This window comes from Afipia sp. OHSU_II-C1 (assembly GCF_000497575.1).
GTDB lineage: Bacteria > Pseudomonadota > Alphaproteobacteria > Rhizobiales > Xanthobacteraceae > Afipia.
Genome location: NZ_APJI01000014.1, coordinates 1 through 55,948, shown reverse-complemented (window position 1 = coordinate 55,948; position 55,948 = coordinate 1). Strand labels below are relative to the sequence as shown.

Sequence of the window (55,948 nt, the reverse complement as noted above, 5' to 3'; positions counted from 1 at the left end):
GAGGCTGCGCGCTTGATGGCATTTACGGTCGGCCCCAGTGCCTTGTTCGTGGCAGGGCCAAATTTCAACGTATCGTCGCAGAACACCACCAGAACGCCACGTGGGGCGGCGGAAAACGGTACGAAGCCGACCTTCACGGCGTCGGTCATAGGCAAATCCTCCAGATAATCGCGGCTTGCGCAGCAAAGAGAGCGAGAATCCAGCTGGATTCTCTGCAGCGCACTATGACGCTTTCCGGCGCGCGCTGCCAAGCGCGCCAAGCATGCCTGACGTCCCGCTGCAAGAGTCACCCCAAAGCAACGATGAGGTTTTATTAACCGTACTTGAGGTGCGGCCTCAGGTCGGCCATTTTGTTGACCAATCAAAGGGATGCTATGAAATAAGAATGTGCCGGAAAATGCGATTCCGTGCCCTTGGGGAGCCTTGCAAAAGGTCTGGGCAAGTTCGCGAATACCGGATGGAGTTGGGGATACCGCTGCCCGATGGGGTCGATCGACACCACTGTTTACCGGACGACCGCGCCGTCGTCCGCTTGGCCTTTCGCGACCGCCCGGTGTGCCGGGCGGCAGGCGTTGGCATAAGGCGGTCGCGCGCATGGTGACGACAATCCTCGCACGCTATTTCGCTGGTCGTTTCGTGATCGCATCGGTCGCGACCTTTGCCGCGATCTTCGTGCTGATTATTACCGTCGACTATATCGAGCTGATGCGGCGCGCCGGCGGCCTCGCAAATGTGTCGGGCCTGTTCGTCGCGCAAACAGCGCTGTTCCGCGTGCCGCTGTCGCTCGAAAAGCTGATGCCATTCTGCATCCTGATCGGTGCGATGGTTTCGTTCCTTGCCCTGTCGCGCCGGCTCGAACTTGTGGTCGCGCGGGCCTCCGGCATCTCGGCTTGGCAGTTCACCACGCCGGCACTGATTAGCGCGCTCGTGCTCGGGACGCTCGCCACCGTCATCTACAATCCGCTGTCCGCGGAGATGCTCGAACGCGCCAAGGGCATGGAGCGGAGAATCTTCACCGATGGCGCACCAACGTTGCAGGACGGTGCCGGCTTCTGGCTCAATCAGTCCACCAGCGAAGGACAGAGCGTCATCAATGCCGCCCGAAGTCAGGGACAAGGCGCGCTCCTGACCGGCATCTCGGTGTTCCGGTATGACACGGCGGGTATTTTCCGGGAGAGGATCGAGGCGCAGGAAGCCACCCTCGAGCCCGGCCGATGGGTATTCAAACAGGTGCGCCGCTACACCCTCGATAACCCGGTGATCGAGCAGGACACCTTCACGATCGCCACCACCCTCACCTTGGCCCAGGTCCGGAACAGCTTCTCCACCCCCGAAACTGTGTCATTTTGGCAACTCCCCGACTACATCAAGTCGTCCGAGAACTCGGGACAGGCCACAGCCGGATACCGCCTGCAGTACCACAAACTCATCGCGCGCCCGTTTTTATTGGCTGCAATGGTGATGCTCGCGGCCGCCGTAAGCCTGCGGTTCTTCCGCTTCGGCGGCGTGCAAAAGATGGTTTTAAGTGGCGTTGCAGCAGGGTTTCTGCTCTATGTCCTGTCGAAAGTAACTGAGGATTTAAGCAAGGCCGAGTTGATGCATCCGCTCGCTGCCGCGTGGTTGCCCGTTTGCGTGGGCGGCCTCTCGGGATTTTTGGCTTTGCTGTACCAGGAGGACGGGTAGTGGCCGTTGTCGCCGCCCTCCAAGGACGAACGCCTGCGTTCAGGCGGCGCATTCGCTTGCGCCGTCAAAGCCTGCTCATGTCTGTGGTTCTGGGGCTTGGCCTGGTGGCCGGGCTTGCGGGTCCTGTGGCAACACCTGCGGCTGCCCAGTCCTACCGGTTCAACCAGCTTCCTCCGAAGCCGCCGAAACAGGCGCGGCCGGACAGCAACGGGCAGATGCTCGTGCAGGCGACCGAGGTCAATTACGACTACAACAACTCGCGCGTCGCGGCGGTCGGCAGCGTTCAGATCTATTACAACGGCGCGACCCTTGAAGCCGACAAGGTGATCTACGACCAGAAGACCAAGCGCCTTCATGCCGAAGGCAACGTCAGGCTGACGGATGTCGATGGCAAGATCACCTATGCCAACATGCTCGACCTGTCGGACGACTATCGCGACGGCTTTGTCGATTCGCTGCGGCTGGAGACGGCCGATCAGACCCGCATGGCCGCGACACGCGCCGACCGCACCGACGGCGATGTCACGATTTTCCAGAACGGCGTCTATACTGCCTGCGCCGCCTGTAAGGACAACCCGAAGAAGCCTCCGCTGTGGCAGGTCAAGGGCGCGCGCATCATCCACAATCAGACCGAGAAGATGTTGTACTTCGAGGACGCCCGCCTCGAGTTCTTCGGTCAGCCGATCGCATACATGCCGTTCTTCTCGACGCCTGACCCGACGGTCAAGCGCAAGAGCGGCTTCCTGATTCCGAGCTACTCATCGAGCACGCGTTACGGCGTCGGCATCGAGGTGCCGTATTACTTCGCGCTGGCGCCCGACTACGACCTGACGCTGTCCCCTCGCTACACCACCAAGCAGGGCCTGCTGATGCAGGGCGAATTCCGTCAGCGCCTGATCAACGGCGCTTACGAAATCCGCGCCTACGGTATCCGCCAGGACGACCAGAAGCAGTTCAACGCCGAACCCGGCGACCGCGAGTTCCGGGGCGGCATCGATACCAAGGGTCAGTTCGCGCTCAACGACAAATGGGTCTGGGGCTGGGACGCGGTTGCGGTTTCCGACAAGTCGTTCTTCTTCGACTACGGCCTCGGCCCGTACAAGAACGCGCTCAACTCCTTCCTGCTGACACCCGATACGGGCCTGTCGCAGATCTATCTCACCGGCGTCGGTAACCGCAGCTATTTCGACGCGCGGATCATGCACTTCCTCGGCTATTCGGCGGCCGATAACCAGAGCACAATTCCGGTCGTTCACCCGGTGATCGACTATTCGAATGTGCTCAACCGCAACATTCTCGGCGGCGAGTTCAGTTACAAGGCGAACTTCACCAGCCTGAGCCGCCAGACCGCATCGTTCGACCCGATCACCACGATTGCGCTCAACAACGGCTGGTGTCTGCCCACCTCTGCTGACCCGCGGGCCAGAACGCCATCGCAATGTCTGCTGCGCGGCGTCGCCGGCGACTACACACGCCTGACAGCCGAAGTGGAATGGCGCCGGTCGTTCACCGACTCCATCGGCCAGATCTTCACGCCGTTCGCCTCGCTGCGCGGTGACGTCATCAGCGCCAACATCGACAACCAGCCCGGCGTCTCCAACTACCTGCCGGTCGGTTCGACCCAGACCGCGCGCCTGATGCCGACGGTCGGCCTCGAGTATCGCTATCCCTTCATCAACGTGCAGCCATGGGGCACCACGACGATCGAGCCGATCGGCCAGTTGATCATCCGGCCCAATGAGCCAAACGCCGGCCGCCTCCCGAACGAAGACGCGCAGAGCTTTACGTTCGACGACAGCAACCTGTTCCGCGTCGACAAGTTCTCGGGCTACGACCGCGTCGAAGGCGGTGGCCGTGCCAATGTCGGCGTCCAGGCAACCACGCAGTTCGACCGCGGCGGGTTCGTCAACGTGCTGTTCGGGCAGTCCTATCAGCTGTTCGGACTGAATTCGTTCGCCGTGCAGGACCTCACCAACACCGGCATCGCCAGCGGTCTGGAAACCAACCGCTCCGATTACGTTGGCCGCATCGCGTATCAGCCCAACAAGATCTACAGCCTGATCGCCCGCACCCGGCTCGACGAGGCAACGGGAGCCGTGCGTCGCTTCGAACTCGAAGGCCGGGCCAATTTCGATCGCTTCCAGGTGAGCCTGCTCTACGGCAATTACGACAAGCAGCCTGAACTCGGATTCCTCACCCGCCGCGAAGGCATCGTGGGAACCGGCTCGATCAAGGTTGCGACCAACTGGATGCTGTCAGGCGGACTGCGCTACGACATCACCAACCAGACGATCAACCAGTACATCGTGGGCGCCGGCTATGTAGACGACTGCTTCATTATCGCAGCGAACTACATCACCGATTACGCCTATACATCGACAAGCTATGCGGCTCCCGTCACCGACCACCGCATCATGCTGCAAATCGGCTTGCGCACGATCGGCACCAGTTCGTTCAACGCTTCGCAGTAGTATCCCGGTAGCGGAATTTTGAAGCCCGCGCGATTGCAGCTTCAAGGCGCATCCGGCAAGGCTACGGGAACCGCCGAAAATTCATCAAGCGCGTGCATTGACGCCGCAAACGCGAGGTAGATTTGCTAGACGCTGGACTCACCAGCCTTCGCCAGGGACGGATTTGAAGACGGGTCTGAATATGATCGTGACTTTTTTTCTTCGCGCAGCACGAGCTGTTTCACTCGCCGCCGCTGTTCTCGTTACGCCGAGCCTCGGCTCCGCCCTCATGGCGCAATCCGTCGCGGCTATGGTGAATGGCGAGGCCATTACCAATTTCGACATCGACCAGCGCATCAAGCTCACGCAGCTTACGACGCGAAAGGCGATCTCGCGGCAGGAAGCCCTCGAAGAGCTGATCAACGACAAGCTCAAGATCAAGGAAGGCAAGCGATACGGCCTCGACATGTCGTCGTCGGATATCGACGGCGCATACGGCAACATGGCCTCGCGCATGCGCATGAGCCCCGAGCAGTTGAACAAGACGCTCGAAGGGCATGGCATCCGCCCTGAAACCCTCAAAAGCCGCATCAAGGCGGACATGACCTGGGGCAATCTGGTGCGGGGCCGGTTCCAGTCGAGCTTCCTCGTGCCGGAAAAGGATCTCGCCGGAATCGAAGCCGGCAAATCGGAAGGCGAAAGCTTCGAGTATCTCGTTCGTCCGATCGTTCTGATCGTGCCGCGCGGCTCCGGCTCCGCCGCCATCGAAGCCCGCCGCAAGGAAGCGGAATTGCTTCGCAACCGCATCCAGTCCTGCGATGAGGCGCAGGAGCTGTTCCGCTCGATGCGGGACGCGGCGATCCGCGACCAGCTCACAAAAACCTCGGCGGACCTTCCGCCGAACCTGCGAGAGCTGCTCGACAAGATGCCAATCGGCAAGCTGACCCCGCCGGAAGTCACCAAGCAGGGCGTTGAAATGGTGGCGCTGTGCAGCCGCAAGCCGACCAAGGCCGACACCCCGGCCAAGCGCGAAGCGCGCGAGAAAATCTACAACCAGAAATACGAAGCCAAGTCGAAGTCGTATCTTGAGGAAGTCCGCAAGGGCGCCATGATCGAGATGCGTAACAAATGAACCTCCGGGCGGCGCTGCGGCCATGACCAAAGCTTTGGCGCTGACGATCGGCGAACCTGCAGGCATCGGTCCTGATATCGCCATCGCCGCATGGCTGAAGCGGCGCGAACTCGATCTTCCCGCGTTCTATCTGATCGGCGACAGCGCATTCATCGCAGCCCGCGCCCGGATACTGGGCGTCAGCATTCCGACCGCCGACACGAGCGCCGAAGACGCCGCAGGCGTTTTCGCGGACGTGCTTCCAGTGGTCACAACGCGCGTGGCGGCGACAGCGAAGCCCGGACAGCCCGACGACAGCAGTGCGCCGACGGCTATCGCCTCGATCCGGCATGCGGTTGCCGACGTCATCGCCGGACGCGCCAGTGCGGTCGTCACCAATCCGATCGCCAAGAGCGTGCTCTATCGCGCAGGCTTTTCCCATCCGGGTCACACCGAATTCCTTGCGCAACTCTCCGCGGCTGTGAGCGGTGCGGTGCCTCATCCCGTGATGATGCTGTGGTCGCCTGATCTTGCCGTGGTGCCGGTAACGATCCATCTGCCGCTGCGCGACGCCATCACGCAACTGACCAGCGACCTCATCGTCAGGACCGCGCGTATCGTCGCGGCGGACTTGCAGACGCGGCTCGGCATCGCTCGCCCCCGTCTCGCGATCTCCGGACTTAATCCGCATGCCGGCGAGGATGGTTCGCTCGGCACCGAGGACCAATCGATCATCGCGCCAGCGATTGAGGCGCTGCGGCGGGATGGCATCGACGTACGCGGCCCGCTGCCAGCCGACACCATGTTTCACGCCGCTGCACGGAAAACCTATGACTGCGCGATCTGCATGTATCACGACCAGGCGCTGATCCCGATCAAGACCATCGCTTTCGACGACGGCGTCAACGTCACGCTGGGACTGCCGTTCATTCGCACCTCGCCGGATCACGGCACGGCGTTCGACATCGCGGGCACAGGCCGCGCCAACCCGTCCAGCCTGATCGCAGCGCTTCGGCTCGCCGCACGCATGGCGGCGATGAAGGAATGAGCGCCATCGACGATCTGCCGCCGCTCAGCGACGTGATCCGCCGCTTTGAACTGTCAGCGCGCAAGTCGCTGGGACAGAACTTTCTGCTCGACCTCAACCTGACGTCGCGGATCGCGCGCGCGGCTGCCCCGCTTGAGGACGCGACCATTGTTGAAATCGGCCCCGGCCCCGGCGGTCTGACGCGCGCCCTGCTCGCGCAGAATGTCAAACGCGTCATCGCCGTGGAACGCGACGAGCGCGCCATTCCTGCACTGGAAGAGATTGCGCAGCGCTATCCCGGCCGCCTGACCATCGTAAATGCGGATGCAACGACATTCGATCCGCGGCCGCATCTCAATGGCGAGCGCGCAAAGATCGTCGCCAATCTGCCTTACAATATCGCGACCGCGTTGCTGGTCGACTGGCTCAGCGCCGAGCCATGGCCGCCGTGGTACGACATGATGGTGCTGATGTTTCAGCGCGAGGTCGCCGAGCGCATCGTCGCCCGTGAAAATGACGATGCCTATGGCCGCCTCGGCGTGCTCGCCAACTGGCGGGCCGAAACCAAGATCCTGTTCGATATCTCGCCCGGTGCCTTCGTGCCGCCGCCCAAGGTGACGTCATCCGTGGTGCGGCTGATTCCGCGCGCCGCACCTCTGCCCTGCGATCGCCGCATGCTGGAGCGCGTAGCCGCGGCCGCCTTCGGCCAGCGCCGGAAAATGCTGCGGCAGAGCCTCAAGTCGCTCGGCGTCGATCCAGCGCTCCTTGCTACGGCCGCTGGCGTCGATCCAACCCGCCGGGCGGAGACCATTCCAGTGCCCGGCTTTGTTGCCATGGCCCGCGAATTGGCGGATATAACAGCCGCAAAATCAAAAACAGTGTAACGGAGAAAGCTCAATGGCTCAGATGCGCCGCCAGTCTCTCGTCAAGTTCGATGCTCCGCTCTGCGAAACCATCGTGGAGACCCCGAAGCCGCAGGGCCGGGAAGTTCTGGTGCGGATCGAGCGCTGCGGCCTGTGCCATTCGGACCTGCACATTCAGGACGGCTATGCTGATCTTGGCAATGGCAAGAAGCTCGACACCACCCGCGGCATGACCCTGCCCTTCACGCTCGGTCACGAGATCGCCGGCGTCGTCGATGAAGTCGGCCCCGATGCGGACAAATCCCTGATCGGCAAGAAGATGGCCGTCTTCCCGTGGATCGGCTGCGGTCAGTGCCGCGACTGCCTGAACGGTGACGAGAACCTTTGCGCGCGTAACCGCTTTCTCGGCGTGTCGATCGATGGCGGCTTCGCGAGCCATGTGCTGGTGCCCGACCAGAAGTATCTCATCGACTACGGCCAGGTGCCGGTCGATACGGCGGCGACACTGATGTGCTCGGGCATCACCGCTTACGGCGCACTCAAACGTCTGGTCGATCGGCCTCGCCAGCGCAATCTGCTGCTGATCGGTCTTGGCGGCGTCGGCATGATGGGCGTGTCGCTCGCGCAAGCGATGTTCAAGCAGCCCATCACGGTCGCCGATCTCAGCGCATCGGCCCGCGACGCGGCGCTCAAGAACGGCGCCTCCGCCGCTTACGATCCGACCGAAGCCGATATCGCCAAGCGCATCATCAAGGAAACCGACGGCGGCTTCGACGGGATCGTCGATTTCGCCGGTAACGAGAAGTCGATGGCGTTTGCGACCTCCGTCGTGGCGCGCGGCGGCAAGATCGTCGTGTCGGGCCTGATGGGCGGCAACTTCAATCTGCCGATGGTGCAGTGGATCTACAAGCGCATGACGGTCGAAGGCTTCATGACCGGCACACTTGCGGAGGCTCAGGAACTGATGGCGCTCGCACGCGCCGGCAAGGTCAAGCCGACGCCGATGAAGGAAGAGCCGATGGGCGACGTGCAGAAGTGGATCGACCAGTTGCGTGCCGGCAAGGTTGTCGGCCGCATCATGCTGACGAACTAAGCTCCTGCTCCGCGGCCCAGCCGGGTCGCGATCCAGATCACATGACGCGCGCCACCACGCTTGCCGTTGGCGCGCGTTTTGATTTCATCGACATCGAAACCGGCCTTGACCAGCCGCTGCGTGAAGCGTGGATCAGGACCTGACGACCATACCGCAAGTACGCCGCCCGGTCGCAGCGCTGCATGTGCGGCAGCAAGGCCACTCCTGTTGTAGAGCGCGTCATTGGCTTCGCGGCTCAGTCCCTCGGGACCATTATCGACGTCGAGCAGGATAGCGTCGTACGCCGACCGTTCGGCACGTATCGCAGCTCCGACGTCCTTCTCACGAATGGACACCCGCGGATCGGTCAGGCTGTCGCCGAAAACCTCGGCCATCGGTCCGCGCGCCCAAGCGACCACCTCCGGCACCAGTTCGGCGACAACAATCCGCGCGTCTGTATCAAGCGCCGACAACGCCGCGCGCAGCGTAAAGCCCATGCCGAGACCGCCAATCAGCAGCCTTGGCTTCTTGCAGCCCTGCAACCTCTCGCAGGTCAGCGTGGCGAGCGCCTGTTCCGAGCCGCTGAGGCGGCTGTTCATCAGTTCGTTCTGGCCGAGCTTGATGGAGAATTCGGCGCCGCGCCGCATCAGGCGCAACTCACCGCCGCCAGGGATTTGCGCCGTATCCAGCAGGGTCCAGGGGATCAACGATTATGTCCTCGACGGTTCAAGCGCAGCGCGCGGCAGCCTCTCGTTATGCCATCCGGGTTCCCGAATGCCAGCCAGAATTGAGCGAGTGGGGCCCTGCCCGTGCGCCCGAATGTTGCCCCAGCCTGTCCGGATTTGCGGCCTATTCCGACCCAACTTGTCGCGGAAAACCCGACCCGAGAATGGGTCCGTGTTGCGTAAGGGGGACAGAATGTCAAACCGCACCGCCGCAATTGCTTGTGCCGCTATCGCCGGCTGCGTTTCAATCTTCAGCATCACATCGCCGCTCATGGCGGCTCCCGCAACACCCGAGAGCGCTGCCAAGTCTGCCGACGAATGTCTCTCCGGCCCGAAGGGCGCAACGCCGGCCGGCGCGCATTGGTACTACCGCATCGAGAGAGGCACCAAGCGGAAGTGCTGGTATCTCGCCGACGAAGTCGCGAAGACAAAGAAAGCAGCAACGTCGGCACCGGCGTCGTCAGACGCCGCTGAAGAGACGGCCCCGCCTCCGACAAAGATCACTCCTGCGCCAAAGCAGGAAGCTGCGAAGAAGCCCATTCAGAAATCAGTCGCAAATGCACGCGCGGAGCTGACGACGGGAGCACCGGACGACGATTCCTCCCTCGCGGAAACGACCTGGCCGCCGATGCCTTCGCCAGCCGCCGCGGACGTGCGCGCCGACAATCAGGTGGCTGCGATGCAGCCGGCTCCTGAAACGGCGCCCAAGCAGGGCTGGAATGTCGCGACGCGATGGCCAGAACCGAATGCGGCAGCCTCTGCCAGCGATCAGCCCTCTGCCGCAACACCGGCACCTGCGCAGCCGGCCACTCCCGCTCTGACCGCCGAACGCCTCGCTACGGCAGCTGCGCCCGCACCAGCTGCCCCTCCAGCTCCGGTAACGACAGCGGCGGCTCCGGCGCAGCCGCAACAGGCGCTACAGCCCACGGACGGCGAAGGCCTGTCGCTCAGGGTCCTGCTGAGCATTCTCGTTTGCGTGCTGGCGCTCGCGGCGATTGTCGGCCCGCTGCTGTTCAAGTACTTCCGGCCGAAGCCGCGTGAGGATGAACGCACATATGGTCAGCGCCGTCAGATCTGGGATCTGAACGAGTCCGGCCCGGCGGTTCTGCAAGACAATCCGCCGCCGGCGTTAGCGCCGCGCTATGCGCGCGACCTGCACGCTCACGCACTGCCCGAGCCGCGCATGCTGGACGTTACCACCGATGAAATCGAGGAGTTGCTCGCGCGGGTCTCAAAGCGCTCGGCGGCATAGGATCAATGCTTAAAGCGGCGGGGGAAACCCGCCGCTTACTTTTCGAGCTGTTTCTGAAGATCTCGCACGAAGGCTGACAATCCGGTCTGGCGTTCACGCTTCAGCCGCTCGGCCTTGAGAATGGTCACGACTTGGGAATACGCCTCGTCCAGCTCGGTGTTGGTGACCACGTAGTCGTACTCCGCCCAGTGGCTCAGCTCATGACTGGCGCGGCTCATGCGTCCGGCAATCACGGCATCCGAATCCTGCGCACGGGTGTGCAGCCGCTTTTCGAGATCGGCGGCGGAAGGCGGCAGGATAAACACGCTCACAACATCGGCGCGGGCCTTCTCGCGCAGCTGCTGCGTACCCTGCCAGTCGATATCGAACAAGACGTCCTGCCCTGAAGACAATGCGTCCTCCACCGGCTGGCGCGGCGTACCGTACGAATTGTCGAACACGGTGGCGTGCTCGAGCAATTCGTTGCCCTTCACCATCGCGTCGAACTTCGGCTTGTCGATGAAATAGTAGTGTTCGCCGTCGACTTCGCCCGGACGTTTGGCGCGGGTGGTCACCGACACCGACATGCTCAGATCCGGCATCTTGTCGATCAGCATGCGCGCCAGAGTGGATTTCCCCGCGCCCGACGGCGACGACAGCACGAACATCAGTCCGCGCCGCTCAACGCCTCTCAAGGTGCCCCCCGCCGCCATGGCCGCTACTCCAGATTCTGAACCTGCTCGCGAAACTGCTCGACCACGCCCTTCATCTCAAGGCCGGTGTTGGTCAGTTCGATGTCGTTCGACTTCGAACAGGTGGTGTTGACCTCGCGGTTGAACTCCTGCGCCAGAAAATCGAGCCGGCGTCCTACCGCTCCGCCCTTGCCGAGCAGTTCGCGGGCCTGCGCGATGTGCGAGACGATGCGGTCGAGTTCTTCGCGGATGTCCGCCTTCGCCGCGATCAGGATCGCTTCCTGATTGAGCCTGTCGGCATCGAAACGATCGGACGTCTCAAGCAACGCCGCGACCTGTTCGGCGAGTCGCGCCCGGATCGCCTCAGGCTTGCGGCCGGGGGCAGCCTCGGCGCGTTTCGTGAGGCTTTCAATCTCGTCCATGCGCTGCGCAAGGATCTGGCCGAGCGCAACGCCTTCGCGCTTGCGCATGTCGATCAGGCTCTGCAGTGCCTGCTCGAACGACGCCAAGACAGCCGCACGCGCGGCCTCCATTTCGGCCTCATCGCTCTCAGGCTCGGCGACTTCGATGACACCCTTGATCCCGAGCAACCCGTCGACACTCGGCGCGACCGCATCAGTGCGCGCGGAAATCTCGCTCGCGACCTTCAGGATCGATGCAAGAACGTCCTCGTTGATACGCACGATGGATGCCGCACCGGTGCGCTTCACCGTGAGGTTGGCGTAAACGGTTCCGCGCGACAGAAGTTCAGTGGCGCGCTTGCGCGCTGTCACCTCGATGTCGTCCCAGCCGGCCGGCAGCCGCAGCCGGAAATCAAAGCCCTTGGCGTTGACCGATTTCAATTCCCATTCGAACGCATAGGGTCCGCTGGTGCCGTGGCTTCGCGCAAAGCCGGTCATGCTCGACAGCGCCATCGCGAAAGTGTCTCCGTTACTGGTGGTCCAACGAGCGGACGTGCGAGCCGCCAGAGCGGCTTGGATCAACCGTCAGCTTGTCCCTGAAATCGGCCGGACTCGCAAGAGAAAGGCCGCGTTACTGCGTCTTCTCTTCTTCCGGCTCCGGCTCGGCGGGTGCGGCGGCCGGGGTGCGTTTTGCGGTGCGCTTGCGCGCGGCCGCGCCATCAGCCGCGGGTTCGTTCGCCATGATGCTGGCGGGCGCGGAAGCCTTCGGCGCGGTCGCCTTTGGAGCGGCCTTGGGTGCAGCGCTTGCGGGCGGTTTGGCGGGAGCCGCAGCTGCAGGCGCGCCTGCAGCGGGTGCCGGAACGGCGGCGACCGGCGGCTGATCGTCCGCGTCCACGGTGTCGTTCTGCTGCTGGCGCTCCATCGCGCGCAGCTTGGCAACGCCCTTCTGGTGCTGGTCGTAGGTCTCGGTGAACGAGTGGCCACCGGTGCCGTCTGCAACGAAGAACAGGTCGCGGGTGCGTGCGGGATTGGCGGTGGCTTCGAGCGAGGCGCGGCCGGGATTGGCGATCGGTCCCGGCGGCAGCCCTTCGATCACATAGGTGTTGTAGGGCGACGGCTGCGTGATTTCGCTACGCTTGATCGGCCGGCCGAGTGTGCCTTTGCCGCCGACGAGACCGTAGATGATGGTCGGATCGGACTGCAGCTTGATGCGCTGGCGCAGGCGATTGGTGAAAACGGCGGCGACACGGCTGCGCTCGTCTGCGCGTCCGGTTTCCTTCTCGACGATCGATGCCAGCGTCACGAGCTGTTCCGGCGAACGGACCGGAATGTCGGGGTTGCGGCGTGCCCAGACCTCGGCGAGAACTTTCTTCTGCGCCTGCTGCATGCGGTGGATCACCTGGTCGCGCGGTGTGCCACGCGGGAAGTTATAGGTGTCAGGCAGAAGCGTGCCTTCGCGCGGCTGCTCTTTCAGCGAGCCGGAGAAGATATCGTTGTCCTGAAGCCGGGCCACGATCTGCTCCGACGTCAGACCTTCCGGAATCGTGATGGCATGCTGCACCACCTTGCCTTCAACGATGGTGTTGATGACGTCGCGCAGGCTGGCATTCTTCTGGAACAGATACTCGCCGGACTTGAGGCCGGAGCGCGCGTTCATCGCCAGCACGCTACCGATGAATGTCCAGCGGTCGGCGTTGATCACGCCGGCGCGCTGAAGAATGTCGCCGATGTCGGTCATGCCGGCGCGCGGCGGAATATTGACGACCTTGTCTTCCGCAAGCGGACCTTTGGCCTCGATCGTCTTCTTGCCATAGAAGAACGCACCACCGGCCAGCAGCATTGCGACGATCAGAAACGTGAAGATCGCATTCCCCACCACGACCAGTGTACTGCGCGCGCGCTGGGAGTGTTTCGGCGGCTGCGGCACCTGCTCGGGCTCGAGCGCCGCACGCGGGCTACGTGGCGCGATGGGGGGTCTCTGACTCATTGAGCAACCTAAAATCTTGCCGGCGTTTAGCGTGACGATTCAGCGTTATACGCGCGCCCGTGAGAGAAATTATGTCCGAATGAGGCAAAACCTTGAAGACAGTTTTGCCCGTTCCGTCAGCCTATTAACTCTTGAAACGCTCTAATTCGCCAGCCGCCGGACGACCAGCGATGCATTGGTGCCGCCAAATCCAAACGAATTCGACAGGGCCACGTTGATTTCGCGGGGCCTTGCCTTATTCGGGACCAGGTCGATCGCCGTCTCGACGGAGGGATTGTCGAGATTGATCGTCGGCGGCGCGACATTATCCCGAATCGCCAGGATGCAGAAGATTGCTTCGATCGCGCCGGCCGCGCCGAGCAGATGACCGGTCGAGGACTTGGTCGATGACATCGACACCTTCGACGCCGCATTGCCGAGCAGCCGCTGCGCCGCGCCAAGCTCAATCTCGTCGCCGAGTGGCGTCGAGGTTCCGTGGGCGTTGATGTAGTCGATATCGGAAGCCGTCACACCGGCGCGCTTCATTGCAGCGCTCATGCAGCGGTATGCGCCGTCACCGTCTTCGGCGGGAGCGGTAATGTGATAAGCATCGCCGCTCAGGCCATAGCCGACGACTTCGGCATAGATCTTCGCGCCGCGCTTCTTCGCGTGCTCGTATTCCTCGAGCACCACGACACCGGCGCCCTCGCCCATGACGAAGCCGTCGCGATCCTTGTCGTAGGGCCGCGATGCGATGGTCGGATTGTCGTTGTACTTGGTGGCCATCGCGCGCAGCGCGCAGAAGCCGCCCATGGCAAGGCGATTGACGGCGGACTCAGCGCCGCCCGCCACCATGACGTCGGCATCGCCGAAGGCGATCAGGCGGCTGGCATCGCCAATGGCATGCGCGCCGGTGGAACAGGCGGTGACGACCGCATGGTTCGGACCCTTGAGGCCGTGCTTGATCGACACATAGCCCGACGCAAGGTTGATGAGACGGCCGGGAATGAAGAACGGCGACAGCTTGCGCGGGCCGCGCTCCTTCAGGATCACGGCGGCTTCGCCGATGCCTTCGATGCCGCCGATACCGGAGCCGATCATGGTGCCGGTGGCGCAGCGGTCTTCTTCGGTCGTGGGGTGCCAGTTGGCGTCGTCGAGGGCTTGGCTCGCAGCCGCCATGGCGAAAATGATGAAATCGTCGACCTTGCGCTGTTCCTTCGGCTCCATCCAGTCGTCGGGATTGAATGTGCCGTTACTGCCGTCGCCACGCGGAACCATGCATGCGATCTGGCAGGTCAGATCGGAGACCTCGAATTTCTCGATGCGGGCGGCGCCGCTTTCGCCGTTGAGGATGCGTTTCCAGGTCGGCTCGACACCATTGGCGAGCGGCGAAACCATGCCCAGACCCGTGACGACAACCCTCCGCATAGTCTTCCTTTCCGGCTCAACCGGCTGAGGCCAATCGGAGCCACTATGACAGCAAGACGGCGGGTCGTTCGATCACAACCCGCCGCGTGTCATCGTGGCTGCGCGCTGGCGTCAGCTCTTGGCGTTCTTCTCGAGAAATTTCGTGGCGTCGCCCACGGTGAGAATGGTTTCAGCAGCGTCATCCGGAATTTCGCAGCCGAATTCTTCTTCAAAAGCCATGACGAGTTCGACGGTATCGAGGCTGTCGGCGCCGAGATCGTCGATGAAGCTCGCAGCATCGACAACCTTTTCGGGTTCGACACCAAGGTGCTCGACCACGATCTTCTTAACTCGCTCGCCAATCTCACTCATCGTTTAACCTCGTGCTTGTTCCATTAAACTCGACCGCAAAACGATACGAGCCCCTCGCGGTGCGAAAAAATGCGAATTCGTGCCGTCCGTACCACGCATCCCTGTCCCTTCGCCACAGGGACGAAGTCACCGAAAACGGCGGCTGGCGCCGGAACGGCAATATACGGGGTTTGGCGATCCTGCAATGGCGTTTTCCCCAACCGAGTGCCGTTCGGTTACCATACTTCCCCGGACTTGACCACACGGCCCCGGGGACCGTCCAGCAGCCATTCCGCTTGACAAAAACCCTGCGGAACAGGGCTTAAATCATGGCCATCCCGCCGTTGACATGGATGGTCTGCCCCGTCACGTAGGCCGCCTCGTTGGACGCAAGGTAAACGGCGGCGGCGGCGATGTCGTCCGGCGTCCCGAGACGCCCGGCGGGCACCTTCGAAAGCACAGCCTCGCGCTGCTTTTCGTTCAGCACGTCCGTCATCGGCGTGGCGATGAACCCGGGTGCGATGCAATTGGCTGTCACATTGCGGCGCGCATATTCCGCACCCACGGATTTCATCATTCCGATCAATCCGGCTTTCGAGGCGGCATAGTTGCCCTGCCCCGCATTACCGGTGACGCCGACCACCGACGTGATCGCAATGATTCGCCCGAACCGCTTGCGCATCATCAATTTGGTGGCGGCGCGCGCGAGACGGAATGTGGCGGTCAGGTTGACCCTGATGACATCGTCGAAATCTTCGTCACGCAACTGCACGAACAGGTTGTCGCGTGTGATGCCGGCATTGGCCACGAGGATGTCGAGCTGTCCCATCGCCTTTTCCGCAGCCGGGACCAGCGCTTCGACTTCGGTCATGTCGGACAGATTGCAGGGCAACACATGCACGCGGTCTTTCAGCTCACCCGCAAGCGTGTCGAGCGCTTCGCGCCGGGTGCCCGAGATCGCAACCGTTGCACCTTGCGCATGCAGCGCCTTCGCAATTGCGCCGCCGATGCCGCCGGTCGCTCCGGTGACGAGCGCGGTCCTGCCAGTCAAATCGAACATGTCGCCCCCTTGGGAACAACCCGGCAAACCCGGGCCAAATTTCGTGCTCCGTTTGCCGCAAGAAAACGCCGCTCGTCAATGACCTGTGCCTAATAAAACGGCCCCGGCCGTGCCTGCCGGTGCGCTCCCATGGCACCTCCCTTGCATATTGCTCTGCATCACAACGGAGGACGAACACATGGCTCCCACCGAAGTCGCTCCCAACCAGGTCCCACCCCATTCCACCGGCCTGCAAAAAGTACTCGGCCCGTTCCAGCTCTGGGGCATTGCCGTGGGACTTGTCATCTCAGGAGAATATTTTGGCTGGAGCTACGGCTGGAACAGCGCGGGCACACTCGGCTTTCTGGTCGCGACGGTGCTCGTTGCGACGATGTATACAACTTTCATCTTCAGCTTTACCGAACTGTCCACAGCCATCCCGCATGCGGGCGGACCGTTTGCCTATGCACGGCGCGCGTTCGGCCCCACCGGCGGTTTCATCGCCGGCTTCGCGACTTTGGTCGAATTCGTCTTCGCGCCGCCCGCCATTTCCCTCGCCATCGGCGCCTACCTCAATGTGCAGTTTCCGGGCATCAACCCGAAATTCTTTGCGCTCGGCGCTTACATCATCTTCATCGCGCTGAACTGGATCGGCGTCGGCATCGCCGCGGCGTTCGAACTGTTCGTGACAATTTTAGCGATTGCCGAACTTTTGGTCTTCATGGGCGTGGTCGCGCCGGGCTGGTCGATGGCGAACTTCGTCGCCAACGGCTGGGCGGGCAGCAACGTGTTCAATGGCGCGGCGATTTCCGGCATCTTCGCATCGATCCCGTTCGCGATCTGGTTCTTTCTTGCCATCGAAGGCGCTGCGATGGCCGCGGAAGAAGCCAAGGACCCGCAGAAGACCATCCCGATCGCCTATGTCGCGGGCATTCTCACCCTCGTTGTGCTGGCCTTCGGCGTCATGATCTTCGCGGGCGGTGTCGGCGACTGGAGCAAGCTCTCCAACATCAACGATCCATTGCCGCAGGCGATGAAGGTCGTAGTCGGAGAGAACAGCGGCTGGCTGCACATGCTGGTGTGGATCGGCCTGTTCGGGTTGATCGCCTCGTTTCATGGCATCATCATGGGCTATTCGCGCCAGATATTCGCGCTCGCACGCGCAGGCTACCTGCCGAAGACGTTCGCGGCGCTCTCCCCGCGCTTCAACACGCCGCATCGGGCGCTGCTGGCCGGCGGCGTGATCGGCGTCATCGCGATCTTCAGCGACGAATGGGTGCAGTTCGGCGGGCAGACGCTTACCGCCAATATCGTCACCATGTCGGTGTTCGGCGCGATCATCATGTACCTGATTTCGATGGCGTCACTGTTCAAGCTTCGCCAGAGCGAATCCGATCTGGTGCGCCCCTATCGCACACCGTTCTATCCGGCGTTCCCGGCGATTGCGTTCGGGCTGGGTCTCGTTTGCCTGTTCGCCATGGTGTGGTTCAATGCTATGCTGACGGTGCTGTTCCTTGTGCTGATGGCGCTCGCCTACGCCTACTTCAGGATGACCGCCGGTCAGCGCGACGCCGCAGCACCCGACGAGATGCTGGCCGTCACGGCGAACACCGTGCCCGCCGAATAGGGCATTCCAACGCGAGGTGGAAACCGTTGCGCTATCGTACCGCCATCGATCAGCAACTGTTCGCCTTCGATGACCTGAAGCAGGTGATGGCATTCGCATCGCCTGCCCGCTCCGGCGATTATCTCGCAGGCATCGGCGCCGCCACCGCACAGGAACGGATGGCGGCCCGTCATGTGCTGGCGGAGGTGCCCCTCAAGCAGTTTCTGACCGAGGCATTGATCCCCTACGAAGAGGACAACATCACACGCCTCATCATCGATAGCCATGATGCGAAGGCGTTCGCGCCGGTCTCGCATATGACCGTCGGCGATTTCCGCAACTGGCTTTTATCCGAGCAGGCGACGACCGAGGCGCTTGCAGCGCTCGCGCGCGGGCTCACGCCGGAAATGGTCGCGGCGGTGTCCAAGATCATGCGCAATCAGGACCTGATCGCGGTGGCGCGCAAGTGCCGTGTCATCACCCGCTTCCGCGACACCATCGGGCTGGAAGGACATTTGTCGGTGCGCCTTCAGCCCAATCATCCCACCGACGATCTGCGCGGCGTGGCCGCGTCCACGCTCGATGGGTTGTTGATGGGATCGGGCGATGCGGTGATCGGACTGAACCCTGCCTCCGACAGCATGCCGGTGCTCGGCGATCTGCTGCACATGCTCGACGAGGTGATCCAGCGTTTCGAGATTCCAACGCAAAGCTGCGTGCTGACCCATGTCACCAACACGATCCAGCTTGCGGAGAGCGGCGCGCCGGTTGATCTGGTGTTCCAGTCGATCGGCGGCACCGAGAAGACCAACCTCTCGTTCGGAGTGACGCCGGAAATTCTCGATGAAGCGCAGGACGCGGCGCTGTCGCTGAGGCGCGGCAGCATCGGCGATGACGTGATGTACTTCGAGACCGGCCAGGGCAGCGCACTATCAGCCGACGCAAATTTCGGCGTCGACCAGCAGACCTGCGAAGCACGCGCCTATGCGCTGGCGCGGCGCTACAAACCGCTGCTGGTGAATACCGTGGTGGGCTTCATAGGCCCCGAATATCTCTACGACGGTAAGCAGATCATCCGCGCCGGGCTCGAGGATCATTTCTGCGGCAAGCTGCTCGGCCTGCCGCTCGGCTGCGACATCTGCTACACCAATCACGCCGAAGCCGATCAGGACGACATGGACACGCTGCTGGTGCTGCTGGGCAGCGCGGGCATCAGCTTCATCATGGGCATCCCGGGCGCGGATGACGTGATGCTGAACTACCAGAGCACCTCGTTTCACGATGCGCTGTTCCTGCGCGAGACCATGAATCTCAAGCGCGCGCCGGAATTCGAGGCATGGTTGCAGCGCATGCAGATCACTGATGCCGACGGACGATTGCGCCCGCCCTCCCCCAACGCGCTGCTGGGCGGCATGGGAAATCTCAAGTCTCTGGTCGCATGACGGACAAGAACGTGACCGAGTCTCCATGGGCCGAATGGCGCAGCGTGACGCCGGCGCGGCTGGCGCTCGGGCGCGCCGGTGCGGGCATGCCGACCGACGAGGTGCTGCGCTTCGGCTGGGCCCATGCGATGGCACGCGATGCGATCCATGCCGCCCTCGATGTGCCGAAACTCGAAGCGGCCCTGCACGATCAGGGCTGGACGGTCGCCCATACCCATAGCCGCGCGCCGGATCGCACCACCTATTTGCGGCGGCCTGATCTGGGCCGCGTGATCGATCCCGACGAGATTGCAAAACTGCGCACGGTGCCTCTCGTGCGCAGCGACGTCTGCATCGTGATCGGTGACGGATTGTCGTCGCTCGCGATCGACCGCCATGCCGCACCGCTGCTCGGAGCACTGAAGCCGCTTCTCGCGAACGAACTGAAACAGGCGCCGGTGATAATCGCCACGCAGGCGCGGGTCGCACTGGCCGACGAGATCGCGGAACTGTTGCAGGCGAAGCTGTCGATCATGCTGATCGGCGAACGGCCGGGCCTGAGCTCGCCGGACAGTCTCGGCATCTACATCACGCACGCGCCGTTCCGTGGCCGTAACGATGCCGGACGTAACTGCATTTCCAATGTACGCCCCGAGGGGCTGAGCTACGCCGCCGCCGCGTTCAAGCTTTCGTGGCTGGTGCGCGAAGCCTTGAACCGCGGCCTGACCGGCGTTGACCTGAAGGACGAGAGCGATCTGGCGCTGGTCACGGGCGGCAACACCACTCGCCTGCCCGGTCCGATCGCTTGAAGAAGCTGAATCAAAAAGCCGCGCTCTCAAAATCGGAGCACGGCTTTTCAATTGTATGGCCGCTTACGCAGCCGTTGCCTTGGTATTCACGCCCTTGCGAAGCGCGACGGTGTTGAGCTTGGTGTTCGCCGCCTTTTCCTCATTCAGATTTGTCGTGAGGAAGCGCACGATCTCCTCATGGCCGAGTGACTCCGCCCATGCGATGAGCGTGCCGTAACGGGCGATCTCGTAGTGCTCCACGGCCTGGCAGTTCGCGACAATGGCGGCATCCAGTACTGCCTTGTCCTCGATCTCGCCTGCGGTTTCGTCGGCTTCCTTGATGATGCCGTCGATCGCCGGGCATGTGGTCCCTTTCGGATCCTGACCGAGCTTCGCAAACACCTTCTTCAAACGCTCGATCTGGTTGTTGGTTTCTTCGAGATGGCTCTTCAACCCGGCTTTGAGATCGCCGTTGGTGGCCTTGTCGATCATCTTCGGCAGCGCCTTCGTGATCTGTTGTTCAGCGTAGAAGATGTCCTGCAGGCCGTGAAGCAGGAGATCGTCAAACGTCTTAATGTCTTTCGTGAAAATGCCCATGGCACACTCCTTTGTTGTCAGCCGTGAACGCAGCAATGATCGGATCGTTCCAAATGGCGTTAGACAGTTGTGCAGAAGCCGTTGAGACAAATTGGAGCAATGAGACGCTTACTCAAATCTCTCTTCGAGATCATTCGTGCCCTCAAGTATTTCCGGAACTCTCTCTGCTCTCTGTGATTGATGTGCACCTCGATCGGAGGGATTGCTGGGAGCGCCTATCATGGAAAAGACGATTGATCTGAGAACATCGGTTACCGAACTGCCTACGTCTGGCGTGTCGTGGGCGGCGATTGCGGCGGGAGCCCTCGCCGCCTTGGCATTGACCCTCGTGCTTTTGTGGTTCGGAACCGGGATGGGATTCAGCGTGGTATCGCCGTGGAGCGACTCGGGTGTCTCTGCCACGACGTTCAAGATCGGAACCGGGCTTTATCTTGTCGTCGTGGCGATGATCTCGTCCGCGATAGGCGGCCATATCGCCGGTCGCCTGCGAACACCGTGGTACGGCATTCACAGCAACGAGACCTACTTCCGCGACACCGCGCAGGGCTTTCTCGCGTGGGCATTGGCCTCCGTCGTGGGCGCCCTGTTGCTGGCTTCAGCAGCGACTTCCATTATCGGCAGTACAGCGGGCGGCCTCTCGCAAGGCGCGGGCACCGCAGCCGCGCAATCCTCCGGCCCGATGAGCGGTTATGTTGACCAGCTTCTCCGCCCCGACCCGGCAGCAGCAACCGTTCCGGCTGGCGACGCCAATGACATCCGCGACGAGTTGACCCGGCTGCTGACATCCAGCTTCGGCGCCGAACGGGACTTGAAGCCTGCCGATCGCACCTATGTGGCTCAGGTGGTCGCCCGCCGCACCTCGCTGAGCCAGGCCGACGCCGAGAAGCGCGTCAACGACGTCGTGACACAGGCGAAGTCCGATCTCGACAAGGCACGCAAGGCCGCGGCGCAGTTGGCGTTCTGGATGGCTGCGTCTCTGCTGGTTGGTGCCTTCGCGGCAAGCATCGCTGCGGCTGAAGCCGGGGCATTTCGCGATCGCAACTGGGGCACCGCCCCATTCACGAGGGAGTAAAGCTCATGCCAATTCTGCTCTGGCTACTTGGAATTCCACTGCCGCTGATTTTGCTGATCATCCTGCTTCGCTGAAGCTGATCTCGGCACATAAAAAAGCCGCCAGTGTCAGAAGACACTGGCGGCAATGCCCCAGCCCAAAAGGGGCACCGCTCAAAAACTGGAGTAAATGAGCAGCCCGAATGGCGTAGCAACAATCGGGCCACTACGGAACGCCGCCACGAGGCCCGCGCGGGCCAAGTCCGGCGGTAAGCTTAACGCGCTGCTGCGATCGCGGCTTTCGCCGCCTCGATGTCGCCCGGTCCGCCGACCGACACACCGACCGCGCCATCGGCAATACGCTTGACCAGACCGGACAGCACCTTGCCCGCGCCGATTTCGAGGAAGTGCGTCACGCCCTGCGACGCCATCCACGCGACGCTCTCGCGCCAGCGCACCGTGCCCGTCACCTGCTCGACCAGCCGCTTGCGGATTTCGTCCGGGTCGGTGATCGCCGACGCCAGCACGTTGGATACCACCGGCACCTTCGGCTTGTTGATGGTCACGCCTGCAAGCGCCTGCGCCATCGCGTCGGCTGCGGGCTGCATCAGGCGGCAATGGAACGGCGCCGACACCGGCAACAGCATCGCGCGCTTGGCGCCCTTGGTCTTGGCGATCTCAAGCGCACGCTCGACGGCGGCCTTGTCTCCTGAGACGACCACCTGTCCACCGCCGTTGTCGTTGGCGGCCTGACAGACCTGTCCCTGCGCCGCCTCTTCGGCCACCGCGACTGCGGCGTCGTAATCGAGCCCGAGCAGCGCCGCCATTGCGCCGACACCCACCGGCACGGCCTTCTGCATGGCGAGGCCGCGCGTGCGCAGCAGCTTCGCGGTGTCGCTAATCGAGAAAGTGCCCGCCGCGGCCAGCGCGGAGTATTCGCCGAGCGAGTGACCGGCGACGAACGCCGCATCGCGCGCAATGTCGATCCCGGCTTCGGTCTCCAGCACGCGCAACGTCGCCAGCGACACCGCCATCAATGCAGGCTGCGCGTTCTGGGTGAGTTGCAGCGTTTCCGCCGGCCCCTCCCAGATAATCGCCGTCAGCTTTTCGCCGAGCGCCGCATCGACCTCGTCGAACACAGCCTTGGCTGCCGGAAATGCGTCGGCGAGCGCCTTGCCCATGCCGACCGCCTGCGATCCCTGACCGGGAAAGGTGAATGCTGCTGTCATGAAAGTCCCCAAAGGTGAGCAGGCCGTAAGACACCGCCGGGGCCACGGGTGTCAAGCTGTGGTGCGGTGAACCCTATGAAACCCAGATCCGGTCGGCCACCGGACGGCTCGCCCAGCGGCCCCGCAGGCCAATGACCGAGCTGGGCGGGAACCCAGCTCGAGAGATGCGCGTTTCGTTCCTGGGGCGCCCAGTGGAGTGCGCAATATGGACGAAGACCCTCGCAAACCACAGACGCTAGCCTTGGCGCCGGTCTTGATCTTCGCGCTGGTTCTCGCCGCCGTATTTGGGGCGGCGCTGATCACCACATTTGACCGCAGCCCGATGGTCGTGACCGCCACAGATACCGCACCGCCCGGCACAACCGGCCTGGCAAAATCCCGTCCCACCACGGAGCGCAAATGATCGCGAATAGCAATTTGGATGACACAGTTGGCGGCAAACGCGCCTACCACAAGTTCCTCTGGGGCGCCGCCATAGGCGCCGTTATCCTCGGAGGCGCTTTGGGTTATTCCAGCCAGCGGATGGACGTCGGCAAGGTCTTTCCGATTGTTGGCGCCCCTTCCTTCCCGATTTCCCCTCATACGGAAGCGCCAAGGCTGGCGGACACAAAATAGGGTGACAGCCTGGGTGGCTGAAAGTGTCGGTAAAACGGGCCTGTGGGGCTTTTCGGGCCTCCATAAGCCCTGTTTTGCCTTGCAACCAGCCCCAGAATCCTTATAACCGCGCCATCCGTGGATCCCGGCCGGGAGCTGAACGGACGGTCTCACCAATCTCACCACCCTTGGCGATGTTGATGTGACAGGGCCAGTCGGTCCGTCGTCCCGTGCTTCCGCCTTCTGAGCATATCGAGTCCTTTCCGAAGGTCTCGAAGGGCTTGCCGCCGGGAACCGCGCTCACACTGGAAAGGACTCCCATGCCTCTTTACGAGCATGTTTTTCTCGCGCGTCAGGATGCGAGCGCCCAGCAGGTCGAGGAATTCACCACGCAGATTACCGGCGTGATCGAAGGTCTCGGCGGCAAGGTCACCAAGACCGAGAACTGGGGCGTGCGCTCCCTCACCTATCGCATGAACAAGAACCGCAAGGCTCACTTCATGCTGCTCAACATCGACGGCCCCGCAGCGGTGGTCTCCGAGATCGAGCGTCAGGAACGCATCAACGAAGACATCATCCGTTATCTCACCGTCCGCGTCGACGAGCTGGAGGAAGGTCCCTCCGCCATGATGCGCAAGGCCGAGCGTGACCGCGACGAGCGCGGTGGCGGCGGCTTCCGTGGCGACCGTGAAGGCGGCGGATTCCGTGGCGGCGACCGCGAAGGCGGTGGCTTCCGTGGTGACCGCGGTCCGCGCCGCTCGCGTGACGATGACGCAACCGCGTCGGTAGAGGAGTAAGAACAATGGCTGAAGCAGGTGCACGCCGTCCGTTCTTCCGTCGCCGCAAGACGTGCCCGTTCACGGGCCCGAACGCGCCGAAGATCGACTACAAGGATTCGAAGCTGCTGATGCGTTACGTGTCCGAGCGCGGCAAGATTGTGCCGAGCCGCATCACGGCCGTGTCGGCAAAGAAGCAGCGTGAACTCGCCCGCGCCATCAAGCGCTCGCGGTTCCTCGGTCTGCTGCCTTACGTGATCCGCTAAACGATACAGCGAGCGCGCGGCTTTCGCGCGCTCGCTTACTTTCTCGACGTTTATTCTCATAACACTGCGGGGTCGCCCCACGGTGGATGGTTGGGGTTCAAGAAACCTCTAACTGCTCGAAAGGAGCAGGACAGCTGATGATGACAGGACTTCTCATTGCACTGGCGGCCGGCCTTGCGTCGGCGACGATGTTCGCGTCGATTGTTTCGGGCGCGCTGATTTCGCTTGTCCTGTTTTATCTCGCCCCGCTCCCGTTGATGGTCGCGGCGCTCGGCTGGGGATCGGCCACCGCGCTGATCGGCGGCATCATCGCGGCCCTCGGCCTCGGCGCCATCTTCGGCATCCCCTACATGGCGGCGTTCGCGCTGACCATCGCGCTGCCTGCGTGGTGGCTCGGACATCTGACCCTGCTGGCGCGTCCGGTCTCGAACGACCCGCAGCTCGCCAACCTGGCTCCCGCGCTCGACTGGTATCCGCTCGGGCGAATCCTCGCATGGGTGGCGGTGTTCGCCAGCATCACCACGATCAGCGCATTCCTGACATTGGGCAGCGATGCAGAAACGATCAATGCCGCCTTGCGCGGCTTCCTGATGCGCGTCATGCGTAACCGCGCCAGCATCCCCCAGGGGGAGACCGATCGCGCCGTTGACGCACTGGTCATGATCGGACCGAGTATCGCCACCGTCATCGCGATGCTGACACTGACGCTCAACCTGTGGCTGTCCGCGAAAATCACCACGATGTCCGGCCGGCTGAAGCGGCCGTGGCCCGACCTGCGCACAACGACGCTGCCGAGAATCGTGCTTGGTGCGCTGCTCGTCGCCATCCTGCTCTGCTTTGTCGGCGGACTGCTGGCGATGCTGGCGCAGATCACGACCGCTGCATTGCTGATGGCCTATGCCGCCACCGGCTTCGCGGTGCTGCATACAGTCACTCAAACGTTCTCTGGCCGCACCTTCGTGCTCGGAGCCGCTTACGCCGGCACGATGCTCATCGGGTGGCCGCTGCTTGGAATGGTCGGCCTCGGTCTCGCCGACGCGATTTTTGGAATTCGACAAGCCTACTGGACGCGGCACGGGCCACCGCCCATGCCGACAACCTGACACTCAACCCGAACTCATCAACCCAACTCAGACACCGAACGGAGAAATCAAATGGAAGTCATTCTGCTGGAACGCGTGGCCAAACTCGGCCAGATGGGCGACGTGGTCAAAGTGAAGGACGGGTTCGCCCGCAACTTCCTGCTCAAGCGCAACAAGGCACTGCGCGCGACCAAGGAAAACCGCGAGAAGTACGACGGCATGAAGGCCGACCTCGAGGCCAAGAACATCAAGGCCAAGGGTGAAGCCACCGAAGTCGCCAAGAAGATCGACGGACGCAACGTCGTCATCATCCGTCAGGCGTCGGAAACCGGCCAGCTCTACGGCTCGGTCTCGGTGCGCGACATCATGGCTGCCCTCGAGAAGGACGGCGTTGCACTGAACCGCCAGCAGGTTTTGCTCGACGCGCCGATCAAGGTCATCGGTCAGCACCAGATCACCATCGCCGTGCATCCTGAAGTCGAAGTGCATGTGTCGACGACGGTGGCCCGTTCCGAAGCCGAAGCCGAGCGCATCAACCGCGGCGAAGACGTCAACAGCCGTCAGGAAGACCGCGACGCGGCCGCAGAAGCTATCGCCGCTGCCGGCGAGTTCTTCGATCCTGAAGCGCAGCACGACGACACTGCCGAGCCGGCTGCTCCTGCCGAAGAGAAGTAAGACTCCGGCGCAAGCCGAGAACTCGAAGCCCGGCCCTCATCGAGGCCGGGCTTTTTGTTTAGCTGACAACCTTCGGCGCCATTGCCTGGTCAATCATCGCAATCGATGCCAGCGCGGTGGCGGTGTGCTTCTCCGCGCCGTCGATGATGCAGAACACGTCGGCCGCGACGACCGACACCTGCCGTCCCGGCTTCACCACGCGCGCACGGCAGATCAGCCGATCGCCCGACGCCGGTGCGAGCAGGTTCAGCTTGTATTCCGCGGTCAGCGCCGCCTGCCCCTTCACTGTCGCAGCCGCAATCGTGGTTGCGTTGTCGATCAGGAATGCGGTGACGCCGCCGTGGAAAAATCCGTTCTGCTGCAACAGCTCTGGCCGGCGATCCACCGACAGCACGCATGTGCCTCGCGTCAGATCTGTTACCTCCGCGCCGACATGGGTCATGAATCCCTGACGCATGACGTTGCTGCGGATGTGGTCCGCGATCGGCGTGAACTCCGTATCGCTCTGAAGCATTATCGCTCTCCCCTAACCATCAAGGCACGAACGGCACATGCGATCAGCTCTTCGGCATGATCGCGCGGATCGGATGGATCGCGGCCCGAGAGCCACGCACGGCAAACGAATTGCGCGGGGCCGATGATCTGGCTGAAGAACAACGATGCCTTCATTGGCACCAGTTCGCCGCTCGCGACCAGCGGCGCGCGCCATGCCTCGACGCCTTCGGCAACGGTCGCATTCCGCGCCTTGCGCGCGTCGCGAAGATCCTGCGCCCACTCACTGCGCGATATCTCGAACAGGAAGTTGGCTTCGCGGCGGTTGTTGACGACCCAATCCAGATGCGTGCGGATCAGGCGCGCGATGCCTTCCGCCGCGCCAGGCGGCGGGTCGATCACATCGAGCATGGCAATGTGATAACGGCGCAGCAGTTCGAGAAACAGCGTGCCCGCCAGTTCGCGCTTCGAATTGAAGAAATGAAAGAAGCTGCCATTGGACGCGCCCGCGCGTTCGCGGATCGCGGCCACGGTCGCGCCCTCGAAGCCATCCTGATCGAACACCGCCAAAGCCGCAGTCAGCAGATCGTCGCGTGCGCCGGCCATCCTAGCCATCCTTGTCGATTGGAGTATAACTCTAGAGCACAACTCCAGTCAAGACGACAGTCATCGCGCGGCAACCCGCTGCGCGGCCAGATAGGGGATTAGCGGGAGATTGGCGGCGCCGGGTTTCCCGCCGGAACCGGGGGCGGACCAGCCGAAACCACGGGTTTCGGTGTCGGTGCAGGCCCGATGTCGATAGTCAGCGGACCCGACGGCGCATCCTGTTTCGGAGGAGCCACGGCCACTTCGGCAGGCTTTTCAGCCTCCTTCGGCGCAGGCGTGACCGCAGGCACCGGATCGGCACGCGTTCCGTCCACCTTGGCGGTCTCGGTCTTGTCAGAGTCCTTGGGCGGCTCGGCCTTGTCTGCCTCGGGTTTGACGTCCGGTTTGGCCGCCTCTGCGGGCTGCTCACCATGGCGAGCTTCGTTCTTTGGCGGCAAGCCGTCCTTGCCCGCTTTCGCAGCCTCTCGAGCCGCCTGTCGCGCGGCCCGCCGTTCCGCAGCGGCCTTCTGCTTTGCCGTCAGCGTTTGAGGATCGGGCTGACCATTCTGCAACCCGTCGGCATCCGGCCGGGAGGCTTCGCGCGTCGGCTTGCGGCCCTTGGCGGCGTGTTCCGGACCCGGCTCCTGAGCCGGTTTCGGACCGGACTTCGCCTCTTGTCCCTGCTTGGTCAGGTTGCCTCCGCCCGGAGCAGCATTCGCGGCTCCGTTGGAAAGCACATAGGCGCTCATGGCCGCAGCCATATCGGTGCTGGTGGTGTAGTGCTGGCGCAGGAAGCCCGGCAGCGATCCGGGCGAGACGGTTTTCAGCAATCCGCGCGAACTCTTGTGGCAGAGCGAGCAGGTGCTGGAGAAAATCTGAGACGGAGGCTTGCCGGCTTCGAGATTCTGCGCGTCCGCCGGGGTCGCCCCGAAACAGCCCAACACGAAAGCCACCGCCGCCAAAATGAGCGCTCGGCTCAACATCCAAGGTCTCCAGATCTATCAGCCAGTCAAGGACGGATGGCGGTACCCCCTGCCCTCAGCCTCGGGTCACCTTTAGCGGATTATGACGCGAATGGAAGCACCGAGATTTCCCATCAAGGTAACGTTGTTGATATTGCTGAACTCCGTTCCAGCCCCGGCTGTTAGCCGAATTAGATTCCACTGCCGGGGGTGAAGCAGAACACATCTGCGCTGTACGCACGGTCTGGCCTGGGCGCGCAGAGGTGACTCCGTCCGTCGGGATTGTCTCGTTTCTGCTCGACTTTCTCAGGAGGAACACGAAGCCACCTGCCGTCTTCACGACGTCTGGCAAACCAGACGCCGCCTTCGACGCGGGCTTCGGTCGGATAGCAGTCGTGCTGACTGCAGCAGGATAAGTGGGGGTTATCCGGCCTCATCCATGTCGAATAAAACTTCTCGTGGATTTGCTCGTCTTCCGGCGGGTGTTGATGTTGCGCAGATGCACTGACGGCCCCGAACAAAAGTCCGGCGGACACCAAGCCAACGATGCCGCGCCAAGTGATCACAAGCACCACTCCGGCCACGATCCCGGCACGACCCGGGACTCGGGAGGCAGTCTATCACCGCAGCCGCCGGAGAAAAACGCAGATCCCAACCACGCGTGGCTCGCAGCCATCGTCAAGAAGGAATCCAATCTCGAGATACACCGGCTGATCGAATTCTGTGCAACGCCAAGCGAGGAAGAAGTCGCCGGTATTGGACATTTCGCAACTGCGTGAGCCGGTCACAGACCGCCAAAGCCGCTCCCTTTTGGCATGCCGCCCTCCGCTCACCGGACAAAAACGCAGAGCAGCCTTCCGCGGCCGCCACCTACGGCAAATTGCGATTGAAACCGGAACAAAAATTGCCAACATTTATCTGGATGTGAGACCACTTTGGATCGTTGGACATGCGTTCGATGGATCGATTGCTGCGGTTTTTCCTGGGCCAGTTCATCCGGCGTGGCTCAGTGACGTTTGCGATGACGAGCGGAGCGACCTTCACCTGCGGCGATGGCACAGGGAAGCCGGTCGCGGTGAGGTTTCTGACGAAGGAAGCCGAACGTCACCTGTTGCTCGACCCCGAACTTGCGCTGGGCGAAATCTACACCGATGGCGACTTCGTGGTCGAAATTGGGTCGATAACCGATCTTCTGGAAATCGTACTCGGTCAGCCGGATCTGGTGCCGCGCTGGTCGCGAGCCCGCTGGTGGCTCCGTTACCTGATCCGGCACTGGCAACAGTTCAACCCGCCCGAACGTTCGAAACGCAACGTCGCCAGTCACTACGACCTCGACGGGCGGCTGTACCGGCTCTTCCTCGACGCGGACATGCAATACAGTTGCGCCTACTTCGAGACGCCGGAGTCCACGCTCGACGACGCTCAGCTTGCCAAGAAGCGCCATCTCGCCGCCAAGCTGCTGGTCAAACCGGGCCATCGCCTGCTCGACATCGGTTCGGGCTGGGGCGGCCTCGGCCTTTATCTCGCGGAAATGACCGGCGCGAACGTCACCGGCGTCACCCTCTCCGAAGAACAACTCGGCGTCTCCAACGCACGCGCCGGCGAACTCAACCTGACCGACCGCGCACAATTCCGCTTGCAGGACTATCGCGAGACGCCCGGCCCGTTCGACCGCATCGTGTCGGTCGGCATGTTCGAGCATGTCGGTGTCGATTACTACGACACCTATTTCAAACGCTGCGCGGAACTGCTCACCGACGACGGCGTGATGATGCTGCATGCCATTGGCCGCCCGGAAGGACCCGGCATTACCAACCCATGGGTCGCAAAGTACATTTTCCCTGGCGGGTACATTCCCGCGCTCTCGGAAGTGCTGCCGGCCATCGAGCGCTCGGGACTTCTGGTCGCCGACATTGAAATCCTGCGGCTGCACTATGCCGAAACCCTGAAAGCCTGGCGCGAGCGTTTCCTCGCCCGGCGCGAGGAAGCCGCGAAGCTATACGACGAACGCTTTGTCCGGATGTGGGAATTCTATCTGGGAGCGTCAGAGATGTCGTTCCGCAAACAGAACAGCATGGTATTCCAGATCCAGCTCACCAGGAAGCAGGACACGGTTCCGATCACGCGCGATTACATCGCCCGCGAGGAAGAACGGCTGCGCGGTGTGGAGGCTACGAAGCGTCCGGCATTGCGGCTGGCGGGCGAATAAAGGCGTCTGGCTCAGGCATATAGACCGGTCAAGCCTCACACGGATGACAATCCAAGTTTCATTCGAAACAAGTTGTGTGAATCGTGCATAAGACCATATGGCGCTTTCACCCTGCCCTGCAGGGGTGCTTGATACGCGCCCCGCATTCGCCGAATTGGAAGCATACTTTCTCACGATGGCCATTACTGATTCGAACATTATCAAGCTCGCGCCGGACGCCGGCACGCCGGCCTACCGGGTTGCGCCTCATAATATCGAGGCCGAACAGGGACTTCTCGGCGCCATCCTGGTCAACAACGACGCATTTTACCGCGTCTCCGACTTCCTCGAGCCGAAGCACTTCTTCGAGCCGATCCATCAGCTGTTTTTCGAAACCGCAGGCAGCCTGATCCGCGCCGGCAAGATCGCGACGCCGGTCACGCTGAAGACCTTCGTTCCGGCGGAAACCGACATTGGCGGCATGACGGTCGCTCAGTACCTCGCCCGCCTCGCCGCCGAGGCGACCACCATCATCAACGCGCAGGATTACGGGCGCACCGTCTATGATCTGTCGATCCGGCGCGATCTCATTCGCGTCGGCGAGGACATGGTCAATGTCGCGTTCGATGCGCCGGTTGACTTTGCGCCGCGCGCGCAGATCGAGGACGCGGAAAAGAAGCTCTACGAACTCGCCGAGTCCGGACGCTACGACGGCGGCTTCCAGAAATTTTCGCGGGCGCTGACGACCGCCGTGGACATGGCCGCAGCCGCCTACAGCCGCGACGGCAACCTGTCGGGCCTCGCCTCCGGCCTGCGCGACATGGACACCAAGATGGGCGGTCTGCAGCCGTCCGACCTGATCATCCTTGCCGGACGCCCCGCGATGGGCAAGACGGCGCTCGCGACCAACATTGCCTTCAACATCGCGCGCAACTGGCGCGGCGAAGTGCAGGCCGACGGCCAGATGAAATCGGTCGACGGCGGCATTGTCGGCTTCTTCTCGCTGGAAATGTCGGCGGAACAGCTCGCCACCCGTATTCTGTCCGAGCGTACCGGTATTTCATCAAGTTCGATCCGCCGCGGCGGCATCAGCGAGCGGGATTTTGACAAGATCCGCGAGCACTCCATCGAGATGCAGAACCTGCCGTTCTATGTCGACGACAGCGGCGGCATCTCGATTTCGCAGCTCACCGCGCGGGCGCGGCGGCTGAAACGGCAGAAAGGTCTCGATCTTCTGATCATCGACTACATCCAGCTTCTGTCCGGATCGGGCAAGCGCTCCGACAACCGCGTGCAGGAGATCACCGAGATCACCACCGGCCTCAAGGCGCTGGCCAAGGAATTGAACGTCCCCATCATTGCGCTGTCGCAGTTGTCGCGTCAGGTCGAAAACCGCGACGACAAGCGCCCGCAGCTCGCGGACCTGCGCGAATCGGGATCGATCGAGCAGGACGCCGACGTGGTGCTGTTCGTGTATCGCGAGGAATACTATCTCCAGAGCAAGGAGCCGCGCCCCGGTACGCCCGAGCATGAAAAATGGATGCTCGACATGTCGCTGGTCCACGGCAAGGCCGAAGTTATCATCGGCAAACAGCGTCACGGCCCCACCGGCACCATCAACCTGCACTTCGATGCCAACGTCACGCGGTTCGGTGACCTTGCGCATGACGGCCAGGTGCCCGAACGATTTGGCTGATCGGACATACTTTCGCTTGCAAAGAGTGTGCTAGGGTGCGGTTCAACTGTTGAATCACACTGCGAACCTCTGCCCGAGCCAATGCCTCCTGCTTCCGATCTCAAGACCGCGACATCTGGCGCTACTGCGAATACCGCAGACGTGCGCATGCCTGCCAGCGCGACCGGCGTTCTGACCATCGACCTCGACGCCATCGTCGCCAACTGGCGCAAACTCGAAAGCCATGCGGTGCCTGCGGACTGCGCCGCCGTCGTGAAAGCCGACGCCTATGGCTGCGGCATCACGCCGGTGACCCGTGCGCTGGCCCGGGCAGGATGCAGGACCTTCTTCGTCGCCACACTGGACGAGGCGCGCGCGGTGCGTGAAGTCACTCCCACCTCCGCTATCTACGTGCTCGATGGATTTTTTCCGGGCTCCGGCGATCAGTTTGCGAAGATCGATTGCCGCCCGGTGATCGGCGACGCCACAGAACTCGCCGAGTGGGACGCGTTCCGCAAGACCAGCGGCTGGGAGGGTCAGGCAGCGATCCATATCGACACCGGCATGAACCGTCTCGGCTTCCGCGTTATGGAAGCGCAGGCGCTGCTGCCACGGATCAAGAACGGCAATCACGGCATTTCGCTGGTGATGAGCCACCTCACCAGCGCCGAGATGCTGCACGATCCGGCCAACGGACGACAGGTCGCGGCATTTCGGGAAATCGCGTCGCAGTTCTCCGGCGTTCCCGCCTCGCTGTCGAACTCCTCCGGCATTTTTCTGGGACCCCAATTCCATTTCGATCTGGTGCGTCCGGGCGCGGCACTCTACGGCGTCAATCCAACGCCGGAAGCCGATTCGCCGATGCTGCCGGTGGTCGATCTCAAGGTGCGCGTGGCGCAGGTCCGCAACATCGAGAAAGGCGAGCACGTCGGATACGGCGGCACCTGGACGGCGCGGCAGCCGACGCGGCTGGCGATCGTCACGGCAGGTTATGCCGACGGATATTTCCGTGCCGCAGGCAGCATCGATAACATGCGCAGCGCCGAAGTGATGGTCGCGGGCAAGCGCTGCCCGGTTGCCGGACGCATCTCGATGGACCTGATGGCGATCGACATCACCGCGATCCCGCCCGGAGCAACGCGGCGCGGCGCGCTGGTATCGCTTCTCAACAACGAGATCACCGTCGATGAACTCGCGCACCACTTCGGCACCATCGGCTACGAGGTGCTGACCAGTCTCGGCAAGCGATATACGCGCATCTACAAGGGCGGTGAGTAAAGGGCCAGCTCAAGTCACCCGCGGCTTGCGGGCATCAACTGTCAGCATATTCGATCGGCAGGCCAACCATTCCAGCCCCGCTGTCGAACACCACTTCCTCGACCAGGCTCGATCGCCAGGGGCACCAGTTGTTGTGCGGCAGAAATGCTCCGCCCACCTCGTCCAGGTGCTTTTCGACCTGCACAATGGAAGCCTCGCACACTTCCATCGCCCGTCCGAAAAACTCGATCGAAGCCGGATCGAGATGCCAGCTCCAGGGCCTGTTGTAAGATTTTGGCGTTTTGACGATCACGCCTCTTATGCTCGTACTCTCCGTGATCCTTCGCGACAGGATCGCGCGAGCCTTCTTTATTGTAGCTTCGTCGGTAATCTCGACCACAAAACAGCGATTGATAACTTCCTGAATGCATCTGAAAAATGCCATGCCAGAAATCCCTTGTTCAAATGTTGCAATGCTTGCATGGATGATCCTTCCACTTCAAGACTCCCCGATTCAACAATGAGATTTGAGAAAAGCCCCGAAGGGAACGCCGAATGCCGGACGTGATGGAGTTCAAACCCGGAAACTACAGGTTCATCGTCTCCCCGGGCGGGCCGTTCTCCAGCGGCGTTGCCGCGATGCCCGGTTACGCCTTGCGGCGCGTCCGTTTTGCGCATCCGATCCCGATGGCCGATGGCTTCGCCTTCATCAAGGCGCATCTTGAGCGGGAGGGCCGCCCCGTCACGGCGCTGGCCGCCTGTGAACTGCGCTCGCCTGCCGCGATGACCGTTCAGCAATTTCAGGCTTTCAACGGCGAATATCTGAAGACGCTGCATCAATGGGGCTGCAAGTCCGGCGACGTCAATCCGCTGGCGCGCAGCAACCTCGCACCGATCACCGAGGTCCCAACCGAAGCGATGTTCTTCGCCTTCACCTACACCGTTCCCGAAGCAAGCGCCTCGGGTGACTTCCTGATCTCGGGCAAGCCTGAAATCCGCGACGGCGTCACCACCGACCGCATCGTCGGCGGCCGCGACGTGTCGCTCAAAGGACTGGAGATCAAGGCACGCTTTGTCATGAACGCCATGCGCGAGCGCGTTGATGCGCTGGGATGCAGGTGGGACGATGTGACTGCCGCGCAGATTTATACCGTGCACGACATCCGTCCGTTGCTCGACACGGTCTTTGCCGAAGACAAGGTGAGCCAGATCGGTCTTGCCTGGTATCCGGCCTGGCCGCCGGTGATCGGCATGGAGTTCGAGGTGGACGTACGAAGCGTGCGGACCGAACTGGTGATCGACGCGCGCTGAGAAAAGAAAGCCGTCACCCTGTCGGTCTCTCGATGACCGCTACCCCTACTTCTTGCTCCGTTTCTTCAGCACCATGTTGCCGACCAGCATGAATTTCTGCGCGCGTTTTCCGGTGTCGACCTCGGTGGTGTAAATGTTGCCCTTGGAGTCCAGCGCGAGATTGTGAATCCAGTGGAAGTCGCCGGCCATGCGGCCGTTGCGGCCGAAGCGTCCGACAATCTGTCCGTTCTCGCGCTTGAGCGTGCGGACCTCATTGTTGGCGCCGTCGGCATTGATGAGAAATGACTGCGCCGGATCATTCCAGATTTCGAGATCCCACACCGAGCCGTTGGCCAGTGTTTGCTTCTCGATGAACATCTCCTTCACAAAGCTGCCGTCCTTCCTGAACACCTGAATGCGGTCGTTCTGGCGATCGCACACATAAACAAGTCCGTCCTTCGCGATACGCACGCAATGGACCGGGTTGGCGAACTGCTGTGATGGCGGTGCGTCCGGATTGTAGGCCCCCCTCCGTTCGTCTGTCGGCGGCTTGCCGTAGGCGCCCCACATCCGCTTGAACGCGCCGGTCTCGGAGTCGAACACGATGATGCGATGGTTGTAGTAACCGTCCGCGACATAGACCTCGTTCGCGGCAATATCGACCGTCATGTTCGCGGGGCGGCCGAGGCGCGTGGTGTCGCTGCTATTGGTCTGCAGACCGGACCTGCCGATCTGCATCACGAACTTGCCCTCGCGGGTGAACTTCAGAATCTGGCCGTCGTTTTCGCCGTTGCCCGCGAGCCAGACGAAGCCCTTCGCGTCGATATAGATGCCGTGCTCGTTGGTCGGCCAGTCGTAGCCCTCGCCCTTGCCGCCCCACGCCTTGATCAGATTGCCTGCCTGATCGAACTCCATCACCGGCGGCGCTGGCACGCAGCATTTCGTGCGCGGCGGGTTGAAGCTTGCCGCCTTCTCGTCATCGGTCAGCGTACGCGGCCGCTGCAACACCCAGATGTGATCCTGCGCATCGACGGCGACGCCTGCGGCCTGCCCCATGATCCAGTTGTTGGGCAGCGGCTTCGGCCATTGCGCATCGACCTGGAATTTCGGCGCATCGGCGGCCTGAACCGCACTCGCGAGGATGAGGCCGGCAACGGCGGCAATCCATTTCATGGCGTCACTCCCTTTGCCGCGTCTTGCCGGTAGCCGGTCAAGCGTGGTCGTTGTTTTGTTGTCCCGGCGCATGTGAGATGTCGCCTCCCGCCGGCCGCCCGAGACGATAGTCCCTTCCGAAGGTAACCCGCTATCGGTCCCGGGCGCTGATATGGGTTGACTTTTCTACGCTTTTTGTGAACAAAAGAGGAACATACGATTCCCCTCGCTCTGACGCTGGCAGGCCCGATCCATGGCGAAGAACGCCCTCTCCTTCGTCTGCCAGAATTGCGGGGCCGCCTACAATAAATGGCAGGGCAAGTGCGAGTCCTGCGGAGAATGGAACACGCTGTCGGAGGAAGACACCACCGGCGCGACGTCCATGCCCGCGAATTTGCGCCCGAAGCGCAAGGGGCGTCCCTTCGCGCTGGAAAGCCTCACCGGATCGAGCCCGGAAGCGCCGCGCCTGTCGTCCGGAATGGGAGAACTCGACCGCGTTACCGGCGGCGGCTTCGTGCGCGGCTCGGTGCTGCTGGTCGGCGGTGATCCCGGCATCGGAAAGTCGACCCTGCTGACTCAGGCCACCAGCCTGATGGCCCGCGCGGGACATCGCGTGGTCTACATTTCCGGCGAAGAAGCCGTCGCGCAGGTCCGTCTTCGCGCCGCGCGGCTCGGCCTCGCCGATGCGCCCGTGCAACTGGCCGCGCAGACCTCCGTCGAAGACATCATCGCCACGCTGTCGGAAGGAACGCCGCCGCGCCTCGTGGTGATCGACTCCATCCAGACCATGTGGACCGATACTGTCGAATCCGCGCCCGGCACGGTGACGCAGGTCCGCGCGTCGGCGCAGGCGCTGATCCGTTTTGCGAAGAAGTCCGGTGCGGCGCTGATCCTCGTCGGCCATGTCACCAAGGACGGCCAGATCGCAGGCCCGCGCGTGGTTGAACACATGGTCGATGCGGTGATGAGCTTCGAGGGCGAAGGCTCGCAGCAGTTCCGCATCCTGCGCGCGGTGAAGAACCGTTTCGGCCCCACCGATGAAATCGGCGTATTCGAGATGACGGGCCTCGGCCTGCGCGAAGTCTCCAATCCATCGGAACTGTTCCTGTCCGAGCGCGATCTCGGCAGCCCCGGAACGGCCGTGTTTGCCGGTCTTGAAGGCACACGTCCGGTGCTGGTCGAATTGCAGGCGCTGGTCGTTCCCACAACGCTCGGAACGCCGCGCCGTGCGGTGGTCGGCTGGGAATCCAGCCGCCTGTCGATGGTGCTGGCGGTGCTGGAGGCGCATTGCGGGGTCAAGCTGTCCGGCTACGACGTCTATTTCAACGTCGCCGGCGGCCTGCGGATCAACGAGCCCGCGGCCGATATGGCGGCCGCGGCGGCGCTGGTGTCGTCGCTCGCCAACGCGCCGCTTCCGGTCGATGCGGTCTATTTCGGCGAAATCTCGCTGTCGGGCGCGGTGCGTCCGGTGGCCCAGACCTCAGCCCGTCTCAAGGAAGCAGCCAAGCTCGGTTTCGGCCGTGCCGTGCTGCCGGAAAACGCACGCGGCGATACCGGCGGCGACGCCGGATTGTCGCTCAATTCGGTGGGCTCGCTCACATCGCTGGTGGCGGACATTGCGGCGAAGGGCCGTAAAGCCACAGGTGTGGTGAAAACCGCCGCTTCAGGCTGAATCAGGCCTGTTGAGAACGTGACGCTGGCGTGACCGGCGGCTATATAGCCCGCGACGTTGCAACGGCTGCCCGATTGCACCCGCTACGGATCGTTAACCGCAACGGGCGATCCATAAGAGCGATGCAGTTTTGCCGTTGATGTCTGGGTTTTTGCGGGTTCCCGGCCCTTGCGGGACGTGCGATATGGCCGTCAGCTATCCGGACCCGAGACAACCCGATTCGGGTTTTAGAAACTGAAAGCGGATCTGACCAGCCGATGCCGATAACGCTTCTCGACATTATCGTTCTTGCCGTGATGCTGTTGTCTGGCCTTCTGGCGATGATCCGCGGCTTCATGCGCGAGATTCTGTCGATCGCGGCCTGGGGCGCCGCTGCGTTGACCACGCTCTACGCCTATCAGAAGCTGCTGCCGACTGCGAAAACCTACTTCAACAACGAGACCGTCGCGGCGGTGGCCGTCGTCGCCGGCGTGTTCATTCTGACGCTGATCGTGGTGTCGATCATCACCGTCCGCATCTCGGACATGATCCTGGATTCGCGGATCGGCGCACTCGACCGCACCCTCGGCTTCCTGTTCGGGCTCGCGCGCGGACTTTTGATCATGGTGGTGGCGTTTTTGTTCTTCGCCTGGCTGGTGCCGGACAAACAACAGCCAGATTGGGTCCGTAATGCCAAGTCGCGGGTGATGTTGCAGGGAACCGGCGATTGGCTGATGGGCCTCTTGCCTGACGACCCCGAGAACACCATCTTGAAGAGGTTCAAGAAAAAGGGCGACGAGGAGCAGACCGATGCTGCTCCCGAACCGCGCACAACGGCAACGGTGGGGAACGACGGCGGGTACGGGAAAACAGCCCGTGACGGCATGAAACAGTTGATCGAAGGCAAAGCCGCAGGACGCTAGATTCAGTTCTAGTCCTGCCTCAGACAAGGGCGCGGTGGACCATATGAAAACCCCTTCCGGCGATCACTCCACTCCCCCCTCCAAATCCGACTACGACCTGGATGACGATCTGGACAAGGATCTGAACGGCGACACGCTGCGCGAGGAGTGCGGCGTGTTCGGCATCTTCGGCCATCCCGAAGCCGCGGCAATCACCGCCCTCGGCCTCCACGCCCTCCAGCATCGCGGACAGGAAGCCGCCGGCATCGTCACCTACGACGGCCACCGCTTCCATTCCGAACGCCGCCTCGGCCTCGTCGGCGACACCTTCTCCCGCGCCGAAGTGATCGAACGCCTTCCCGGCAACATGGCCGTCGGCCATGTCCGCTACTCCACCACCGGCGGCACCATCCTGCGCAACGTGCAGCCGCTGTTCGCCGAACTCAATGCAGGCGGCTTTGCCGTCGGCCACAACGGCAATCTCACCAACGGCCTGACGCTGCGGCGCGAACTGGTCCGCCACGGCGCGATGATGCAGTCGACCACCGACACCGAGGTGATCCTGCATCTGGTAGCGCAATCGAAGCGCGGCCGTTTCATCGAGCGCTATATCGAAGCTCTTCGCGCCATCGAAGGCGCCTATGCGCTGGTGTCGCTGACCAACAAGAAGCTGATCGGCGCGCGCGACCCGCTCGGCATCCGCCCGCTGGTGCTCGGCGAACTCGACAACTGTCCGATCCTCGCCTCCGAGACCTGCGCGCTCGACATCATCGGCGCGAAGTATGTCCGCGACATCGAGCCCGGCGAAGTCATCGTGTTCGACGAGAAGGGCACGGAAATCCACAAACCGTTCCCGCCGCAGCCGCCCCGCCCCTGCATCTTCGAATACATCTATTTCTCGCGCCCCGACTCCATCGTCGGCGGCCGCTCGGTCTACGAAGTCCGCAAGGCCTTCGGCGCGCAGCTCGCGCGCGAAAGCCACGTCGATGTCGACGTGATCGTGCCGGTGCCGGATTCCGGCGTCCCCGCGGCCGTGGGCTATAGCCAGCACTCGGGGGTGCCGTTTGAGCTTGGCATCATCCGCAACCACTATGTCGGCCGCACCTTCATTCAGCCGACGCAGAGCGTGCGTGAACTCGGCGTGCGCATGAAGCACGCGCCCAACCGCGCCGCCATCGAGGGCAAGCGCATTATCCTGATCGACGACTCGCTGGTGCGCGGCACCACCTCCAAGAAGATCGTGCGCATGATGCGCGACGCCGGCGCGAAGGAAGTCCATTTCCGCCTCGCCTCGCCGCCGATCGTCAATCCGGACTACTACGGCATCGATCTGCCGGACCGTGGCGGACTTCTGGCGGCGACCCATACGCTTGAGGAAATGCGGCAGATCATCGGCGCGGACTCGCTGGCGTTCCTGTCGATCGATGGCATGTACCGCGCGATGGGATTCGCTGAGCGCGATCCGGCCAATCCGAAGTTCGCGGATCACTGCTTCACCGGCGCCTATCCGACCCACCTCACCGACCAGACCCAGGTCGAACAGCCGCAGCACCAGCTCTCGCTGCTGGCGGAAGCGAGCTAAGCCGTCTCCATCTTCGCGTGTTGTGTGCCGTAACAATCGGGACATGAGGAGAGCGGAAGCGTTTCCGCTCGCGGGTGGTCATGCGTGGCCGAGCGGTCAGCGGCTCACGATCAAATCCGCTCCCCCAGACATCGTTCTCGTCGACTGCATGATGGTCACATCCGCCACGCGTCGCGCTTGAACTGCTGCCGGGCGCAGAGACACCGGCCGGATGATGAGGCGGTCGAGATCATTGCAATTCTGCCGCTCGACGAACCTGACCGCGAACCCGTCTGGCAGAAGCCTGACCACGCGGCCGATGCAGGATCCAACGGCCAGCGGCGTTCCGACCTCCGGCTGCAACTGGGCCGAGACTGCTGCGCCCGAAGCCGACATGTCGATCACAAAGCATTCCTGGATGTTGCCGTCGGCCAGGGTCAGCGTGGAATGCGAACTCGCGGGAATAATTCGCGCATCCTTCCTTTCGTCGGAAATACTGGGGTCCTTCTGCTTCTTCTCCAGCCAGGTGAGCTTGCTCGCAAACTTTTCACGCAGCGCGCGAACCATCTCCAGCTCGACCAGAAAGCCGCCCGCGACCGTGTCAGTGATGGAGCCGTCGAACGTGCCGAAGTCGCGGAAATAGGATGTGACGCGGTCGCCGACCTTGCCGACCACCGGCACCTCGACCATCATCCGGAACGGTGAAACGCGGGTTGTCCGGCATGCGAAGGTGCGTAGCCGCCCCTGCGGATCATACCAGTTTGGAAGTTTATAATTACCGCCAACTATGACCTTGACGGCTCGCTGCTTGAGAAACTCTTTGACGGACAAAGCGTGATCCTCGCGATAAAGCCTGCTGGCTCTAATACGCTGAACTTTACGAGGAAATGACCCGAAAGGCGGAATTCATCTCTGCGGTTATCCGCAACCTGCAAATGAGTCTTCAATTTTCAACAAATTGCGCACAATCGCCGAACAACTAGGCGGACAGCGTGCGCGCCAGCCACACCGTTAGTCCTCCGCAGGACTGATCCTCGACGACATGCTGCACGGTTGAAAAGCCGTGCGCGGCGAGCAGCGCCTCATATTCCGCCGTGTCGAGGCTGGCGTGATAGAGCGCCTCGCCCTGATACGAGCCGATCGCCTCGCCGGCACGCGGCCCGCTGGTGAACATCAGCGCTGCGCCCGGACCGGCGTGATCCGCAAAAATCCTGAACATCTTGCGCTGATCGTCCGGCGTCAGATGGAAGAAGCTGTTCCAGGCAACGACACCGCCGAAACGGCGCGCAAGGGAGACTTCGCGCATGTCGCCCGCGATCCACGTCTCATCTGGAAAGCGCGAGCGGCACAGCCCGATCAGCGTCGGCGCTGAATCGACACCGGTGACGCGATGCCCGGCCTCGATCAAATAGCGTGCGATCGGCTCGCCCGACCCGCAGCCGAGATCGAGTACGTCCGCACCGTCCGGCATGACATCCCTGAAGCGCTCGAACCAGGCGCGCTCCACCAGCCGGTTGCCGCGATCCCGATCGAATGCCGTGGCGTGACGCTCATACAGCCCGCCAATTTCTGTCGACGACGCATGCCACTCGAGCGGCCGCGCCATGAAGCGGGCGTCGTCGCCATAGCTGCGCAACCCGGACTCCAGCAGCGGATCGTGCACCGCTTTAAATCCCTGACGTTGCCAGAAGCCTGCAGAGCCGTTGACCGCTATCAGTGACATGTCGGGCAGACCGCAGGCGGAGGCATGATCCGCGAGCCAAGCGACGACGCTTGTTGCCGCGCCGGTGCCCTGCACTTCCGGCGCCAGCGCAAGATCGTGGATGTAGAACGTCGATGGCTGCGGCGGCAGTCCGCCAAGCAGCGCGTTCAGCGACGGCGGTTCCAGATGCCGCCATGGATGGCTGACGACATAGGCGACCAGACCCTGCTCGCCCTCCAGCACCCGGCAACCGTCCGGATAAAGCCGCAGCCGCTCGGCAAATACCACTTCATCCTCCGGATAGTCCGGATGAATGCAGCTAGCGAGAGCATTGACGGCCGGAAGATCGGCCTCCGACATGGGGCGCCAGCGGCCCGCCCGGGAATGAAGCGTCGAACTCATGGCGTCCCTGTACCATGCCTTGCCCGGCTATACTCCGGTCTTTTGGCATTCCGGCCTTGTGCCACGCGACGGCCCCTTTAAAAGACTGCTCACGCTGGCCGCCCAATCCGGCCGTTACGAAAAGGATGCCTTTCGGATGCCCGTTGATCTCTCCGCCCGCATCGCCCTCGTCACCGGCGCATCGCGCGGCATCGGCTACGCCACGGCGCGCGCGCTGGCGCGAGCCGGCGCGCACGTCATTGCGGTGGCGCGAACACAAGGCGGCCTCGAGGAGCTGGACGATGCCATCCGCGCCGACGGCGGCAATGCTACGCTGGTGCCGCTCGACATGACCGACCTCGACGGCATCGCGCGCCTTGGTGCCGCACTGAACGAACGCCATGGCAAGCTCGACATTCTGATCGGCAATGCGGGCGTCGCGGGTACGTCCTCGCCGCTCGGTCACACCGATCCGAAATTCTGGGACAACATGTTCGCGGTGAACACCACCGCAAACTTCCAGCTGATCCGCTGCATGGAGCCGCTGCTTCAAAAATCCGACGCGGCGCGCGCGGTGTTCATCACCTCCGGCATCGCTCACAAGGCTACCGCCTATATGGGGCCCTATGCCGCATCGAAGGCCGCGCTCGATGCGCTCGTGCGCGTGTGGGCGAACGAGACCGCAACGACACCGATCCGCGTCAACCTGTTCAGCCCCGGACCGATCCGCACCCGCATGCGAGCCACTGTGATGCCCGGAGAGGACCCGATGATCCTCGACACACCGGAACAGGCCGCAGAATTCATTGTGCCGATGTGCGCACCGTCCTGGACCGAGACCGGAAAGTTCTTCGACTACCCGTCGAAGACGCTCAAGAGCTTCCGCACGCCGGTCGAGTAACGTCCGCCACAAGGCCCTGCGGTTGACACTCCTCACGTCCCCCTGTTCAATTTGCGCAAGCTCGCACAAAGAGGCTGGCGCATATTTGAGGGGAAACGGAATGGCATTGAAAATTGCGGCCGCAATCGCTGCTCTCGCGCTCGTTAGTACATCGGCATTGGCAGGCGATCCCAGCGGCACGTGGCTGCGCGACACCGGCGCATCGAAGGTCAAGATCGGCTCGTGTGGCGGCGGCGCGTATTGCGGCTCGCTTGTGTGGCTCAAGCCGGGCGTCGAAACGCCCGCCAAGGTCGGCCAGCGCATTTTCTACGACATGAAACCGGACGGCACGGATGCGTGGAAGGGCTCCGCATTCAATCCGGAAGACGGCAAGACCTATGCCGGCAAGATGTCACTCTCAGGCGGCACGTTGACAACAGCAGGCTGCGCCATGGGCGGAATGATCTGCAAGTCCTCGACATGGACACGGGCGAACTAAGCCGCCGGTGAATCAGAATCGCTCCATTTTCCAGATGGCGGAGGATCGACATGGACGCGACCGACAAGCTGTTCTCGGGATCAATTCCCGAGATCTACGACAGGCTTTTTGTTCCTCTCATTTTTCAACCTTATGCAAACGACCTCGCCGAGCGGATCGCCAAGGTCGATCCCGCAAATGTGCTTGAGACCGCTGCCGGAACGGGGGTCCTGACGCGAGCCATGGTATCGCGGCTTCCCGCCCGGACCCGGATCGTGGCAACCGATCTCAATCAGCCGATGCTCGATCATGCCATGGCGAAGCAATCTCACCCCGGCCGGGTCACATGGCGGCAGGCCGACGCGCTCGCCCTGCCATTCGGAAATCAGGAGTTTGACGTCGTTGCCTGCCAGTTCGGCGCGATGTTCTTTCCCGACAAGGTCAAGGGTTTCAGCGAAGCCCGCCGTGTCCTGAAACCGGGCGGCCATTTCTTCTTCAATGTATGGGACCGGATCGGCAACAACGAATTTGCCGATGTCGTGACCGCGTCACTGGCCACGTTATTTCCGCAAGACCCGCCGATGTTCATGGCCCGCACGCCGCACGGCTACCACGATGTTGCGAAAATACGCGGTGAGCTGGCCGCTGCGGGCTTCACCGGCATTTCCCCTGAAACCGTCAACCACAAGAGCAAAGCTGCATCACCGCGCGACGTTGCGATCGCCTACTGTCAGGGAACACCGCTCAGAAACGAAATCGAGACGCGCGATGCATCGCTGCTCGAAAAGGCGACGGAGGTCGCGGCGGACGCGCTGGCGCGCCGATTTGGAAATGGACCGATCGACGGCCTCATCCGGGCTCATGTCATCACCGCCACGAATTGAATTAGCGAACGAACGACATCATACGCCGGATCATGTAGTCGACGTTGCCATAATGATGGTGGCGGCGGCCACGTGCGCGGCGCGGCGTATCCGCGTCGTTGCGGGCGATGGCGTTTTCATCCAGGGCGCTCATCCGCTTCGGGCCGATGGCATCGAAGCTCGCCTTCTGCTCGTCGTTGAGCGATCCATAGAAACTGTCCAGCGGCGTGCGGACGGTCTTCACCGCCTGCAGCATGGTATCGAGCCGCTTGCCGACAGCCGCGAGCCGCGCGGGCGGCGTGTTCGCATTCTCCGACACGCAGGATGATTTCAGCATGTCCGATGCCTTGGCTGCGGCGCTCTGGAGAGCTTCCAGTCCCTTGCGCTGATCGTCAGTCGGCTTCACCGCCTGATCGATCATCGCGCTCGGCCAATCGGTCACGCCGGGCTGTGACACATCACAGCTCGGCCGCGCCGTCGCCATGGTCTGTCCGGACCGTGCGGGCCGTTGCCGCTGCGCGAGCGCGTTGAACTTCGCCTTCTGCTCGTCGCTGAGAAGCCCGTAAAACTTCTCGAGCGGCGGCTGCACGGTTTTCACCGCTGCCACCATGGCCTCGATCCGCTGCTGCATCACCGCAAGGCGACGCGGCGCCGTCAGCGCAATGTCAGTCGGGCAAGTGGCCTTGATGTCCTGCCCGGCTTTCTGCGAAGCGTTGGCGAGATCGTCGAGCGCCGCGCGCTGCGCCGCATCAGGCGCAAGCGCTTTCTGGATCGCGTCGATCGGCAATCCGGCGATGTCGCGGCTGTCCTCGCCGCACATTTGTGTCAGGCTGACACGATCATTCGGATCGGCCGAGGCAAAGGACTCCCGGCCCCTCCCGCTCCGCGCGGCATAACCTGGCAGATAGCCGGAGTAGCCGATCAGATCGTCGTAGCCGTAAGGCGCGAAGATGCCCGCGTAGATGTCGGGATATCCATAGTCCCAGAAGGCCACGTCGTAGTCGTAGCCCCACAGCGAGTAACCGTAGATGTCATAGAAGGCGAACGGCCAGAACACCGGCCCCACCCATCCGAAACCGCCGTGACGGTGACGCCACCAGCCATGATTTCCATGCCAGCCCGCCGTCGCCAGACGTGTTGTGACGAGCGCGCGGGTTGCCGGGTTACGAAGCGCGCTGGTGTTGCGCAGGGCCCGGTTGACCGGACGGGCGTGGAACGCATTCCGCACTGCGTTTGCATTGCGGGTGTTTCGAACGTTCAGCGCTCTTGTGCTCGAGGTCCCCATTGCGTTGCGAGCAACGGCGCCGCGAGACGAGTTGAACCGCGCGCTGCGGTTGAATTGCCGATTGTGGACGGCGTAGGACCGCCCACCCCGGTAGCTCGGCCGGGAAAATGAACGGGACATATACGGCCGGGCGTGGAAGGCATGTCCGCCGCCCATCCGGACGCCGCCGCCACGGAACGCCGCGCCACCACCGCGGAAGCCTCCGCCATGGAAGCCGCCCCCACGAAAACCACCGCCGCCGCCGTGGAAGCCGCCACCTCCGCCCCGGAAACCTCCGCCTCCGCCGCCATGGCCGCCGCCGGGCCTTGCTGAGGCGGCGTCATAGGCCGCGAGGAAAAACAGCGCGCCGAAAACCAGCGCAAGGAGCGTAATGAATCCTGACCTGACAATCGGCATGGCACCCTCCGCTGCAACGGACAACGGGAGCCGCACATGCGGGTCCCGACGGCGCGAAACCTGAATCAATCCATTAAGTGATAAATTGTTCCGTCTGCCGGAATCTCAAGACTTCCGCTTCGCTTTATGTGCGAACGGATTGTCCTTCTCCCGCAGCGTGATGCGGACCGGAGTGCCGGGCAGTTCGAAGTAACTGCGCATGCTGTTGATCAGGTAGCGCAGGTAGGATTCCGGGATCGCGTCCGAGCGCGAGCAGAACACCACGAAGCTCGGCGGACGCGCCTTGGCCTGTGTGATGTAGTTGAGCTTGAGCCGCCGGCCCGACACCGCCGGCGGCGGATTGGTCTGGACCGCCTGCTCAAACCAGCGATTGAGCGATGCAGTCGAGATACGCCGGTTCCAGACACCGTAGGCGTCCTCGATAGCGCTCATCAGCCTGTCGATGCCCTCGCCCATCATGCCGGACACCGCGACGATGGGCGCGCCGCGCACCTGCGGCAGCCAGTGGTCGGCATCCTCGCGCAGCCGGGCGATCTGGTTCGGCGCGCGCTCCATCAGATCCCATTTATTGACGGCAATCACGAGGGCGCGGCCTTCCCGCTCGATCAGATCGGCGAGCCGCAGGTCCTGCTCCTCGAACCTGTTCTGCGCATCCATCATCAGCACGACGACTTCCGCGAAGCGGACCGCGCGCAGTGCGTCCGAGACCGAAAGCTTTTCGAGTTTGTCCTCGATGCGCGAACGCCGCCGCAGGCCGGCGGTGTCGAACACGCGAAACTCGCGGCCCTTCCACATTACGTCGACGGCAATGGAATCGCGCGTGGTGCCGGCTTCGGGGCTGGTCAGCAGCCGTTCCTCGCCGAGCAGGTAATTGATCAGCGTTGATTTGCCCGCATTGGGTCGTCCAAGGACGGCGACGCGGATCGGGCGCGTCGACAGGTTCTCATCCTCGCCGTCCACGTTCTCGAACGAGTCCGGATCATCCTCGTTCTCATCGGTTTCGGCCGGCTCCGGCATCAGCACGCGTAGCGCGTCGTAAAGATCGCTGAGCCCTTCGCCGTGTTCGGCGGAAATCGGGATCGGATCGCCGAGCCCGAGCGCGTAGGATTCCATCGCGCCCGCTTCGCCGTGCTTCCCCTCGCTCTTGTTGGCGACCAGCACCACCGGCTTGTTGGCGCGGCGTGCGAAGTCCGCGAAGGCGCGATCGGTCGGCGTCAGTCCCGCGCGTGCATCGATCACGAACATCAGTGCGTCGGCCAGCGCGATCGCCGCTTCGGTCTGCTCCTGCATCCGCGCGGTCAGCGAGCCCTTCGGGCCTTCATCGAGACCGGCCGTGTCGATCAGGGTGAATTCGAGATCGCCGAGACGCCCGTCCCCCTCGCGGCGGTCGCGCGTCACACCCGGCTGGTCATCGACAAGCGCCAGCTTCTGCCCAACCAGCCGGTTGAACAGGGTCGACTTGCCGACATTGGGCCGGCCGATGATAGCGATGGTGAAGGACATGGGTGATCCGTTCGCCCTTTACGGACCTCGTGTCAATAAAGGGATCAAAATGCGCAGCCCAAAGGACCGCGCCGGGAGTCTAAATCAGCGCGCGAAGCCCCCGCTTGGCAGTGGCGCAGGGAATGAGGATGGCGCCTGCTGCTGGGGCGCAGCATGCTGCGGCGCTGGCGCGGCCTGCGCTGCAGGCTCGGGATCGGGCTCCGGCGCCGTAATGCGGGTTCGCTTTGGCTTCTTCATCTTCGGCGCAGCCGCGCCGGGCTCATCCACCGGCTGCGGGAACGGTTCAGCCTCCCGCGTTGCGGACTTGCGCGATTTGGCCTTCGGCTCCGGTGCAGGCGGCGGGGTCTCGGCTACCGGCGGCGGCGGATCCTGGCGGGAGCCCTTGTACATGTCCCTTGGCACGCCCTGCTCGACGCCCGGCACGCCCTCGGGAAATACCGGCCTGCGCTCGCCGGGAATCTTCTTCTTGGTGTCGAACCAGTCCATCAGATCGGTCGGATCGAAATTGCCGCTGGAGCAGCCGGCAAGCGCGAGCGACATCGCGGCAAGAATGGTGGCGGCAATCAGGCGTTGCGGACGGCGCATCGATGTCTCGCTTCAGCTTTTCGCGGCGGGCGGCAGCAAGGCCTGCAACGCCTCGGCGCGGCTGCGCATACTCGCCGGCGTGCGCGCATCGTTGCCGATCATGTCCAGCCACTGACGGGCAGCCGTCGCATCGTTGGCCCGGTAGGCCGACAGCGCCAGCAACTCGCGGGCGGTATGCCGGAAGGTCCGGCCCTCGCCGGTCGCCGGCTCAAGGCGCTGGCGCATCTCCGCGTAGGGTTCACTTTCCATCAGCAGACCGGCAGCGCGAATACGCGCGAGATCCTGCTGGGACGCAGAGACGGCGGGATCGGCCGCAATGGCGTCGTACAGCTTGGCAGCGGCCTTCGGATCGGCGGCAGCGGCATCCGCAGCGGCGCGCAGACGCGCCAGCACGCGATAGCCCTTGGAGCCGTCGGCTACGATCTTGGCGAAGGCAGCCTCGGCCTCGCTCTTCTTGCCCTCTTCGGACAGCGTGATCGCAGCCTCGAAGGCGGCCCCGGCCTCGGCGGCCTTCTTGGCCTCCAGATACTGGTATCCGCGCCAGCCGCCGACCGCCGCAATGATCAGAATCGCTCCCGCGATGATGAAGATCGAATAGCGCTCCCAGAGCTTCTTGAGCTGCTCCCGGCGCAAGTCCTCGTCGATTTCATTAAATATTTCAGACACTTAATTGTCCCGCCCGGTCTGTTTTGAAAGAGCTGTGGCCGCACCACCCGCCGCGCAGCCGCCGCGGCTTCCCCGATGTGACGCGGCGATACAGTACCGGTATGGCGACTGCAAGGCAAAGTCAGCCGGATCAAAGTGTTAACACTGTTTTGGAGGCCCCCTCGGCGGCATCGTTGCTTTGCCCCGACCGGCTGCTACAACCCGTCAACTCTCGGGAGAATCCATGACACACAGCTTTTCGATCAACGACGACGTCCATCATCAAAGTCAGGGACCCCAGGGCCGCGCCCAGAAAATCCAGTCGAACGTCTACACCATCGTCGGCTGCATGCCGATCGAGGCGGATGGACGCGTGCGATATCGCATCCGAAGCAAGACCGAGAACATCGAGCGGATCGTGACCGAAGAGCAGCTCAGCCGCTCCCAATAAGTCTGGCTGCTTCCGTGCGACAGCGTTACGCCGTCGCACTCTCCGCCGCACCCGTCACATCTCGCCCGCGCCTCAGATCGGACGGCGTACAGCCGTAGCGCTTGCGGAAGACCCGGTTGAAATAGGAAATATCGTTGAAGCCGCATTTCAGCGCCATCGCGCTGATGGACTGCGCGCGGTTGTCGGGATCGAGCAGCATCCGCGAAACATATTCGAGTCGGGTTTCGAGAACGAAGGCCGTGAACCTCGTTCCTTCGGCCGCGAACAGCTTCCTGACATAGCTCGACGAAATACCCTGATGCGCAGCGATGTCGGCCAGACACAGCGCGGGATTATCAATCTCTGAAACGATAAACGCCTTGATCGCGCCCAATCGTGAGCTGCGCGTCGGGAAAAAATAACCGTCCATGCAATCCATCCACCCTTGGGGCGATGCCCGCCCAAGGGTGTGTCGCTGGATAGACACAGCCGGTTCAAATCGGGGTGCGGGTAGCGTTTAGTCCAAGGACGTGCCGCGCAGTCCAAGACTCGCGTTCTCCGCACTCCTAGGTTCGCGCCACGATGATTTGCGCCGTCGAACCGGGACTGTTCGCTGACAATGAACACAGCCCGGACGGCTGGGCAGATGAATTCATTCAGATCATACGGAGAAAATTATGAGAAAGCTTTTTGCTGCCGCAGCGTTGATTGCAGTGACGTCGGCATCGGCATCGGCGGCTGATCTCGGACCGCGTTACACCAAGGCGCCGGTCATGGCGCCAGTGTGGAGCTGGACCGGCTTCTTTATCGGCGGTCATGTCGGCGGCGGCTGGAGCGATGGCGACGCGACCGCGACTGTCTCGGGATTTGGTCCCTTTGACACCGCCAGACTGGGCGGCAACGGCAGTGGCGTCGTTGGCGGCGGCCAGATCGGCTACAACTGGCAATTCGCGCCGAACTGGGTGCTCGGCATCGAAGGCGACATTTCCGGAACGGGAATTCGCAAGTCGAGCTCAGCACCCATCACGCTCGGCGGAGCGCCGATAGGCGCAGCGTTTACGCACGAGGCTGAGCGCAACATTGACTGGATGGCAAGCGTACGCGGCCGGTTCGGCTATGCTGCGGATCGCTGGCTTGTGTATGTGACCGGCGGCGCTGCCTGGGCCGACATTAACTACCGCACCAACCTCACCGGATTCGGACTTTTCAATTCCGGCAACTTCAACACGACCAAATCGGGTTGGACTGTCGGCGGCGGCGCTGAATATGCATTTGCCAACAACTGGACCGCGCGGCTCGAATATCTCTATTACGATTTCGGCTCGGAGGCGGTGTCGAACGTGTCGGTTGTGGCCCCGCCTCTCGCGTACAACACCACTTTCAGCACAAAGGTGAATGTCGTCCGTGCAGGCGTGAACTACAAGTTCTGAGTCCTTGATGGCGCGGCCTCACGGTTGCGCCATCAATTCTTTTCTCCAGTTTCGAAACTCAGGTCCGGTGCACTGCGCCGGGCTCTTTCATTTCGTTCGCGATGCACGCGCTATCGCGCGCACGCCCTGAATCAAGACGGGCGAACTGCGCGAAAACGCATTTCAAAATGCGCCAGTACCGCTGACCTAACCTCTTCAAATTGCTGGCGGAACGTGACTTGTTGGTGACAGTCATCGGCTGCTTTTTGTGATGGAATTTTCTTAAGGGCATTTCCGGCTCGACTGCCAAACTCAGACATTTTTTTGGGGAGTGCATCATGCGGAAATTACTTAAGACGACGGCCTTCGCGGCCCTCACAATCAGCAGCGCATCTCTAGCCTACACAGTCAGTGCATCTGCCGCGGACATGGCTCCGCGATACAAAGCCCCTCCGCCGATTGTTGCTCCTGTGTGGAGCTGGACCGGCTTCTACGCTGGCGTCCATGTCGGCGGCGGCTGGAGTGACTCCGACATCACCCAGAGAAACGATCTCTTCCCGGGATTTGATACAGCCTCATTCGGCAACGGCAACCAGGCAGGCGTGGTGGGTGGCGGCCAGATTGGTTACAACTGGCAGTTCGCACCCAACTGGCTGCTCGGCATCGAAGGCGACTTCTCCGGCACGGGCATCCGCAACAACAACACCCGTCCAATCACCGCGGGCGGCGTTCCGATCGGCCCCTTCGGCTTCAACCATGTCGCGGATCAGAACGTTAATTGGCTGGCCACCATTCGCGGCCGGCTCGGCTGGGTTTGGGATCGCTGGCTGATCTACGGCACCGGCGGCGGCGCCTTCGCCGACGTGGACTATCGCACCGACTACACCGGCTTCGCAGTGAACAACCCTCTCACAACAAGCCGAACATTGTCCGGCTGGGTTGCAGGTGGCGGCGTGGAATACGCAGTCTCGAGCAACTGGATGGTGAGAGCTGAGTATCTCTACTACGACCTTGGCAACGAAACGGTTCTCAATCCAACGAGTGCGCCGGGATTCAACCTCGTGACCACGTACGACAATCGATTCCATGTCGTCCGGGCAGCCGTGAACTACAAGTTCTAAACGGTAACGGCGCGGCTTCACAGCCGCGCCGCTTTGCTATCCGAATCTCCAGTTTTCAAACTCAAGCCCGGCCCGATGCGCCGGGCTTTTTGCTAAACAACTGTTCGTACGTATCAGCCCTTGGGCTTGATGCCGTAAACATGCTCCGGCCCCGGAAATGCGCGCGAGCGCACTTCCTTCGCATAATCCTGAATCGCGGCCTCGATGCCCGGCCCGAGATTGCCGTAGCGCTTGACGAACTTCGGCACCCACGGCGAAAGCCCCAGCATGTCTTCCAGCACCAACACCTGACCGTCGCAGGCATTGCTGGCGCCGATGCCGATGGTCGGGATCGAGACAATCTCCGTGATGCGGCGGGCCAGCGGCTCGGCCACCGCTTCCACGACAATCGAGAATGCGCCGGCCTGCGCCACCGCGCGCGCGTCATCCTGAAACGGACCGCTGCCGTTCTCGCCCGCAGCGATCTTGATCGCCTCGTCCTTGCCCTGCGACTTGAAGCTGCCAAGCGTGTTGATCGACTGCGGCGTAAGACCGATATGTCCCATCACCGGGATGCCGCGCGTGGTGAGGAACTCGATGGTCTCCGCCATGCGCACGCCGCCTTCCATCTTTACGGCGCCGCAATGGGTTTCCTTCAGCACGCGCGCCGCGGAGTGGAACGCCTGCTCCTTCGAAGCCTCATAGGAGCCGAACGGCATATCGACCACGACGAGCGCCTCTTTCGAGCCGCGCATCACCGCGCGGCCTTGCAGGATCATCATGTCGAGGGTGACCGGCACCGTGGTCTCGAAGCCGTGCATCACGTTGCCGAGCGAGTCGCCGACAAGGATAACGTCGCAATAGCGATCGACCAGCGCCGCGGTGTGCGCGTGATACGACGTCAGCATTACGATCGGATCGCCGCCCTTGCGCTTGAGGATATCGGGCGCGGTCTTGCGCTTCACCGCTGTCTGCACGGACATGTCTTAAGCTCCAATCACAGGGACGCCGATTACGAGAGGATGGAATGCGAAGGCCAGCGCGGCATAGACCACGACGCCAACCGCAACCGCGATCAGATCGTTGCCGACGCCGCCGACCGGAATCGGCGGCGCACCGGGATCCTCGCGGCGCTTGAGCGAAATGCGGTCGTATACCGCCCATGCCAGAACCGACCCGAACAGGATGATCGATCCGAGATCGCCGTTCGCGAGAAGATGCAGCAGCGCCCACAGCTTCACGCCGGCCAGCATCGGATGCTTCACCGTCGTATAGATGCGGCCACGGATATAGGATGCCACCACAAGGATCACCGCAGGCAGCATCAGCGCCCGCGCAAGGTGGCGCAGCGCGACCGGCGGATACCACACGTTGATCCACCCGGTGGCGCGATAGACGCTGAAGCCCCACGCGATCAGCGCGAGCCCTGCGAACGACACCAGCGCATAGAGAATTTTGTAACCGCCCTCGCCGAGCCGCGCGATCGCGGCGGCGCGCGGACCGCGCAGCGTGGTCAACGTGTGGACGCCGAGAAACAGCGCCAATCCGGCGATGAGGATCAACAAGCCCATCTGCCCGCCCCTCCCTTTTCCGCTCTGCTCGCAGCGGTTTTCAGCACCGCCTTCCGAGACATTCCACCGCGCGCGGGACCCTGTTAATGTCCGGCGGCATCGTGCCCCGGTATCACTTTTAGGGTGCGGCGCGCAATGCCGCTTCTGCATCGCAACCCTGCTACAAGTTCTTTCCGGCCCAATGAAATCCCTTGCAATCGCTACGCTCGCGCTGGTTCTCGCAGCGCCCGCCTTGAAGGCCCATGCGGCCGAGCCAGCCTGGCCGCCGAAAATCGTGAGAATCATTGTGCCCTATGGACCGGGTTCGACGCCGGATCTGGTGGGGCGGATTGTCGCCGACGATCTTCAGGCGCGCCATCCCGGTGCGAGTTTCATTGTCGAGAACAAGCCCGGCGCAGGCGGTAACATCGGTACCGATGCCGTCGCCAAGGCCGCGCCCGACGGCGCGACGCTCGGGATCAGTCTCGGTGGCCCGCTCGCCATCAACACCCTGCTGTTTTCGAAACTGCCTTACGATCCCGCCAGGGACATCGCGCCGGTGACGATGCTGACTTCGCTGCCGAGCGTGCTTGTCGTGCCCACGAGTCTCAACGTCAATTCAGTGGCCGAGTTTCTGGCGATGCTCCAGCGTAAGGGAACGCCGCTGGCCTTCGGCTCGATCGGCGCGGGCTCGCTGTCGCACCTGACCATGGAAGCGATCGCGCAGCGCGCGGGCGCCACCATGGTGCACATCCCCTATGGAGGCTCGCCGCAGGCGGTGACCGCCGTGATCCGCGGCGACGTGCAGGCCGCGTGCCTCCCCGCCATTGCGGTGACGCCGCAACTCGCGGGCGGTCAGGTGAAGATCCTCGCGGTCGCGACCGCGCAACGCTCCCGTTTCCTGCCCGATATTCCAACGCTGAAGGAAAGCGGCATCGACGTGGAATCCGACGCATGGAATGCGCTGATCGCGCCTGCCGGCACGCCGCCCGCCTTCGTCGCGCAGATCAATGACGAAGTGCACGATGCGCTGACCAAGCCCAGCGTGCGCGAGCGGCTGGAAACGCAGCTGATCGAACCGGCGCCCTCGACGCCGGGCGCGTTGCGCGATCGGATGGACGCCGAGATCAGGCTGTGGTCCGATGTCATCAAGCGCGGTGACATCAGGATCAATTGATACCCGCAACGCAGAACAAGAAAATCCGGGAAGGAAGAACGCCATGAACGCCCCTGCCACCGTCGCCTTCGAGCGCAGCCACGACATCGTCATCAATGCCCCCGCCAAAGCGGTGTTCGACTACGTCACCAATCCGCAGTCCTGGCCGGAATGGCTGGCGGCGTCGCACCATATCGACAGCGAAAACCGTCCGCTCGATACCGGCGAGCTGTTCCACGAGAAATGGCACATCCGCTCGGGTGAAGTGTCGCTGAACTGGATCGTGCGCGCCTGTGTCAGCCCGAAGCTGTGGATCGTGCAGGCCGAGACCGACTTCATCGGCCCTATCGTCGTTCAGTACACCTGCGAGGATGTGAGCGGCGGCACGAAGTTCACCCGCACCCTGCGCAATCCCGCACGCAAAAAGCCGCCGACCGACGAGCAAATCGCCAACATGGATGCAGAAGCCGCCATCGGCCTCGGCAATATCAAGGCGAATGTCGAGAAGCGGGTGAAGTGAAATCATCTCGCTCGCAGCGAAGCCAAAGCGTTCAGCAGCTACGAAAAATAGAAATCCCAAGAAATAAAATAATCCACGACTGTTCTAGCGATCATTCCACATGCTCCAAGAATGGCAATTCTGTGCTGATCGAGAAACTGCTTTCCGTACTTAATCATCACAAACAGCAAAATACTCGTAACGACGTTTAGCGCGATCCACTTCCAGATCGTGCTAACGCCCTGATCGTTAGCATGCTGAATGGCTGAAAATCCCCATCCCGAATCGACCAGCAACAAGGCCAATACCGTTTGGTAGAAATATCGCCATCGATTCTCAGATAGATTACGCGACATAACGAAGAACAACGCTGACTCTGCCATAAAAGCGATGCCGTCAATTATGAGAAAGCCCGCAGAGATGTTTTGTGAAGCAGCACCTCCATAGGTATGCAACAAGTATCGATTCATGCCTTGATAGAATGGGAGGATCAGAGAAAGAAAGGTGACAAGCGCAAGGACACGATCCCATCGTATATCCCCGACTTCGAAGCCTTGAGTGCCTTCTCTTTCTGTAACGCATTGTTTGAGCGCTTCACCTAATGCAAGTGCCAGAACGATTGAGAATGGGAATATCGTGAACGTCTCTAGTACTGTCTTTCCCACAGCAAACCTCTCGAAAAAAGATACCGTGCTAAAATTCTTTAGTTCTTCTTCACCAAAGCCCACATCGCATCACCAATATCCGACGACTTTGTAACAACCGTTCCTCCACTAGAACGAATAAAGTATTCGACTTGCAAATTTACCGAGCTACCTTCGTTGTCGGCCGACAGACGAAAGTCACCTCGATAACCCATAATCTTCTTACCTCGCGCATATGCGTATCCAATCTCCGCCGCAGTCCCGCTATCAACATCTGTTCCATCCAATACTGCGAGGACGACGTCGCAGCTATCGATAGTTTCCTGATTGGTTTTGCCTATCACTGCATTCAGCGCCTTCCATGCATCGATGCGAGCCGAACCGATTGGCATGGCTTGAATTTCTCGAATCTTACTCAGATCGACTAGATCAAACGGATTAATCACCTGAAACCCGCGATTCGTAAGTTCGGGCAAAAGCACTCGACGAATGAATTCAGATCCAGCCTCTGAGAACCCGAGTGGGTTTGCAAGGTACACCCGGTTGGGTTTGGCTACTTCTGCATGTGTCATGACAAAGCTGATGATCCATAAGCCGTGACCTGCACCCCTGAAACGCCCCCGAT

At 62.3% G+C, this 55,948-nt stretch carries 59 protein-coding genes (1 of these 59 cut by a window edge); 33 read left to right on the top strand and 26 right to left on the bottom strand.

The features are described 5' to 3' along the window. Nucleotides 1–149: the 5' portion of a leucyl aminopeptidase gene (locus I554_RS0115835; RefSeq protein ID WP_024577492.1), read on the bottom strand. The gene continues 1,354 nt to the left of window position 1, outside the view; 149 of the gene's 1,503 nt are visible here — the first part of the coding sequence; its start codon is at nt 147–149; the stop codon falls past the left edge of the window. Nucleotides 150–594: 445 nt separating this feature from the next. Between I554_RS0115835 and lptG the strand changes: the two genes are divergently transcribed. The 6 genes from lptG to I554_RS0115805 all read left to right on the top strand — a co-directional run bounded on the left by lptG (nt 595) and on the right by I554_RS0115805 (nt 8,227). Then, complete coding sequence (lptG, locus tag I554_RS0115830) at nt 595–1,683, top strand: LPS export ABC transporter permease LptG (RefSeq protein ID WP_024577493.1); 1,089 nt, start codon at nt 595–597, stop codon at nt 1,681–1,683. Next, the gene (locus I554_RS0115825) at nt 1,683–4,154 is read left to right on the top strand and encodes an LPS-assembly protein LptD (RefSeq protein ID WP_024577494.1); all 2,472 of its coding nucleotides are present in this window, start codon (nt 1,683–1,685) and stop codon (nt 4,152–4,154) included. The genes lptG and I554_RS0115825 overlap by 1 nt, the downstream gene beginning before the upstream one ends. Before the next feature lie 181 nt (nt 4,155–4,335). Next, nucleotides 4,336–5,265 carry a SurA N-terminal domain-containing protein gene (locus I554_RS0115820; protein WP_024577495.1) on the top strand — a complete coding sequence of 310 codons (930 nt, stop codon included), beginning with the start codon at nt 4,336–4,338 and terminating at the stop codon, nt 5,263–5,265. A 22-nt stretch (nt 5,266–5,287) separates the two neighbouring features. Beyond that, on the top strand, nt 5,288–6,292 hold the full coding sequence (gene pdxA, locus I554_RS0115815; RefSeq protein WP_024577496.1) for a 4-hydroxythreonine-4-phosphate dehydrogenase PdxA: 1,005 nt from the start codon (nt 5,288–5,290) through the stop codon (nt 6,290–6,292). Next, nucleotides 6,289–7,155, top strand: coding sequence for a 16S rRNA (adenine(1518)-N(6)/adenine(1519)-N(6))-dimethyltransferase RsmA (gene rsmA / locus I554_RS0115810; RefSeq protein WP_024577497.1), 867 nt, complete (start codon nt 6,289–6,291; stop codon nt 7,153–7,155). Before pdxA ends, rsmA begins: the two co-directional genes overlap by 4 nt. Before the next feature lie 13 nt (nt 7,156–7,168). Continuing rightward, nucleotides 7,169–8,227 (top strand): alcohol dehydrogenase, encoded by a 1,059-nt coding sequence (locus I554_RS0115805; RefSeq protein WP_024577498.1) that lies wholly within the window; start codon nt 7,169–7,171, stop codon nt 8,225–8,227. On the opposite strand, the gene I554_RS0115800 is transcribed toward I554_RS0115805, so the two are convergent. After that, nucleotides 8,224–8,913 (bottom strand): spermidine synthase, encoded by a 690-nt coding sequence (locus I554_RS0115800; RefSeq protein WP_024577499.1) that lies wholly within the window; start codon nt 8,911–8,913, stop codon nt 8,224–8,226. The genes I554_RS0115805 and I554_RS0115800 overlap by 4 nt on opposite strands. Nucleotides 8,914–9,124: 211 nt before the next feature. Between I554_RS0115800 and I554_RS0115795 the strand changes: the two genes are divergently transcribed. After that, the gene (locus I554_RS0115795; RefSeq protein ID WP_024577500.1) at nt 9,125–10,183 is read left to right on the top strand and encodes a hypothetical protein; all 1,059 of its coding nucleotides are present in this window, start codon (nt 9,125–9,127) and stop codon (nt 10,181–10,183) included. A gap of 35 nt (nt 10,184–10,218) precedes the next feature. Here the strand turns inward: I554_RS0115795 and gmk are convergent, their stop codons facing one another. From gmk to fabG, 6 genes are all read right to left on the bottom strand, one after another. Beyond that, a complete protein-coding gene (gene gmk / locus I554_RS0115790) occupies nt 10,219–10,875 on the bottom strand; it encodes a guanylate kinase (protein WP_024577501.1) in 657 nt (218 codons plus the stop codon). A 5-nt stretch (nt 10,876–10,880) separates the two neighbouring features. After that, nucleotides 10,881–11,768 carry a YicC/YloC family endoribonuclease gene (locus I554_RS0115785; RefSeq protein ID WP_024577502.1) on the bottom strand — a complete coding sequence of 296 codons (888 nt, stop codon included), beginning with the start codon at nt 11,766–11,768 and terminating at the stop codon, nt 10,881–10,883. Nucleotides 11,769–11,886: 118 nt separating this feature from the next. Beyond that, complete coding sequence (gene mltG, locus I554_RS0115780) at nt 11,887–13,242, bottom strand: endolytic transglycosylase MltG (RefSeq protein ID WP_024577503.1); 1,356 nt, start codon at nt 13,240–13,242, stop codon at nt 11,887–11,889. A gap of 141 nt (nt 13,243–13,383) precedes the next feature. After that, nucleotides 13,384–14,649, bottom strand: coding sequence for a beta-ketoacyl-ACP synthase II (gene fabF, locus I554_RS0115775; RefSeq protein ID WP_024577504.1), 1,266 nt, complete (start codon nt 14,647–14,649; stop codon nt 13,384–13,386). Nucleotides 14,650–14,760: 111 nt separating this feature from the next. Further along, on the bottom strand, nt 14,761–15,000 hold the full coding sequence (locus I554_RS0115770; RefSeq protein WP_006020277.1) for an acyl carrier protein: 240 nt from the start codon (nt 14,998–15,000) through the stop codon (nt 14,761–14,763). Nucleotides 15,001–15,301: 301 nt separating this feature from the next. Continuing rightward, complete coding sequence (gene fabG / locus I554_RS0115765) at nt 15,302–16,039, bottom strand: 3-oxoacyl-[acyl-carrier-protein] reductase (RefSeq protein ID WP_024577505.1); 738 nt, start codon at nt 16,037–16,039, stop codon at nt 15,302–15,304. A 178-nt stretch (nt 16,040–16,217) separates the two neighbouring features. Here fabG and eat point away from each other — a divergent pair, with 178 nt between their 5' ends. Genes eat through eutC form a run of 3 tightly spaced genes read left to right on the top strand, consistent with a single transcriptional unit; the run spans nt 16,218 to nt 19,854 of the window. Further along, on the top strand, nt 16,218–17,645 hold the full coding sequence (gene eat / locus I554_RS0115760) for an ethanolamine permease (protein ID WP_024577506.1): 1,428 nt from the start codon (nt 16,218–16,220) through the stop codon (nt 17,643–17,645). A 26-nt stretch (nt 17,646–17,671) separates the two neighbouring features. Continuing rightward, nucleotides 17,672–19,066 (top strand): ethanolamine ammonia-lyase subunit EutB, encoded by a 1,395-nt coding sequence (locus tag I554_RS0115755; protein WP_024577507.1) that lies wholly within the window; start codon nt 17,672–17,674, stop codon nt 19,064–19,066. Next, nucleotides 19,063–19,854 carry an ethanolamine ammonia-lyase subunit EutC gene (gene eutC, locus I554_RS0115750; RefSeq protein WP_024577508.1) on the top strand — a complete coding sequence of 264 codons (792 nt, stop codon included), beginning with the start codon at nt 19,063–19,065 and terminating at the stop codon, nt 19,852–19,854. Before I554_RS0115755 ends, eutC begins: the two co-directional genes overlap by 4 nt. A gap of 63 nt (nt 19,855–19,917) precedes the next feature. Here eutC and I554_RS0115745 read toward each other — a convergent pair whose 3' ends face one another. Continuing rightward, entirely contained in the window at nt 19,918–20,430 is a 513-nt protein-coding gene (locus tag I554_RS0115745; protein ID WP_024577509.1) for a ferritin-like domain-containing protein, read from the bottom strand. A 220-nt stretch (nt 20,431–20,650) separates the two neighbouring features. On the opposite strand from I554_RS0115745, the gene I554_RS0115740 reads away from it, so the two are divergent. Next, nucleotides 20,651–21,502 carry a hypothetical protein gene (locus tag I554_RS0115740; protein ID WP_024577510.1) on the top strand — a complete coding sequence of 284 codons (852 nt, stop codon included), beginning with the start codon at nt 20,651–20,653 and terminating at the stop codon, nt 21,500–21,502. Between the two features lie 253 nt (nt 21,503–21,755). On the opposite strand, the gene fabD is transcribed toward I554_RS0115740, so the two are convergent. Next, a complete protein-coding gene (fabD, locus tag I554_RS0115735; protein ID WP_024577511.1) occupies nt 21,756–22,709 on the bottom strand; it encodes an ACP S-malonyltransferase in 954 nt (317 codons plus the stop codon). A gap of 205 nt (nt 22,710–22,914) precedes the next feature. Here fabD and I554_RS0115730 point away from each other — a divergent pair, with 205 nt between their 5' ends. The 6 genes from I554_RS0115730 (at nt 22,915) to rplI (ending at nt 26,102) form a co-directional block, all read left to right on the top strand. Next, on the top strand, nt 22,915–23,112 hold the full coding sequence (locus I554_RS0115730; protein ID WP_024577512.1) for a hypothetical protein: 198 nt from the start codon (nt 22,915–22,917) through the stop codon (nt 23,110–23,112). Then, nucleotides 23,109–23,324 carry a hypothetical protein gene (locus I554_RS0115725; protein WP_024577513.1) on the top strand — a complete coding sequence of 72 codons (216 nt, stop codon included), beginning with the start codon at nt 23,109–23,111 and terminating at the stop codon, nt 23,322–23,324. The genes I554_RS0115730 and I554_RS0115725 overlap by 4 nt, the downstream gene beginning before the upstream one ends. A gap of 299 nt (nt 23,325–23,623) precedes the next feature. After that, on the top strand, nt 23,624–24,100 hold the full coding sequence (rpsF, locus tag I554_RS0115720; protein WP_006020268.1) for a 30S ribosomal protein S6: 477 nt from the start codon (nt 23,624–23,626) through the stop codon (nt 24,098–24,100). Nucleotides 24,101–24,105: 5 nt separating this feature from the next. Further along, nucleotides 24,106–24,345, top strand: coding sequence for a 30S ribosomal protein S18 (rpsR, locus tag I554_RS0115715; protein ID WP_002711478.1), 240 nt, complete (start codon nt 24,106–24,108; stop codon nt 24,343–24,345). Between the two features lie 137 nt (nt 24,346–24,482). Beyond that, the gene (locus tag I554_RS0115710) at nt 24,483–25,448 is read left to right on the top strand and encodes a membrane protein (protein WP_024577514.1); all 966 of its coding nucleotides are present in this window, start codon (nt 24,483–24,485) and stop codon (nt 25,446–25,448) included. A 51-nt stretch (nt 25,449–25,499) separates the two neighbouring features. Continuing rightward, nucleotides 25,500–26,102 (top strand): 50S ribosomal protein L9, encoded by a 603-nt coding sequence (rplI, locus tag I554_RS0115705; RefSeq protein WP_024577515.1) that lies wholly within the window; start codon nt 25,500–25,502, stop codon nt 26,100–26,102. Nucleotides 26,103–26,160: 58 nt separating this feature from the next. Here rplI and I554_RS0115700 read toward each other — a convergent pair whose 3' ends face one another. The 3 genes from I554_RS0115700 to I554_RS0115690 form a co-directional block, all read right to left on the bottom strand. Further along, nucleotides 26,161–26,616: a PaaI family thioesterase gene (locus I554_RS0115700; protein ID WP_024577516.1), complete on the bottom strand. Its 456-nt coding sequence runs from the start codon at nt 26,614–26,616 to the stop codon at nt 26,161–26,163. Then, nucleotides 26,616–27,200, bottom strand: a complete 585-nt coding sequence (locus I554_RS0115695; protein WP_024577517.1) for a TetR/AcrR family transcriptional regulator — start codon at nt 27,198–27,200, stop codon at nt 26,616–26,618. Before I554_RS0115695 ends, I554_RS0115700 begins: the two co-directional genes overlap by 1 nt. Before the next feature lie 98 nt (nt 27,201–27,298). Then, a complete protein-coding gene (locus I554_RS0115690; protein WP_024577518.1) occupies nt 27,299–28,162 on the bottom strand; it encodes a hypothetical protein in 864 nt (287 codons plus the stop codon). Between the two features lie 467 nt (nt 28,163–28,629). On the opposite strand from I554_RS0115690, the gene I554_RS26915 reads away from it, so the two are divergent. The 4 genes from I554_RS26915 to alr all read left to right on the top strand — a co-directional run bounded on the left by I554_RS26915 (nt 28,630) and on the right by alr (nt 33,282). After that, nucleotides 28,630–28,920 (top strand): hypothetical protein, encoded by a 291-nt coding sequence (locus I554_RS26915; protein WP_152527597.1) that lies wholly within the window; start codon nt 28,630–28,632, stop codon nt 28,918–28,920. A gap of 179 nt (nt 28,921–29,099) precedes the next feature. Then, a complete protein-coding gene (locus tag I554_RS0115680; RefSeq protein WP_024577520.1) occupies nt 29,100–30,350 on the top strand; it encodes a cyclopropane-fatty-acyl-phospholipid synthase family protein in 1,251 nt (416 codons plus the stop codon). Nucleotides 30,351–30,525: 175 nt separating this feature from the next. Then, a complete protein-coding gene (locus I554_RS0115675) occupies nt 30,526–32,025 on the top strand; it encodes a replicative DNA helicase (protein WP_024577521.1) in 1,500 nt (499 codons plus the stop codon). A gap of 81 nt (nt 32,026–32,106) precedes the next feature. Continuing rightward, a complete protein-coding gene (gene alr, locus I554_RS0115670; RefSeq protein WP_024577522.1) occupies nt 32,107–33,282 on the top strand; it encodes an alanine racemase in 1,176 nt (391 codons plus the stop codon). Between the two features lie 34 nt (nt 33,283–33,316). Here the strand turns inward: alr and I554_RS0115665 are convergent, their stop codons facing one another. After that, nucleotides 33,317–33,706: a hypothetical protein gene (locus I554_RS0115665; protein WP_024577523.1), complete on the bottom strand. Its 390-nt coding sequence runs from the start codon at nt 33,704–33,706 to the stop codon at nt 33,317–33,319. Between the two features lie 110 nt (nt 33,707–33,816). Between I554_RS0115665 and I554_RS0115660 the strand changes: the two genes are divergently transcribed. Next, nucleotides 33,817–34,572 (top strand): hypothetical protein, encoded by a 756-nt coding sequence (locus tag I554_RS0115660; RefSeq protein ID WP_024577524.1) that lies wholly within the window; start codon nt 33,817–33,819, stop codon nt 34,570–34,572. 45 nt (nt 34,573–34,617) lie between these two features. On the opposite strand, the gene I554_RS0115655 is transcribed toward I554_RS0115660, so the two are convergent. Continuing rightward, a complete protein-coding gene (locus I554_RS0115655) occupies nt 34,618–35,724 on the bottom strand; it encodes a hypothetical protein (RefSeq protein ID WP_024577525.1) in 1,107 nt (368 codons plus the stop codon). A 232-nt stretch (nt 35,725–35,956) separates the two neighbouring features. Here I554_RS0115655 and radA point away from each other — a divergent pair, with 232 nt between their 5' ends. The 3 genes from radA to purF all read left to right on the top strand — a co-directional run bounded on the left by radA (nt 35,957) and on the right by purF (nt 39,838). Then, nucleotides 35,957–37,375, top strand: a complete 1,419-nt coding sequence (gene radA / locus I554_RS0115650; protein WP_024577526.1) for a DNA repair protein RadA — start codon at nt 35,957–35,959, stop codon at nt 37,373–37,375. Between the two features lie 257 nt (nt 37,376–37,632). Further along, nucleotides 37,633–38,277, top strand: a complete 645-nt coding sequence (locus I554_RS0115645; protein WP_024577527.1) for a CvpA family protein — start codon at nt 37,633–37,635, stop codon at nt 38,275–38,277. Nucleotides 38,278–38,320: 43 nt separating this feature from the next. Then, a complete protein-coding gene (purF, locus tag I554_RS0115640) occupies nt 38,321–39,838 on the top strand; it encodes an amidophosphoribosyltransferase (protein ID WP_024577528.1) in 1,518 nt (505 codons plus the stop codon). 96 nt (nt 39,839–39,934) lie between these two features. Here the strand turns inward: purF and I554_RS0115635 are convergent, their stop codons facing one another. Both I554_RS0115635 and I554_RS27780 read right to left on the bottom strand, forming a co-directional pair. Beyond that, a complete protein-coding gene (locus I554_RS0115635) occupies nt 39,935–40,648 on the bottom strand; it encodes a PilZ domain-containing protein (protein WP_024577529.1) in 714 nt (237 codons plus the stop codon). A gap of 148 nt (nt 40,649–40,796) precedes the next feature. Beyond that, the gene (locus I554_RS27780; protein ID WP_343205812.1) at nt 40,797–41,921 is read right to left on the bottom strand and encodes a bifunctional GNAT family N-acetyltransferase/class I SAM-dependent methyltransferase; all 1,125 of its coding nucleotides are present in this window, start codon (nt 41,919–41,921) and stop codon (nt 40,797–40,799) included. 136 nt (nt 41,922–42,057) lie between these two features. Here I554_RS27780 and I554_RS0115625 point away from each other — a divergent pair, with 136 nt between their 5' ends. From I554_RS0115625 to I554_RS0115615, 3 genes are all read left to right on the top strand, one after another. After that, nucleotides 42,058–42,801, top strand: coding sequence for an SDR family oxidoreductase (locus tag I554_RS0115625; protein ID WP_024577531.1), 744 nt, complete (start codon nt 42,058–42,060; stop codon nt 42,799–42,801). A gap of 100 nt (nt 42,802–42,901) precedes the next feature. Next, nucleotides 42,902–43,279: a DUF2147 domain-containing protein gene (locus tag I554_RS0115620; protein WP_024577532.1), complete on the top strand. Its 378-nt coding sequence runs from the start codon at nt 42,902–42,904 to the stop codon at nt 43,277–43,279. Nucleotides 43,280–43,329: 50 nt separating this feature from the next. Further along, nucleotides 43,330–44,142, top strand: coding sequence for a methyltransferase domain-containing protein (locus I554_RS0115615; RefSeq protein WP_024577533.1), 813 nt, complete (start codon nt 43,330–43,332; stop codon nt 44,140–44,142). Between the two features lies 1 nt (nt 44,143). On the opposite strand, the gene I554_RS0115610 is transcribed toward I554_RS0115615, so the two are convergent. The 4 genes from I554_RS0115610 to I554_RS0115595 form a co-directional block, all read right to left on the bottom strand. Beyond that, the gene (locus I554_RS0115610; protein ID WP_024577534.1) at nt 44,144–45,802 is read right to left on the bottom strand and encodes a Spy/CpxP family protein refolding chaperone; all 1,659 of its coding nucleotides are present in this window, start codon (nt 45,800–45,802) and stop codon (nt 44,144–44,146) included. Between the two features lie 105 nt (nt 45,803–45,907). After that, on the bottom strand, nt 45,908–47,305 hold the full coding sequence (gene der, locus I554_RS0115605) for a ribosome biogenesis GTPase Der (RefSeq protein ID WP_024577535.1): 1,398 nt from the start codon (nt 47,303–47,305) through the stop codon (nt 45,908–45,910). Nucleotides 47,306–47,389: 84 nt separating this feature from the next. Continuing rightward, entirely contained in the window at nt 47,390–47,890 is a 501-nt protein-coding gene (locus I554_RS0115600) for a hypothetical protein (protein WP_024577536.1), read from the bottom strand. Between the two features lie 12 nt (nt 47,891–47,902). Then, nucleotides 47,903–48,556, bottom strand: coding sequence for a tetratricopeptide repeat protein (locus tag I554_RS0115595; protein WP_024577537.1), 654 nt, complete (start codon nt 48,554–48,556; stop codon nt 47,903–47,905). Between the two features lie 223 nt (nt 48,557–48,779). On the opposite strand from I554_RS0115595, the gene I554_RS0115590 reads away from it, so the two are divergent. Continuing rightward, nucleotides 48,780–48,986, top strand: a complete 207-nt coding sequence (locus I554_RS0115590) for a hypothetical protein (protein WP_024577538.1) — start codon at nt 48,780–48,782, stop codon at nt 48,984–48,986. A gap of 25 nt (nt 48,987–49,011) precedes the next feature. Here I554_RS0115590 and I554_RS0115585 read toward each other — a convergent pair whose 3' ends face one another. Continuing rightward, entirely contained in the window at nt 49,012–49,395 is a 384-nt protein-coding gene (locus I554_RS0115585; RefSeq protein WP_024577539.1) for a helix-turn-helix transcriptional regulator, read from the bottom strand. Between the two features lie 247 nt (nt 49,396–49,642). Between I554_RS0115585 and I554_RS0115580 the strand changes: the two genes are divergently transcribed. Together I554_RS0115580 and I554_RS0115570 are read left to right on the top strand one after the other, a co-directional pair. Next, on the top strand, nt 49,643–50,395 hold the full coding sequence (locus I554_RS0115580) for an outer membrane protein (RefSeq protein WP_024577540.1): 753 nt from the start codon (nt 49,643–49,645) through the stop codon (nt 50,393–50,395). A gap of 317 nt (nt 50,396–50,712) precedes the next feature. Next, complete coding sequence (locus I554_RS0115570; RefSeq protein ID WP_024577542.1) at nt 50,713–51,495, top strand: outer membrane protein; 783 nt, start codon at nt 50,713–50,715, stop codon at nt 51,493–51,495. A gap of 113 nt (nt 51,496–51,608) precedes the next feature. Here the strand turns inward: I554_RS0115570 and panB are convergent, their stop codons facing one another. Beyond that, the gene (gene panB, locus I554_RS0115565) at nt 51,609–52,457 is read right to left on the bottom strand and encodes a 3-methyl-2-oxobutanoate hydroxymethyltransferase (RefSeq protein ID WP_024577543.1); all 849 of its coding nucleotides are present in this window, start codon (nt 52,455–52,457) and stop codon (nt 51,609–51,611) included. A gap of 3 nt (nt 52,458–52,460) precedes the next feature. Continuing rightward, nucleotides 52,461–53,045, bottom strand: a complete 585-nt coding sequence (locus I554_RS0115560; RefSeq protein WP_024577544.1) for an NnrU family protein — start codon at nt 53,043–53,045, stop codon at nt 52,461–52,463. Nucleotides 53,046–53,226: 181 nt separating this feature from the next. On the opposite strand from I554_RS0115560, the gene I554_RS0115555 reads away from it, so the two are divergent. Together I554_RS0115555 and I554_RS0115550 are read left to right on the top strand one after the other, a co-directional pair. Further along, complete coding sequence (locus tag I554_RS0115555) at nt 53,227–54,201, top strand: tripartite tricarboxylate transporter substrate-binding protein (RefSeq protein ID WP_024577545.1); 975 nt, start codon at nt 53,227–53,229, stop codon at nt 54,199–54,201. 43 nt (nt 54,202–54,244) lie between these two features. After that, a complete protein-coding gene (locus I554_RS0115550) occupies nt 54,245–54,700 on the top strand; it encodes an SRPBCC family protein (RefSeq protein WP_024577546.1) in 456 nt (151 codons plus the stop codon). A gap of 38 nt (nt 54,701–54,738) precedes the next feature. On the opposite strand, the gene I554_RS0115545 is transcribed toward I554_RS0115550, so the two are convergent. After that, nucleotides 54,739–55,344, bottom strand: coding sequence for a hypothetical protein (locus I554_RS0115545; RefSeq protein WP_024577547.1), 606 nt, complete (start codon nt 55,342–55,344; stop codon nt 54,739–54,741). Nucleotides 55,345–55,382: 38 nt separating this feature from the next. Beyond that, a partial coding sequence (locus I554_RS0115540) for a nucleoside 2-deoxyribosyltransferase (RefSeq protein WP_024577548.1) occupies nt 55,383–55,948 on the bottom strand: 566 nt, incomplete at its 5' end.

Bases quoted from the DNA above. Each gene is read 5' to 3' on its own strand.
- I554_RS0115725 (WP_024577513.1), top strand. From the start codon at position 23,109: ATGATCGCGAATAGCAATTTGGATGACACAGTTGGCGGCAAACGCGCC.
- I554_RS0115590 (WP_024577538.1), top strand. From the start codon at position 48,780: ATGACACACAGCTTTTCGATCAACGACGACGTCCATCATCAAAGTCAG.
- I554_RS0115665 (WP_024577523.1), bottom strand. From the start codon at position 33,706: ATGGCATTTTTCAGATGCATTCAGGAAGTTATCAATCGCTGTTTTGTG.
- pdxA (WP_024577496.1), top strand. From the start codon at position 5,288: ATGACCAAAGCTTTGGCGCTGACGATCGGCGAACCTGCAGGCATCGGT.
- fabG (WP_024577505.1), bottom strand. From the start codon at position 16,039: ATGTTCGATTTGACTGGCAGGACCGCGCTCGTCACCGGAGCGACCGGC.
- I554_RS27780 (WP_343205812.1), bottom strand. From the start codon at position 41,921: ATGAGTTCGACGCTTCATTCCCGGGCGGGCCGCTGGCGCCCCATGTCG.
- gmk (WP_024577501.1), bottom strand. From the start codon at position 10,875: ATGGCGGCGGGGGGCACCTTGAGAGGCGTTGAGCGGCGCGGACTGATG.
- der (WP_024577535.1), bottom strand. From the start codon at position 47,305: ATGTCCTTCACCATCGCTATCATCGGCCGGCCCAATGTCGGCAAGTCG.
- I554_RS0115560 (WP_024577544.1), bottom strand. From the start codon at position 53,045: ATGGGCTTGTTGATCCTCATCGCCGGATTGGCGCTGTTTCTCGGCGTC.
- I554_RS26915 (WP_152527597.1), top strand. From the start codon at position 28,630: ATGTTGCGCAGATGCACTGACGGCCCCGAACAAAAGTCCGGCGGACAC.
- eat (WP_024577506.1), top strand. From the start codon at position 16,218: ATGGCTCCCACCGAAGTCGCTCCCAACCAGGTCCCACCCCATTCCACC.
- I554_RS0115645 (WP_024577527.1), top strand. From the start codon at position 37,633: ATGCCGATAACGCTTCTCGACATTATCGTTCTTGCCGTGATGCTGTTG.
- I554_RS0115555 (WP_024577545.1), top strand. From the start codon at position 53,227: ATGAAATCCCTTGCAATCGCTACGCTCGCGCTGGTTCTCGCAGCGCCC.
- I554_RS0115745 (WP_024577509.1), bottom strand. From the start codon at position 20,430: ATGGGCATTTTCACGAAAGACATTAAGACGTTTGACGATCTCCTGCTT.
- I554_RS0115585 (WP_024577539.1), bottom strand. From the start codon at position 49,395: ATGGACGGTTATTTTTTCCCGACGCGCAGCTCACGATTGGGCGCGATC.
- I554_RS0115740 (WP_024577510.1), top strand. From the start codon at position 20,651: ATGGAAAAGACGATTGATCTGAGAACATCGGTTACCGAACTGCCTACG.
- I554_RS0115805 (WP_024577498.1), top strand. From the start codon at position 7,169: ATGGCTCAGATGCGCCGCCAGTCTCTCGTCAAGTTCGATGCTCCGCTC.
- rpsR (WP_002711478.1), top strand. From the start codon at position 24,106: ATGGCTGAAGCAGGTGCACGCCGTCCGTTCTTCCGTCGCCGCAAGACG.
- alr (WP_024577522.1), top strand. From the start codon at position 32,107: ATGCCTCCTGCTTCCGATCTCAAGACCGCGACATCTGGCGCTACTGCG.
- I554_RS0115770 (WP_006020277.1), bottom strand. From the start codon at position 15,000: ATGAGTGAGATTGGCGAGCGAGTTAAGAAGATCGTGGTCGAGCACCTT.
- purF (WP_024577528.1), top strand. From the start codon at position 38,321: ATGAAAACCCCTTCCGGCGATCACTCCACTCCCCCCTCCAAATCCGAC.
- I554_RS0115625 (WP_024577531.1), top strand. From the start codon at position 42,058: ATGCCCGTTGATCTCTCCGCCCGCATCGCCCTCGTCACCGGCGCATCG.
- I554_RS0115700 (WP_024577516.1), bottom strand. From the start codon at position 26,616: ATGCTTCAGAGCGATACGGAGTTCACGCCGATCGCGGACCACATCCGC.
- fabF (WP_024577504.1), bottom strand. From the start codon at position 14,649: ATGCGGAGGGTTGTCGTCACGGGTCTGGGCATGGTTTCGCCGCTCGCC.
- rsmA (WP_024577497.1), top strand. From the start codon at position 6,289: ATGAGCGCCATCGACGATCTGCCGCCGCTCAGCGACGTGATCCGCCGC.
- panB (WP_024577543.1), bottom strand. From the start codon at position 52,457: ATGTCCGTGCAGACAGCGGTGAAGCGCAAGACCGCGCCCGATATCCTC.
- I554_RS0115620 (WP_024577532.1), top strand. From the start codon at position 42,902: ATGGCATTGAAAATTGCGGCCGCAATCGCTGCTCTCGCGCTCGTTAGT.
- I554_RS0115730 (WP_024577512.1), top strand. From the start codon at position 22,915: ATGGACGAAGACCCTCGCAAACCACAGACGCTAGCCTTGGCGCCGGTC.
- I554_RS0115610 (WP_024577534.1), bottom strand. From the start codon at position 45,802: ATGCCGATTGTCAGGTCAGGATTCATTACGCTCCTTGCGCTGGTTTTC.
- I554_RS0115690 (WP_024577518.1), bottom strand. From the start codon at position 28,162: ATGTTGAGCCGAGCGCTCATTTTGGCGGCGGTGGCTTTCGTGTTGGGC.
- I554_RS0115820 (WP_024577495.1), top strand. From the start codon at position 4,336: ATGATCGTGACTTTTTTTCTTCGCGCAGCACGAGCTGTTTCACTCGCC.
- I554_RS0115795 (WP_024577500.1), top strand. From the start codon at position 9,125: ATGTCAAACCGCACCGCCGCAATTGCTTGTGCCGCTATCGCCGGCTGC.
- I554_RS0115660 (WP_024577524.1), top strand. From the start codon at position 33,817: ATGCCGGACGTGATGGAGTTCAAACCCGGAAACTACAGGTTCATCGTC.
- I554_RS0115615 (WP_024577533.1), top strand. From the start codon at position 43,330: ATGGACGCGACCGACAAGCTGTTCTCGGGATCAATTCCCGAGATCTAC.
- fabD (WP_024577511.1), bottom strand. From the start codon at position 22,709: ATGACAGCAGCATTCACCTTTCCCGGTCAGGGATCGCAGGCGGTCGGC.
- rplI (WP_024577515.1), top strand. From the start codon at position 25,500: ATGGAAGTCATTCTGCTGGAACGCGTGGCCAAACTCGGCCAGATGGGC.
- I554_RS0115675 (WP_024577521.1), top strand. From the start codon at position 30,526: ATGGCCATTACTGATTCGAACATTATCAAGCTCGCGCCGGACGCCGGC.
- rpsF (WP_006020268.1), top strand. From the start codon at position 23,624: ATGCCTCTTTACGAGCATGTTTTTCTCGCGCGTCAGGATGCGAGCGCC.
- I554_RS0115570 (WP_024577542.1), top strand. From the start codon at position 50,713: ATGCGGAAATTACTTAAGACGACGGCCTTCGCGGCCCTCACAATCAGC.
- I554_RS0115680 (WP_024577520.1), top strand. From the start codon at position 29,100: ATGGATCGATTGCTGCGGTTTTTCCTGGGCCAGTTCATCCGGCGTGGC.
- I554_RS0115710 (WP_024577514.1), top strand. From the start codon at position 24,483: ATGATGACAGGACTTCTCATTGCACTGGCGGCCGGCCTTGCGTCGGCG.
- I554_RS0115550 (WP_024577546.1), top strand. From the start codon at position 54,245: ATGAACGCCCCTGCCACCGTCGCCTTCGAGCGCAGCCACGACATCGTC.
- radA (WP_024577526.1), top strand. From the start codon at position 35,957: ATGGCGAAGAACGCCCTCTCCTTCGTCTGCCAGAATTGCGGGGCCGCC.
- mltG (WP_024577503.1), bottom strand. From the start codon at position 13,242: ATGAGTCAGAGACCCCCCATCGCGCCACGTAGCCCGCGTGCGGCGCTC.
- I554_RS0115695 (WP_024577517.1), bottom strand. From the start codon at position 27,200: ATGGCCGGCGCACGCGACGATCTGCTGACTGCGGCTTTGGCGGTGTTC.
- I554_RS0115785 (WP_024577502.1), bottom strand. From the start codon at position 11,768: ATGGCGCTGTCGAGCATGACCGGCTTTGCGCGAAGCCACGGCACCAGC.
- I554_RS0115580 (WP_024577540.1), top strand. From the start codon at position 49,643: ATGAGAAAGCTTTTTGCTGCCGCAGCGTTGATTGCAGTGACGTCGGCA.
- I554_RS0115600 (WP_024577536.1), bottom strand. From the start codon at position 47,890: ATGCGCCGTCCGCAACGCCTGATTGCCGCCACCATTCTTGCCGCGATG.
- I554_RS0115655 (WP_024577525.1), bottom strand. From the start codon at position 35,724: ATGAAATGGATTGCCGCCGTTGCCGGCCTCATCCTCGCGAGTGCGGTT.
- eutC (WP_024577508.1), top strand. From the start codon at position 19,063: ATGACGGACAAGAACGTGACCGAGTCTCCATGGGCCGAATGGCGCAGC.
- lptG (WP_024577493.1), top strand. From the start codon at position 595: ATGGTGACGACAATCCTCGCACGCTATTTCGCTGGTCGTTTCGTGATC.